Source organism: Endozoicomonas acroporae (genome assembly GCF_002864045.1).
Taxonomy (GTDB): Bacteria; Pseudomonadota; Gammaproteobacteria; order Pseudomonadales; family Endozoicomonadaceae; genus Endozoicomonas; species Endozoicomonas acroporae.
Map to the genome: position 1 here is coordinate 1 of NZ_PJPV01000089.1, position 57,671 is coordinate 57,671.

General features: G+C 49.1%; 50 protein-coding genes, 1 tRNA gene and 2 pseudogenes (1 of these 53 running past the window's edge). 25 read left to right on the forward strand and 28 right to left on the reverse strand.

All coding sequences use genetic code 11. The annotated features are described in order from the left end of the window. Window positions 1-68 precede the first annotated feature (68 nt). From CX664_RS15330 to CX664_RS15355, 6 genes are all read left to right on the forward strand, one after another. A complete protein-coding gene (locus CX664_RS15330) occupies window positions 69-851 on the forward strand; it encodes a restriction endonuclease subunit S (RefSeq protein ID WP_101747586.1) in 783 nt (260 codons plus the stop codon). A gap of 32 nt (window positions 852-883) precedes the next feature. Further along, window positions 884-1,285 (forward strand): hypothetical protein, encoded by a 402-nt coding sequence (locus tag CX664_RS15335; RefSeq protein WP_101747587.1) that lies wholly within the window; start codon window positions 884-886, stop codon window positions 1,283-1,285. Between the two features lie 151 nt (window positions 1,286-1,436). After that, window positions 1,437-1,637: a hypothetical protein gene (locus CX664_RS15340; protein ID WP_101747588.1), complete on the forward strand. Its 201-nt coding sequence runs from the start codon at window positions 1,437-1,439 to the stop codon at window positions 1,635-1,637. Next, window positions 1,622-2,371, forward strand: a complete 750-nt coding sequence (locus CX664_RS15345) for an HIRAN domain-containing protein (protein WP_101747589.1) — start codon at window positions 1,622-1,624, stop codon at window positions 2,369-2,371. The genes CX664_RS15340 and CX664_RS15345 overlap by 16 nt, the downstream gene beginning before the upstream one ends. Before the next feature lie 68 nt (window positions 2,372-2,439). Continuing rightward, window positions 2,440-2,982, forward strand: a complete 543-nt coding sequence (locus CX664_RS15350; RefSeq protein WP_101747590.1) for a hypothetical protein — start codon at window positions 2,440-2,442, stop codon at window positions 2,980-2,982. After that, window positions 2,975-3,472, forward strand: a complete 498-nt coding sequence (locus CX664_RS15355; RefSeq protein ID WP_101747591.1) for a putative phage abortive infection protein — start codon at window positions 2,975-2,977, stop codon at window positions 3,470-3,472. Before CX664_RS15350 ends, CX664_RS15355 begins: the two co-directional genes overlap by 8 nt. Here the strand turns inward: CX664_RS15355 and CX664_RS15360 are convergent. Further along, window positions 3,443-4,111 (reverse strand): annotated as a pseudogene (locus CX664_RS15360) (metallophosphoesterase); the annotation flags it as partial. The gene CX664_RS15355 and the pseudogene CX664_RS15360 sit on opposite strands and share 30 nt — an antisense overlap. 809 nt (window positions 4,112-4,920) lie before the next feature. Between CX664_RS15360 and CX664_RS15370 the strand changes: the two are divergent. Both CX664_RS15370 and CX664_RS15375 read left to right on the forward strand, forming a co-directional pair. After that, window positions 4,921-5,592, forward strand: a complete 672-nt coding sequence (locus CX664_RS15370) for a helix-turn-helix domain-containing protein (RefSeq protein WP_101747594.1) — start codon at window positions 4,921-4,923, stop codon at window positions 5,590-5,592. Between the two features lie 170 nt (window positions 5,593-5,762). Further along, complete coding sequence (locus CX664_RS15375; RefSeq protein WP_146000040.1) at window positions 5,763-7,058, forward strand: hypothetical protein; 1,296 nt, start codon at window positions 5,763-5,765, stop codon at window positions 7,056-7,058. A gap of 479 nt (window positions 7,059-7,537) precedes the next feature. Here the strand turns inward: CX664_RS15375 and CX664_RS15380 are convergent. From CX664_RS15380 to CX664_RS15405, 5 genes are all read right to left on the reverse strand, one after another. Further along, window positions 7,538-7,614: transfer RNA gene (locus CX664_RS15380), tRNA-Arg, on the reverse strand. A 120-nt stretch (window positions 7,615-7,734) separates the two neighbouring features. Further along, window positions 7,735-7,947, reverse strand: a complete 213-nt coding sequence (locus CX664_RS15385) for a flagellar biosynthesis anti-sigma factor FlgM (protein ID WP_101747596.1) — start codon at window positions 7,945-7,947, stop codon at window positions 7,735-7,737. Between the two features lie 440 nt (window positions 7,948-8,387). After that, a complete protein-coding gene (locus CX664_RS15390) occupies window positions 8,388-8,918 on the reverse strand; it encodes a prolipoprotein diacylglyceryl transferase (RefSeq protein WP_180966512.1) in 531 nt (176 codons plus the stop codon). Window positions 8,919-9,239: 321 nt separating this feature from the next. Further along, window positions 9,240-10,382, reverse strand: a complete 1,143-nt coding sequence (locus tag CX664_RS15400) for an ABC transporter permease (RefSeq protein WP_180966513.1) — start codon at window positions 10,380-10,382, stop codon at window positions 9,240-9,242. A 5-nt stretch (window positions 10,383-10,387) separates the two neighbouring features. Then, complete coding sequence (locus tag CX664_RS15405) at window positions 10,388-11,107, reverse strand: ATP-binding cassette domain-containing protein (protein WP_146000042.1); 720 nt, start codon at window positions 11,105-11,107, stop codon at window positions 10,388-10,390. A gap of 296 nt (window positions 11,108-11,403) precedes the next feature. Between CX664_RS15405 and CX664_RS27815 the strand changes: the two genes are divergently transcribed. The 3 genes from CX664_RS27815 (at window position 11,404) to CX664_RS15420 (ending at window position 14,183) form a co-directional block, all read left to right on the forward strand. After that, a complete protein-coding gene (locus tag CX664_RS27815; protein WP_101747601.1) occupies window positions 11,404-12,333 on the forward strand; it encodes an OmpA family protein in 930 nt (309 codons plus the stop codon). Between the two features lie 234 nt (window positions 12,334-12,567). Continuing rightward, the gene (locus tag CX664_RS15415; protein WP_101747602.1) at window positions 12,568-13,449 is read left to right on the forward strand and encodes a DMT family transporter; all 882 of its coding nucleotides are present in this window, start codon (window positions 12,568-12,570) and stop codon (window positions 13,447-13,449) included. A 5-nt stretch (window positions 13,450-13,454) separates the two neighbouring features. Then, entirely contained in the window at window positions 13,455-14,183 is a 729-nt protein-coding gene (locus tag CX664_RS15420; RefSeq protein ID WP_101747603.1) for a tRNA1(Val) (adenine(37)-N6)-methyltransferase, read from the forward strand. Between the two features lie 177 nt (window positions 14,184-14,360). Here CX664_RS15420 and CX664_RS15425 read toward each other — a convergent pair whose 3' ends face one another. Both CX664_RS15425 and CX664_RS15430 read right to left on the reverse strand, forming a co-directional pair. After that, entirely contained in the window at window positions 14,361-14,579 is a 219-nt protein-coding gene (locus CX664_RS15425; protein ID WP_101747604.1) for a hypothetical protein, read from the reverse strand. A gap of 121 nt (window positions 14,580-14,700) precedes the next feature. Beyond that, window positions 14,701-15,780: a class I SAM-dependent methyltransferase gene (locus CX664_RS15430; RefSeq protein ID WP_101747605.1), complete on the reverse strand. Its 1,080-nt coding sequence runs from the start codon at window positions 15,778-15,780 to the stop codon at window positions 14,701-14,703. 331 nt (window positions 15,781-16,111) lie between these two features. On the opposite strand from CX664_RS15430, the gene yciA reads away from it, so the two are divergent. The 3 genes from yciA (at window position 16,112) to CX664_RS15445 (ending at window position 18,513) form a co-directional block, all read left to right on the forward strand. Then, complete coding sequence (yciA, locus tag CX664_RS15435) at window positions 16,112-16,495, forward strand: acyl-CoA thioester hydrolase YciA (protein ID WP_101747606.1); 384 nt, start codon at window positions 16,112-16,114, stop codon at window positions 16,493-16,495. Between the two features lie 15 nt (window positions 16,496-16,510). Then, the gene (gene udk, locus CX664_RS15440) at window positions 16,511-17,131 is read left to right on the forward strand and encodes a uridine kinase (protein WP_101747607.1); all 621 of its coding nucleotides are present in this window, start codon (window positions 16,511-16,513) and stop codon (window positions 17,129-17,131) included. Window positions 17,132-17,475: 344 nt separating this feature from the next. Next, window positions 17,476-18,513 (forward strand): GMP reductase, encoded by a 1,038-nt coding sequence (locus tag CX664_RS15445; protein ID WP_101747608.1) that lies wholly within the window; start codon window positions 17,476-17,478, stop codon window positions 18,511-18,513. A gap of 205 nt (window positions 18,514-18,718) precedes the next feature. Here CX664_RS15445 and CX664_RS25775 read toward each other — a convergent pair whose 3' ends face one another. The 3 genes from CX664_RS25775 to pflB all read right to left on the reverse strand — a co-directional run bounded on the left by CX664_RS25775 (window position 18,719) and on the right by pflB (window position 22,506). Continuing rightward, the gene (locus CX664_RS25775; RefSeq protein WP_146000043.1) at window positions 18,719-19,285 is read right to left on the reverse strand and encodes a hypothetical protein; all 567 of its coding nucleotides are present in this window, start codon (window positions 19,283-19,285) and stop codon (window positions 18,719-18,721) included. 75 nt (window positions 19,286-19,360) lie between these two features. Further along, a complete protein-coding gene (gene pflA, locus CX664_RS15455; RefSeq protein WP_163369918.1) occupies window positions 19,361-20,092 on the reverse strand; it encodes a pyruvate formate-lyase-activating protein in 732 nt (243 codons plus the stop codon). Window positions 20,093-20,223: 131 nt separating this feature from the next. Next, on the reverse strand, window positions 20,224-22,506 hold the full coding sequence (gene pflB, locus CX664_RS15460; protein WP_101747610.1) for a formate C-acetyltransferase: 2,283 nt from the start codon (window positions 22,504-22,506) through the stop codon (window positions 20,224-20,226). Between the two features lie 663 nt (window positions 22,507-23,169). On the opposite strand from pflB, the gene CX664_RS15465 reads away from it, so the two are divergent. Next, the gene (locus CX664_RS15465) at window positions 23,170-23,628 is read left to right on the forward strand and encodes a hypothetical protein (RefSeq protein WP_146000044.1); all 459 of its coding nucleotides are present in this window, start codon (window positions 23,170-23,172) and stop codon (window positions 23,626-23,628) included. Between the two features lie 156 nt (window positions 23,629-23,784). Here the strand turns inward: CX664_RS15465 and CX664_RS15470 are convergent, their stop codons facing one another. From CX664_RS15470 to CX664_RS15490, 5 genes are all read right to left on the reverse strand, one after another. Beyond that, on the reverse strand, window positions 23,785-24,243 hold the full coding sequence (locus CX664_RS15470; protein ID WP_101747612.1) for a methylglyoxal synthase: 459 nt from the start codon (window positions 24,241-24,243) through the stop codon (window positions 23,785-23,787). 126 nt (window positions 24,244-24,369) lie between these two features. Next, a complete protein-coding gene (locus CX664_RS15475; protein WP_101747613.1) occupies window positions 24,370-25,668 on the reverse strand; it encodes a sodium ion-translocating decarboxylase subunit beta in 1,299 nt (432 codons plus the stop codon). A gap of 67 nt (window positions 25,669-25,735) precedes the next feature. Further along, window positions 25,736-27,535: a sodium-extruding oxaloacetate decarboxylase subunit alpha gene (oadA, locus tag CX664_RS15480; protein WP_101747614.1), complete on the reverse strand. Its 1,800-nt coding sequence runs from the start codon at window positions 27,533-27,535 to the stop codon at window positions 25,736-25,738. Window positions 27,536-27,558: 23 nt separating this feature from the next. After that, window positions 27,559-27,834, reverse strand: a complete 276-nt coding sequence (locus CX664_RS15485; protein ID WP_101747615.1) for an OadG family protein — start codon at window positions 27,832-27,834, stop codon at window positions 27,559-27,561. 487 nt (window positions 27,835-28,321) lie between these two features. Further along, window positions 28,322-29,266: a tRNA-dihydrouridine synthase gene (locus CX664_RS15490; protein ID WP_101747616.1), complete on the reverse strand. Its 945-nt coding sequence runs from the start codon at window positions 29,264-29,266 to the stop codon at window positions 28,322-28,324. Window positions 29,267-29,837: 571 nt separating this feature from the next. On the opposite strand from CX664_RS15490, the gene CX664_RS15495 reads away from it, so the two are divergent. Next, the gene (locus tag CX664_RS15495) at window positions 29,838-31,088 is read left to right on the forward strand and encodes a hypothetical protein (protein ID WP_101747617.1); all 1,251 of its coding nucleotides are present in this window, start codon (window positions 29,838-29,840) and stop codon (window positions 31,086-31,088) included. Between the two features lie 195 nt (window positions 31,089-31,283). Next, window positions 31,284-33,296: a bifunctional tRNA (5-methylaminomethyl-2-thiouridine)(34)-methyltransferase MnmC2/FAD-dependent 5-carboxymethylaminomethyl-2-thiouridine(34) oxidoreductase MnmC1 gene (gene mnmC, locus CX664_RS15500; protein WP_180966514.1), complete on the forward strand. Its 2,013-nt coding sequence runs from the start codon at window positions 31,284-31,286 to the stop codon at window positions 33,294-33,296. A 262-nt stretch (window positions 33,297-33,558) separates the two neighbouring features. Here the strand turns inward: mnmC and msrA are convergent, their stop codons facing one another. Further along, the gene (msrA, locus tag CX664_RS15505; protein ID WP_101747619.1) at window positions 33,559-34,200 is read right to left on the reverse strand and encodes a peptide-methionine (S)-S-oxide reductase MsrA; all 642 of its coding nucleotides are present in this window, start codon (window positions 34,198-34,200) and stop codon (window positions 33,559-33,561) included. Between the two features lie 51 nt (window positions 34,201-34,251). After that, the gene (locus CX664_RS15510) at window positions 34,252-35,052 is read right to left on the reverse strand and encodes a M23 family metallopeptidase (protein ID WP_101747620.1); all 801 of its coding nucleotides are present in this window, start codon (window positions 35,050-35,052) and stop codon (window positions 34,252-34,254) included. Window positions 35,053-35,508: 456 nt separating this feature from the next. On the opposite strand from CX664_RS15510, the gene CX664_RS15515 reads away from it, so the two are divergent. Continuing rightward, window positions 35,509-35,979, forward strand: a complete 471-nt coding sequence (locus CX664_RS15515) for a hypothetical protein (RefSeq protein ID WP_101747621.1) — start codon at window positions 35,509-35,511, stop codon at window positions 35,977-35,979. 105 nt (window positions 35,980-36,084) lie between these two features. Here CX664_RS15515 and hemG read toward each other — a convergent pair whose 3' ends face one another. The 6 genes from hemG to alaE form a co-directional block, all read right to left on the reverse strand. Further along, a complete protein-coding gene (gene hemG, locus CX664_RS15520; RefSeq protein WP_101747622.1) occupies window positions 36,085-36,696 on the reverse strand; it encodes a menaquinone-dependent protoporphyrinogen IX dehydrogenase in 612 nt (203 codons plus the stop codon). A gap of 190 nt (window positions 36,697-36,886) precedes the next feature. Beyond that, window positions 36,887-37,864: an ABC transporter permease gene (locus tag CX664_RS15525; RefSeq protein ID WP_101747623.1), complete on the reverse strand. Its 978-nt coding sequence runs from the start codon at window positions 37,862-37,864 to the stop codon at window positions 36,887-36,889. After that, complete coding sequence (locus CX664_RS15530) at window positions 37,861-38,841, reverse strand: ABC transporter permease (protein ID WP_101747624.1); 981 nt, start codon at window positions 38,839-38,841, stop codon at window positions 37,861-37,863. The genes CX664_RS15525 and CX664_RS15530 overlap by 4 nt, the downstream gene beginning before the upstream one ends. A 225-nt stretch (window positions 38,842-39,066) precedes the next feature. Next, window positions 39,067-40,647 carry an ABC transporter substrate-binding protein gene (locus tag CX664_RS15535; protein WP_241693460.1) on the reverse strand — a complete coding sequence of 527 codons (1,581 nt, stop codon included), beginning with the start codon at window positions 40,645-40,647 and terminating at the stop codon, window positions 39,067-39,069. Window positions 40,648-40,750: 103 nt separating this feature from the next. Next, a complete protein-coding gene (locus tag CX664_RS15540) occupies window positions 40,751-42,499 on the reverse strand; it encodes a dipeptide ABC transporter ATP-binding protein (RefSeq protein ID WP_101747626.1) in 1,749 nt (582 codons plus the stop codon). 396 nt (window positions 42,500-42,895) lie between these two features. Continuing rightward, a complete protein-coding gene (gene alaE / locus CX664_RS15545; protein WP_163369906.1) occupies window positions 42,896-43,324 on the reverse strand; it encodes an L-alanine exporter AlaE in 429 nt (142 codons plus the stop codon). Window positions 43,325-43,784: 460 nt separating this feature from the next. On the opposite strand from alaE, the gene thiM reads away from it, so the two are divergent. The 7 genes and pseudogenes from thiM to CX664_RS15580 all read left to right on the forward strand — a co-directional run bounded on the left by thiM (window position 43,785) and on the right by CX664_RS15580 (window position 54,461). Then, the gene (gene thiM, locus CX664_RS15550; RefSeq protein ID WP_244910676.1) at window positions 43,785-44,594 is read left to right on the forward strand and encodes a hydroxyethylthiazole kinase; all 810 of its coding nucleotides are present in this window, start codon (window positions 43,785-43,787) and stop codon (window positions 44,592-44,594) included. After that, window positions 44,591-45,103: a ubiquinone anaerobic biosynthesis accessory factor UbiT gene (gene ubiT, locus CX664_RS15555; protein WP_101747629.1), complete on the forward strand. Its 513-nt coding sequence runs from the start codon at window positions 44,591-44,593 to the stop codon at window positions 45,101-45,103. The genes thiM and ubiT overlap by 4 nt, the downstream gene beginning before the upstream one ends. A gap of 320 nt (window positions 45,104-45,423) precedes the next feature. Next, window positions 45,424-45,609 (forward strand): transposase family protein, encoded by a 186-nt coding sequence (locus CX664_RS28205; protein WP_101747630.1) that lies wholly within the window; start codon window positions 45,424-45,426, stop codon window positions 45,607-45,609. A 190-nt stretch (window positions 45,610-45,799) separates the two neighbouring features. Further along, window positions 45,800-45,970: pseudogene (locus CX664_RS28210) on the forward strand (IS1 family transposase); the annotation flags it as partial. A 44-nt stretch (window positions 45,971-46,014) separates the two neighbouring features. Continuing rightward, entirely contained in the window at window positions 46,015-46,971 is a 957-nt protein-coding gene (locus CX664_RS15570) for an esterase/lipase family protein (RefSeq protein ID WP_101747645.1), read from the forward strand. A gap of 68 nt (window positions 46,972-47,039) precedes the next feature. Then, window positions 47,040-48,113, forward strand: coding sequence for a lipase secretion chaperone (locus tag CX664_RS15575; protein WP_101747632.1), 1,074 nt, complete (start codon window positions 47,040-47,042; stop codon window positions 48,111-48,113). A gap of 669 nt (window positions 48,114-48,782) precedes the next feature. After that, entirely contained in the window at window positions 48,783-54,461 is a 5,679-nt protein-coding gene (locus CX664_RS15580) for an autotransporter outer membrane beta-barrel domain-containing protein (RefSeq protein WP_101747633.1), read from the forward strand. Between the two features lie 101 nt (window positions 54,462-54,562). Here CX664_RS15580 and CX664_RS15585 read toward each other — a convergent pair whose 3' ends face one another. The 4 genes from CX664_RS15585 to thpR all read right to left on the reverse strand — a co-directional run. After that, entirely contained in the window at window positions 54,563-54,799 is a 237-nt protein-coding gene (locus CX664_RS15585) for a hypothetical protein (RefSeq protein ID WP_146000045.1), read from the reverse strand. A gap of 181 nt (window positions 54,800-54,980) precedes the next feature. After that, window positions 54,981-55,853: a U32 family peptidase gene (locus tag CX664_RS15590; protein ID WP_101747635.1), complete on the reverse strand. Its 873-nt coding sequence runs from the start codon at window positions 55,851-55,853 to the stop codon at window positions 54,981-54,983. A gap of 133 nt (window positions 55,854-55,986) precedes the next feature. Continuing rightward, window positions 55,987-56,994, reverse strand: coding sequence for a ubiquinone anaerobic biosynthesis protein UbiU (gene ubiU, locus CX664_RS15595; RefSeq protein ID WP_101747636.1), 1,008 nt, complete (start codon window positions 56,992-56,994; stop codon window positions 55,987-55,989). Window positions 56,995-57,311: 317 nt separating this feature from the next. Continuing rightward, window positions 57,312-57,671: the 3' portion of an RNA 2',3'-cyclic phosphodiesterase gene (thpR, locus tag CX664_RS15600; RefSeq protein ID WP_101747637.1), read on the reverse strand. It continues 282 nt past the right edge of the window; the window shows 360 of its 642 coding nt (coding positions 283-642); its start codon lies off the right edge, out of view — the gene reads right to left on this strand; it ends in the stop codon at window positions 57,312-57,314.

The following is a 57,671-nucleotide window of genomic DNA, read 5'->3' on the forward strand; positions in this document are numbered from 1 at the left end:
CTATTGATGCTTGAATAATAGATTTAGCGAATGGTTACATAGATTATCAACGATCTACAGCTAAAGTATTGTCAGCCATCGATAAAAAAATCGAACTCAACAACCGCATCAACAGCGAACTGGAAGCCATGGCCAAAACCCTGTACGACTACTGGTTTGTACAGTTCGAATTCCCCGATGCCAATGGCAAACCCTACAAATCCTCTGGTGGCAAGATGGCCTACAATGAGGTGCTGAAGCGAGAGATCCCAGCGAGGTGGAGGGTGAGCCAGCTAACACAACACCTAAATTGCAACGAGAAAAAGTTGGGAAAAAAACATACATTCTCGAACATTATGTATCTTGATACATCAAGCCTAACCAAAAACATGCTAGATTCACTCCAGCTGCTAACGTTCGGAACAGATAAAATACCGAGCCGAGCAAATATGCTGGTTGGTAAGAACGACATTTTATATTCAACAGTGCGCCCTAATCAGTGCCATTACGGAATAATAAAAAAACCAGTAGATAACATGGTTGCGTCTACTGGTTATGCCGTGTTTTCACATAAAGATAATATTGATTTCAACATTATTTTTTATCACCTCATAACCAGTACCGACTGCACAGAGAAGCTGGTTCGCATATCAGAAACATCAAAATCATCATATCCTTCTATATCGCCTGAAGATATTTTGAACCTTCAGATAGCATTGCCGGAAGACGATGAACTACTGAACTCAATCTCTGCAATCTTAAACCCTGTCTATGACAAAATCGCTGAGTGTCAACAAGAAACGGCAAATATGGAAGCTCTTCGAGACTGGCTCCTCCCCATGCTAATGAACGGCCAGGTCACCGTTAAATAACCCAATAACACAAGAAAACCAGGAACCCCGGCGTGACAGCACCCTATAAAATCATCGATATCAGGGAAGAGATGGACTCGCCGGAGGACCTCGGCACCAAGGAGAAATCCTGGTACACCTGGCAGGAACAGAAATGGCTGTTTAAAAAGTCACGCCTGTTAACCGGGGAGCACTGGTCGGAAAAGGTGGCAGAGCAACTATGCCTGAAGCTGGGTATTCCACACGCCACCTATGAGATGGCCCGCTTTCAGGGCAATATTGGTGTCACCAGCCCGAGCATTATTACGGACCGCACCCGCTGGCGGATGACGCTGGGTAACCAGCTGTTAATGTCCAGTGACAATACCTACTCCGGCGATGATCAACAACGGTTTGTCCGGGTCAGGGAGCACACGGTAGCCCGGGTGATGGGAGTACCTTTGCCCAACCTATGATCACGCTTCCAGCCTTGGCTGCACAGAACGGGATGAAACGCGACAGCAGCGTCTGACCACTAAGGACCGGGGCTTTTCCGTTGCGGCATACGTCAGGAAAGCCAGTTGCGCGCTCTATAAGTCCAAAGCCGACAAGAAACCATTGAAAACCATGGATGCTTTTCTAATTGCCAGTGAAATGCAGCCCCGGGCTGCTGAGTTCTGGCTGAATAAACTCAGTCTGCTGGACGAGGCCGAAACAGGTCAGCTGCTACGGCGAATACCAGAGGAGGTAACAACACCCTTAGCCATTCAATTTGCCGAACAAATGATGTTAGAAAATAGAAGGAGCCTACTATGCACTCGCCAGTGAACAGCGTATTTTTAGCCTGGCAGGACCCGTTAAAAAGAGAGTGGCACCCGGTGGGCAAGCTGACCCGGAACGGCGACCATTACCAGTTTCAATACACCCGGGGAGCTGGCCATAGTGAACGGTTTACACCATTTACCGGTATGGAGGATTTAACCAAGATTTATCAGTCTGAACGGTTATTCCCCCTGTTTGCCAACCGGCTGCTATCAGAGCGTCGACCTGAGTATAAGCTGTTATTATCCTGGCTGGGCCTGGAAGGACAACACTGCCCACTGCTTATTCTGGCCAAAACCGGTGGTATTAAAAGTACCGACAATTTGCAGGTCTTTCCTGAAGTGCAGCAGAATACGACGGGCTCCTTTGAATTCGACTTTTTTGTTCATGGCGTACGCTACGCCTCGGACTCCGCCCGAACCCGAATCAAAACGCTGCAACCCGGCGATCCGCTTTTGCTGATGCAGGATATTCAGAACCCGGCAGACCAGATGGCGCTCGCTATTCGCACCAGCGAAACACCGGAGATCATCGGTTATTGCCCACGATATCTGGCAAAGGGCATCCATCGATTGATCGGGCAGGACGCTGAGCTGACGCTTGCGGTTAACCGGGTTAATGACGATGCGCCTTTGTACTATCAGCTGATGTGCACACTGACAGTCAAGACAGAAGATACCAAACCTCGGTGTAAACTTTTTGATGATGAAGAGTTTAAACCCTACTCACCCACCTTATGATGATTCCATGAATCATCATGCAAAATAAGTGAACTCGACTACTTGTGAAAAACTAATAAGAAATAAAAATGAAAAGAAACAACACCATCCTAATTTCATCTGCACTATTAATCATTTCAGCATGGCTTGGGTCCGGCATCCTATTATATAAAACCCCAAACCATGCTGAACTTGGTGATATGTTTGGAGTCATTAACTCACTATTTTCCGGGCTTGGACTTGCGGGCTTAATATATACACTCTTACTTCAGCGAGAAAGCCTTGAGACTCAGAGAAAAGAGCTTCAAAAGCAAGAGATGGAGCTCGAAATCCAAAACAGGGAAATCAAGCAGCAACGATTTGAGAGTAGTTTTATACAAATACTCCAGATCCATAACAACCTCACCCGTTCTCTCCGAATATTCGATGAAAAAAATAACAAATTTATCCACGGCGTTGATTGCTTCTCATATCTAAGTAGTTGGCCAAATGGAATCGTATATTTCTGGCTAAGTGGGCAGTTACTATGCAAGGCGCAACGCAGGGAGCATAGCCGTAGCTATGTGACCGGAGTTGCAACGCCGCAGAGTGACTGCCCACTTAGTCAGAAATATATGATTTCATTTGGTTAACTACTTATTACAAGAGCTGTACGCCTCGAATCCTGACTTTACAGGACCATCTTCAGGAGTTTACCCAAGAGATAAAGAATCCTTTCAAGAAGCTTATAATCAACTAAGAAATAAATATGATAATAATTTCAGCCATTACCTTCGGTCAATTTACCACTTACTTAAATTTATACACCTTTCCACCATTGATGAAGACAGCAAGAGATCATTCTATAAAATGGTCCGGGGACGACTGACCTCAGATGAACTCAGGATTATTTTCTATAATTGCATCTACATTGCCAACGATGACTTTAATAACTTGATCGCTGATACCGCACTCTTGAAATATATTCCTAACAAAGAGTGGAGTGTTGAGTCAGAAAAGTACAGCCTGAAATTAAAGTCCTTTGGCTGGAGATACGCTGAAGAAGTAGCTCAGCGAATTAAGCGCCATGAGATTAACTCCACTCCATCACCATCAGATCATCAACCCGAGCCAGCCAATTAAGACCGGCACCGAATCATGGTAATGAAAATGTTCAGTGGCAACGGGGGTGTCTGGTAATGATTCCATGCCCGGGCCAATCGCCACATCAGCCAGGGTTTCAGCCTGTGTCTCCCACCAGCGAATACGTGCCGCTGTTCGCTCTTTTCCGTCTTTATCTTTAAAGCTGATACCATCGGGCAGATCAATTTCAACGCCCTTTAACAGGTACTCAATGGCAGTGTAGAGTGAATGTGTTTTATTCGATGCCAACGCATAAGCTTCAGGAAGCAGACAGTTTCTGTCATCCAGCCAGGGTTTAACCACTTCAAGGCTTTCCTGATGCCAGCAGGCATGAACCACCCGGATACCTCCAAGGTCGAGAAATACCGGAAGCGTCTTAAACCACTCAATAACCTCTGTATGCTGGGGTGATCCCAGCGGGAATTCATCCAGAAAAGCCTGGTGAGATTTCTGGTTGCCTGGTTTGGTATGTGGCCGGAGGTACTCCCCTTCTTTTAATGGGTCTGGAGTGGCATAACAGATCGCATTAAACTCATGATTCCCCATCACTGCTAAAGCAGCCCCTGACTCTACCATCGGGCGGCAAATATTTATGGTTCTTTGCTCCTTCAGCCCCCTGTCAATAAAATCCCCCAGAAAAACAGCTTTTCTTTTCTCCGTGTCTTCGTGGCAAGGTTTTTTTTATTGGCTAGAAGGATAAATCCCTGGGTTGTGGAGTCCAATTGTCGGCTAGAAAGCATAACTTATGTCTAACAGTTAAGAGGAGTGATTTCAGTGAAAGCAAGAGCCGCAAGTTATGACCTTTGGACTGTGCAAGGCAGGCCTCGTGAGGACTCAGTTCAAGGGAGTTCTGGGGAAAGAGGGTCGGGCTTTATGCGTTGTATAAAAAGGATTTTTTGTTCGTGCTGTTTGCGTGAGCCAGAAACATTAGAAACAATAGACCCGGGGGTTCCTGGTCAGGCATTACTTCGTATAAATCTTCGTGAAGAGCCTCAGCTAAGTCAACGGCATATAGCTCAACTTGTCTAGCGCCTGTCTGGTAACACACTGGATAGTGACCGCCAGGAGATGACCTCTACAGTTAGAGGGCACATTGGCGAATGTAATCCGTGAGAGGACTACTGCCAACCAGCCGTCTGCTGCGGAGGATAGTGAGCCGGAGTATTTACGGACGCTAAAATTAAATATTGTTCTGTTCGATGAGTTGCCAGGACTGCCGGCTGAGATATCCCGGGACGGGATGTCTGAGGAGTATTGTATTGATGAACATAAGTAGTTAACCAAATGAAATCGTATTTTCTGACTAAGTGGACAGTCACTCTGCGGCGTTACAACTACGGTCACATAGCTACGGCTATGCTCCCTACGTTGTGCCTTGCATAGTAACTGCCCACTTAGCCAGAAATATACGATTCCATTTGGCCAACTACTTAAAGACGAAGGAAGTAATGACTACAGACAACAAGGGAAAAACAGCTATAAACAGGGTAGTAACAGAAACCCACAAGGCTCGCTCGGCACGGCTCAAGAGCATCTATCAGCGCAAAAAAGATGAGCTTGGGCTTACCCAGGAAACATTACGAAAACTGACGGGTTTTAAAAGTCAGGGGGCTGTGTCTCAATACATGAATGGCAAGGTCTCCCTGAATACCGATGCCATTATCCGCTTTGCCCGGGCATTACAGTGCAAACCGGAAGACATCGAGCCTGATATCGACCTGTATTACGATGAAGCTGAGAAGATGGCCGCTTATGAAAAGTTGCGCTTCCCGTATGCTGATCAGGAACTCATGCTGCCTGTTATTGGTACCGTCTCAGGAGAATTACCAAAGCAGCAGAAGGTTACAACCGCCGGTATTACCTATCAGTCTGTTGCTATCGAGTTGGATGCCCCAACAGAAGCCTGGCCAGAATCACGGGGCTATGCCATTGTAGACCCTACTGAAATCATTCTTGCCTCTGATAAAATCGCAATAATGTTTCGTATGCGTTCCGGCTACCACCTCTTTGATCTTGTCAGCCTAGACGACGACCATCTTACTGTTCGCTCTGGTAGCAGTCAGATTGAACTTATAAAAAACCAGCTTAGCTTTCTCGGTAAAGTCTTGAAGTTCCAATAATAATAATTTTCAACTTTTTTATATGGGTGAAAGTCTCATACTGAGCACAACTACAGACCCTGAAGCACAGGATTTACGTCCCGGAGCCAAAATACCCGAACAACAAAGGCGACCAAACGCAGCTATGATTTTCATGTGACAAAAGAATCATCTGCGAGAGGCCGCCCTCCATGGAAGTATGTCACCCACTGACCATTCCCGCTAGTAATCACTGCCCTGCAATCGAGATGCTGCAACATCGGTTATCTCTTCTTCGCCAGTCATGCCATGAGCTCCACTGGGAGGATTACGAAAATGAACTGCATAACCTCATGGCTCTTGCAGAGCAGGAGATTCTCTCTGAAGACCTCCAAAAACTGGACGTCAATGAACCTTCTATTGAGGTCAAGGGCACCGTTTATCGCAGGGTGGCTCAAAATCATCAAACATACCAATCTGCTGCTGGCCCTGTCCGGGTAAAGCGAACCCTGTATCGATCCGGCTCAGGAAGCAAATGTATAGTCCCCCTGGAACTCCAGGCAGGGATTGTTGAAGGATTCTGGTTACCCAGGGCGGCAAAGCAAGCGGCATGGATGGTGGCTCAGTTGCCACCAACCGAAGTTGCAAGCCTTCTTGAGCTGCTGGGAAATATGAAACCGTCGGCCAGTACTTTGGCTCGTCTTCCTGCAAAACTCAGTGAACGGTGGGAACAGTATCTTGAACCTTTTGAGTATATTCTGGCAGACAACTTTCAGGTTCCGGCCAATGCAGTGACGGTAGCGGCCTCTCTTGATGGTGTAATGCTACCTATGAAGGACGGAAAGCGTCAGGAAAAACGGGACAAGGGAGCGGCTGAAGGCAAGCGTACCACAGGCCCTGCGGGTTGTCAGGAAGCCAGTTGTGGAACGCTGTCGTTTTATGATGATCTGGGTAATCGGCTATCCACCATAAGGATGGGGCGAATGCCCGAGAGCAAAAAGGAGACATTGAAACAGTCCATCAAGAATCACCTGAATAAGGTCCTTGAACAAAAGCCGGGTCTGACATTGGTGAAAGTCGCAGATGGAGCCAAAGATAACTGGACATATCTCTCCAGAGAGTTACCTGAAGGTCATGAAATTATCGACTTTTACCATGCGGCAGAGCACCTGAAGAAAGCCTTTGATCTGTCGTACGGTGAAAATAGTCCAAAGGCTAAAGAGAAGTTCAAAACGTACCGGCATATTCTGAAAGAAGAAACTGGCGGAATTGATAAAGTCATCAAGGTCCTGACTTACCAACACAAAAAACACCCGCGCCGATCCAAGCTTAAGACCGAACTGGAATACTTCAGAAAAAATAGCCCACGGATGAAGTACGTAGAGCATTTGTCAGAAAGTCTTCCCATCGGCACTGGAGTGATTGAAGCAGCATGCAAAACACTGGTTACTCAGCGCATGAAATGTTCGGGAATGCGGTGGAGAATCCGGGAGGCCAAGGGATTCTGACGCTCAGGTCTTTAATCCAGAGCGACTGGTTTGATAAGGGCTGGCGGCTTCTGTCGGTTACCTATCGAGCCAAGATCAGCGGTCATAACCGCAATGTCATCCCATTTCCTAATAAAGTAGATCCATAGTACTTGTCAGTATGAGACTTTCACCCTCCACAAACCAGTGAAGTGGATGAACTTCTGGCAAAAAACCTGGACCTACTGGAATACCATAAGAAGGAAAGGCTACCGACTCAAAGTAACCAAAGAGTCTTTGGAAGCAAATCGAACGATGATAACCGACATGCTGAAGTAAGCTTTTGAACTCAAGAGCTGATCATAGCTGCTGGTGATACGAAGAGATTGAAAGGCTGTTGCAGCTGAATGTCTCAGGAAATCCCACGTAAAGCAAAATAGAAACCTACACCCATACCTACACCCAACCCCAGAAAACAAAAAAGAGTTAGTGGTTATAAGCCTCTAACTCTTTGATTTTTATGGCGCTCCCAGGAGGATTCGAACCTCCGACCTGCCCCTTAGGAGGGGGCTGCGCTATCCAGCTGTGCCATGGGAGCATGCGTAATCGGACAGATACCAAGGCATACACCTTTATGACCGCGATTGAAGCGTACTTCATTCACAGTGGATGATCAAGCCTTGGCAGGATAAAGGATTTCTAACTGGCGTAAATTGACTCAGGGGCTGTCTTTTTCGGGAAACACGATTTCAAGCTGTTGCTCAAAGGCAAGCATTTTTTCGGCGAGACGCTCACTGTCAACTATCAACGTCCCATCAAGGTATGCCTGGCGCAGGCGGCTGACACGATCTTCTGTAGCATTGATAACAAAACTTAGTTTCTTCTCGGAGCCTTCCAAATTCGTACTTGACTCTCGATGCTCTTTATCCATGTTCACTCCTTGAACGTTGAGAAATATTTTTCACTGGCAAGTCGGACATACTGTCACCTCCAGTTCAGACTGTCTACCCATGATGCTTATTATTTTAGTATACAAATTTCATACCAGTTGAGGTGATATAATGACTCCGGACACCTCGTGAAACACAACAGTGAACTGATAGCGAGGTTATCAATGGGAACGCAGAGAAATCGCCAATGGAATACTATGAGCTTGTTGGAGGATAGACTGCACTGCTATTGTGCAGTAATAGCGAATTGATCAATGAGAGAGCAAAGCAAAAGTCTGACAATAATCTACACGACCATTTTCAGCAGAAGATACCTTGGTTGACAACAAGGCTCTTCTGAAACTCAGTTTTAAACCATCTCTTGCTAAAACAGCCAATTAACAAGCCATCGCTTTCAGCACATCGCAAGAGCCAGACACCATCAACTTTCCTCCTTTTTTCCTTCTTCTTGCGTGTTTTCGATGCTTTCTTCAGGTTCCGCACCTTCATCTGCGCCCTGAGTCTCACCTTCAGTCTCCGGAGAGTCATTTTTCTCCAGTTCGGGTTGCTCTGCAGCTGTTTCCGGAGCCTCTGAGCCATCATCTATTTGAGCAGACTGGAGCTTGTCTGTCATTGATTTAAGCTGTTCCTTTTCATCAGACTCTTTCGGAGTTACTCCTGCGTCTGCTGCACTCTCTTCAGAGCCCGTTTCTTCTACATCACCTGCCCCCTTGTCACTCATTTGAGCGTCGGCTTTGGTTTCCTTAACGGTTTTATCGTTTATTGAATCACCTACAGCCCCTCCTTCTTCTCCTGGTGCTTTGTCTGGCATTTCATTCTTCGTATCCCCTGAGGCCACTGTTACGGTATCCGTTCCAGCTATATTGGAAGAAACGGTTATTGCCACACCATTTGAACCCGGTGGATTTACAGAGGTTGTCAATGGCTGGGTGGTGGCTGGTAAAGATGACATGCTGTCCATAAATAAAAACCTCTTTTTTCTTTAGTAGACACTTACCATAGACTTTGGCCACCTTTAATTGGTTTCAATATTTTTTAGAGTATTTTTCTCATAATTTGCCAGACATTATTGCTATGATTTTTAACAGGGCATGTAGCTTGCCTACGACCATTAATAGATATAGATCGGTTGACGTTTGAATTCTGCCAACGTGATGAACTCTATGTCAGGTTGTAGTATAAAAGATGGAGGTATACGACAGTAACAAATAAAAGGTTTCTCAACGTTTATGGTGGCAGCCCCATCCATGGATGCCGCCTTAAACCATTCAATCTAAGTTCTTCGGGAAAAACCATAGATTCGCCATGCCGGCAGGCAGGCCACCAGAAAACCCAGTAAAAACAGCGACAACAACCAAAGCAGCTGTTCAAAAGGCAGTGCGATGCTGCTCACAACAGGAATCCAGCTTCCCAGGAACAGAGTCGATACTTTATAGAGAACAACACCAGAACAAAGAGCAAACAGGATTTGCAGCATCGGTTCTGCCAATGTCAGGACTGCCAGCTGCCACGGGCTTACCCCTACCATTCGTAGCAGTTCGACTTCCTGTTTTCGCTCGGCAAAACCGGCAGAAAGATTAAAATACATCATCATCAAAGAGAGCAATCCGATGATAAAACTCATGGCCATAAACACATTATTGAGCATTCGCTGATAGTGCCCAAGCTTTTCCAGTTCTAACGCAGGAATCACTACTTCAAGTGGTGTATTGAAGGTTGACTTCAGTTCTTTCTGCACCTTAAAGAGGGAGTGACGATGGCGCAATTTTATCAAAATGAAATTAAGGTGATCAGTTTTTATGCCATGGGCTTTTCGGATTTTTCGCAGCCCTTCAATAGGAATTAAAATATTACTGTCCAGTGAGGTTCCGGTTTCCATTAAAACCCCCTGAATAATAACTGGCGTTTGATACTCATCTTTTGATGAGGGTGAAAAGCCATTGGCTATCTTCAGGGTTTCTCCGGGCTGGTAGTCTCCCGCCAGTCTGGCACCAATAAATGCCGAACGATGATTTCTGAACTCCGTGCCTGATCCATTGCCAATAAAATTAAGGACTTTCAGTTGCAACGTTTCCATATAACGTGCAGTACTGCCAGTCACTGTATATCCAAGATGACTTTCGTTGGTAGACACCGGCGCAGCCCACTCCACATCCTTCAGGCCAGCAATGGCTTCATAGAGATCCCAGGATATTACCGGTGGAGGAGGGCCAATGCGAAAAAGGCTGTAAAGGACCAGATGTGCCGGCTGCGAAGGTGCTCCGACAATCAGGTCTGCACCTGAAGACACCTGTCGTGCATATGATCGTACGGCTTCATGAATATGGCTGATCACCAGAAGAAGCGCAATGCTGAAAGCAAGAGCCAGAATCGAAATGGTTGTGCGTCCGGCTCTCTGACCAAGGCTTCTGCGCATAATCTTCATAATGACCATCGGTTTTCGCGCTCCCTTGCCTGGTTCAAGGTATCCATGTTCACATACCGGTCAAAACCATCAATGCCGTTTTCATCATGGGTGGTACAGATCAGTGTGGCTCCACTTGCACGACACTCATCCTGTAACAGCTGGTAAACGGCTTTCTTCCCCTTGCAATCCATAGCCGAAGCCGGTTCATCCGCCAACACCATTTCAGGCTTGCCAATCAGCGCACGGGCAATGGCAAAGCGTTGCTGTTGACCGGCGCTGTATTGGGCAGCATTTTTTGATAGCCGTGACGGGTCTGTTAAGCTGAGCTTGCGAATCAGACGAATGGCATCCTTGGCGGCCGTTTCAGATTTCCTTTCTGCTTCATACCGCCTTTTCGCTGAGAAATAGCAGGGCAACAAAATGTTATCGAAAGCACTTAGATATGGCACCAGCCGATAATGCTGAAAAATAAATCCGATAGAGTCGGCACGGAGTCTTTCCAGAGAGGAGGTACCAATTTTTCTCATATCATTGCCCAGAACCATCAGATCGCCACTGTTATAGCGGACAAGCCCCATCAGGGTTCTTAACAGGGTGGTTTTGCCAGAGCCATTCCCGCCTTGAAGGCACACCGTTTCACCAGCATCAATAACCAACTCCGGAATTCGCAAAAATTCAGTTTCACCAATACTCTGCTCAAGCTCATGAATGGCAACGGCCTGGACATTTGTCATCTTAATATTTCCGCCTTGATAAAGACCCGGAGCCAGGATAAACAACGATCCTGGTTTTCATGGTCATGGTTATCGGTTGTCTGCCAATAAAGATAAGCACCTGTAATTGGCTTCATAATCTGATCATGGAAAACAACAGGCTCATTTCATATGGAAAGAGACTCTGGCAGTGAATATTTTGGCCTATACTCGAAGCTTCCAGTCATCCAATAACCTGTCTGTTTTATCTGCACGAGAAATCCCTACCCGATTAGACGTCAACACTTCCCTAACTTGACACACCCGGAGTTTGATCCATGCCCTTCATCACTCCCCTTAAAACACTAACACTGTTCATCATCACCCTTTTTCTTACTGGCTGCGCCAGTGATGGCCATCTGAACCGGTGGAGCCAATGCGCCCTGATCGGGGCGGGTACCGGCGGTCTTGTTGGCGCCGCAGCCAACAGTACGAGTTCATCCGACAGAGGTAAATCGGCCGCTTACGGTGCTATAGGTGGTGCCCTGGTCGGTACCGCTATCTGTGCGCTGACTGGCAGTGACAGTGATCACGATGGTGTTCCCGATAGCAAAGACCGCTGTGCAGACACACCCAAAGGCATAACCGTCGATCACAGTGGCTGCCCGGTAGACTCCGATAATGACGGGGTTCCTGACTACCTGGATAAGTGCGCCAATACCCCTTACGGTGTCACAGTGGATGCTCACGGTTGCCCCGATTCCGACGGTGATGGTGTACCAGACAATATGGATCGCTGCCCCAATACCCCCGTCGATATGGCAGTTAACCAATATGGCTGCCCGATCGACAGTGATGGGGATGGTGTTCCCGATGACATTGATAAGTGCCCGGATACCCCCGAAGGCATTCCCGTCGATGCGGATGGCTGCCCACTACAGAGAGAGCTGGGAATGGTTTACTTTGGCTTTGATAAAGCAGACATTGACCCGCCGGGTCGTCAGGCGCTGGACAAAATCGCAGATGTTGCCAAACAACAGTCTGACATTCATCTGACAGCTGTTGGTTACACCGATTCAACCGGCCCGCTGGAACACAACCGAAAACTGGCACTGCGCAGGGCTGAAAGTGTCAAACAATACCTGGAAGAGCGTGGCGTCAATGGCAATCGCATCAAAGCCGTGGCCGGTGGTGTACTGGAGAGCGGAGATCAAACCAGAGAAGGCCGGAGAAACAACCGTCACGTGACCATCTCCATTGAAGGGTAACCTTCATTAACTATTCATGAACTGTTGTTTAATAACTTCGACATTTCAATAAGCGCTACCCGCTGCCCGAAAAAGACAGGCCACTTGTGCTTTTTCGGGAAGCGGGAAGCGAGCAAGTCTCAGTCAACGGCGGAACTTATTTCGCGACAATTCCTTACCTGTTTCTTTTGGGGCCTGTGAGATAGTATTGGTCAATACTCAAACCTACTCACCCAACGTCTCCAAGCAGCATCCATGACAGACAATAGCAAAGCCTGTTTCTACGCCCTGGCCACGGCCTTATTGTGGTCGACCATTGCCACCGCCTTTAAAATAGCCCTTAAATATCTTGACCCATGGCAGCTGGTATTCTGGTCCGTGGCAACCTCCACCACCCTGCTTAGCATCATTGTCATGATTCAGGGAAAGGCTGGTTTAGTCGTCTCCCAATTCAAACAATCATCGGGATTATTTCTGGCCCTGGGGCTGTTAAACCCTTTTCTCTATCACGTTGCCCTGTTCGGCGCTTACGACCTGCTTCCGGCGCAACAGGCGCAGGCATTAAACTACAGCTGGCCAATGGCGCTGACCCTGCTTGCCGTTCCTTTGCTGGGCAAAAAACTGTCGCTTACCAGCCTGCTCTGCTGCCTGCTGGCCTACGGGGGAGTATTGCTTATCTGTACCCGTGGGGAGTTTGAAAATCTTAATTTCGCCAGTCCCATCGGTGTTATTCTGGCACTGTCAAGCACCATTATCTGGGCGCTTTACTGGCTATTGAATACCCGGCGCGAAGGGGATCCTGTGGTTGGCCTGCTGATCTGCTTCCTCTGTGGACTGCCCTGGATTATTGCTGCCACCGCCCTCTTCTCCGATTTCTGGCCCATTGCCTCTGAAGGTCTGGCAGCAGCGGCCTATGTTGGTCTGATTGAAATGGGCTTTGCTTATATCCTGTGGCTGAAAGCCCTTAAACTGGCGGACAATACTGCCATGGTCAGCAATATCAGCTACCTTAGTCCGTTTCTATCACTGATTTTCATCGCCAATATTCTTGGTGAGTCTATCTATCCGGCCACCTATGCTGGCTTGATTATGATTATTGTTGCCGTTCTGGCTCAGCAGCACTTGAGTAGAAAATAAACGTCATGGCCAGAAACAGCTACTTTGCTTTTAAGCAGTTCAGAATTGACCAGGGTGAATGCGCCATGAAAGTCACCACGGATGCCTGCATCTTTGGTGCGCTTATTGCTGAGTCATCCGGCTTACGACATAGCCAGTCCATTCTGGATATTGGTGCAGGCACCGGGTTGCTCAGCCTGATGGCCGCTCAGAACTGCAATGGGAAAATCACGGCCGTGGAGCTGGATGAAGAAGCGTCACAACAAGCGGTCCGTAACTTTGCCGCCAGTCCCTGGGTCGATCAGCTTCAACTGGTCAATAGCGCTATCCAGATATTCTCTGCCACCAGTCAGCAACGCTTTGACTGTATCATTTCGAACCCGCCTTTCTTTCAGCAATCCTTCAAGGGGGACGACCAGCGACGAAACATGGCCCGTCATACCGATAGCCTGAGTTTTACGGATCTTGCCAGGGTAATTTCCCGGCATTTGGCGACCACTGGCGAAGCCTGGATTTTACTGCCCGTGGAATTCACACAGCATTTTTTGAGAGCGGCTGCCACGGAAGGACTGGGTCTGATAAAGCAGATTGGGCTGCGTTCTTCCAGCCGTCATGGGAACCACCGCTATATCCTGGTGTTAAGCCGGGATAAACCTCTGAAAACACACGAGGAGACGGTCACTATATATACCCAGCCTCCTCACTACACGGAAGAAACCAGGCAGTTGATGTCACCTTATTATCTGGCTCTCTAGCACATCATTGCGATGAGTTTGATGTGTACAATCTCCGCTCACCCTGAGCGAAGTCGAAGGGTGATTGGCACAGTCTTTTTCAAGGTATGGTGTTTACGCCCTTCGACTCCGCTCAGGACGAACGGAGATTGGGAATCATTAAAAGAAGGAGACCATCAATTGCATTGAAACCGTGTGCTAGTGGTCCGCAATGATATTCGATGTAAATTCGTCAGACTTCAGGCCAATGTTCCGGTCACTTTGCGTGACCTGCTCACTGGCTGATGAATTGAGATGGTCGGATGAGTAGGGAATGGCCAGTCGGGCTCGTGGCCGGTTATCAAACTCCATTGCCCATAGCAACGTGACCAGAAACACGCCGCAAAATACCCACGCTGGTTTAATTTTATTATGCATGGTCGCGCCTCACTCTTAAGGTAAGCCCTTGGGTTATCTTAATACGGTCAGGCGATTCATGAATAGCTTACAGTGGAACAATGTCGTGAATAACCTTTCAGGCAACTGAAAGCAAGAAATTTCAGTATCTGTTCACCGCCCGATAAACCGAGAACCCATCCCGGGTGAGCAATGTCTCACAGTGGCCAAAAGCCTTCTGAATAATGGGCGGATAACGCAGAAAACTATTGGCAACAATACGAAGCTCCCCACCCGGGCGAAGCATCTGACATGACTGGGCAAGAAACTGCTCTGTCACCTCATAGTGGGTTTTTACGCCCTGGTGAAACGGTGGGTTGGAGATAATCAGATCAAACTGCCCTGTCACTTCTGACAGGCCATCGCTGGGCAGTACCGCAAAAGAGTTTCGCCCTGTGGCGCTCATGGTTTTGGTACTGCTGGCCAATGCCAGGGCATCACAATCCACCAGGGTAATATCATACTCACCGGGCAGAGTATTAATATAAGCGGAGATCACCCCAGCGCCACAACCAAAATCCAGCACCTTGCCTGAAGGCACTTTATCCAGCGTTGCCAACAGAACCTGGGTTCCCTTATCCAGACGACCATGGCTGAACACGCCGGGTAATGAGGTAATGTCCATATTGACCGGGCCAGCCGTGACAGAAAACGTCTCAAACCACGGTTCAAGGATAAAATTCTCCGGCTTTTGCAACGGCTCTGAAGCTTCCAGCAATACACAGTGACGGGCATTATCGACACTTTTAACATAGTCAAAACTGTTCTTGAGCCGCTTTTTCCAGGACTTGATCCCTTCATCGTTCTCTCCCACCAGCCAAATGGGCACACCTTCCGGCAAAAAGCTCAATACCATCCCCAGCCAGAAGTCCATTAATGGTTTGCTTTTCTGGAGAAACAGCAAAACACCATCAACAGGCCGGGCAAAATCCATCGACAGGATCGGCGCAAAACTGAGGGAGAAGCGGTCTTCCAGCCGGGCCTGCAAAGGCAGCAGACGTCGATAAGTACTGAAATCACCAGTGAGTGCCGTGATATAGCCAACCCCATCATTCAACAAATGAGTTGCCAGATCATCAGCTGGCAAGCCAATCATCACCAGATGCTCAAGCTCGAAAAGCGCCTGGTTACGAACAATTAACTGCCCCTGATTGGTTAAATGTGAGAATAGTGGGGATGTCATAGGTATCAACGCAGGTTGCACAGTTCACAAAGCCGGAACTTAAGTAGTTGGCCAAATGGAATCGTATATTTCTGGCTAAGTGGGCAGTTGCTATGCAAGGCGCAACGCAGGGAGCATAGCCGTAGCTATGTGACCGGAGTTGCAACGCCGCAGAGTGACTGACAACTTAGTCAGAAATATATGATTTCATTTGGTTAACTACTTATACAGGAATAGTCCACGGTTTTCCATGCCAATACTTTCCATCAACCGTTCATGGAAATACGGATTTACAAGGCTGTTCCATCGGCATAGCATTCGCCGCCAGTTACGACCCGTATGGAGTTTTCTGATGAGTGAACCACAGGGTGATCTGGTTCTGCGCACACTGGCAATGCCTGCCGACACCAACCCGAATGGTGATATTTTCGGGGGCTGGATCATGTCCCAGATGGACATTGCCGGTGGCCTGGCGTCGAAAAACCGTTGCAACAGCCGGATTTCTACCGTTGCCGTTGAATCCATGAGCTTTATCCATCCGGTGAAGGTTGGTGACGTGGTTTGCTGTTATGCTGATATCATTCGCGTCGGTAACACCTCGATGCGTATTAAGCTTGAAGTGTGGGTAATGCCCCACCCGTATAAATCAGAAGCACGTCACAAGGTTACTGAAGGTTTTTTCACCTATGTCGCCATAGACGACAACGGACACCCTATTCCCGTAGACAGACGCTAACAACCAGAATCCCCCATGAAACAGAAAACCATTCTCGTCGGCATTGCCGGCGCCTCCGCATCCGGCAAAAGCCTGCTGGCAGAAACACTGGTGGAAGAGCTCCAGTCAGAGCACCTGTGTGTTATTTCAGAAGATTCCTACTATAAAGACCAGACACATTTGAGCATGGAGGAGCGGGTTCGTACCAACTATGACCACCCGGAGTCCATGGATCATGACCTGATGCTGGAGCAGATGATCAAGCTGAAAAATGGTCAGGAAGTAGAGGTCCCACTCTACGACTATAGCCAGCACAATCGCCGGACAGATACCCGCAAGGTAAACCCTGCCCGCGTGGTTATCTATGAAGGCATCCTCCTCTTCACCAACCCGGAAATCCGGGAAGCCTTTGACCTGCGCTTCTTTATGGATACGCCACTGGATATGTGCCTGATCCGTCGTATGAAGCGGGACATTCTCAGTCGGGGCCGGGATGTGGATTCCGTTATCAAGCAATACCTGGAAACGGTTCGCCCCATGTATATGCAGTTTATTGAACCTGCACGCCAGCATGCTGACCTGATCATTCCCCATGGCGGAAAAAACAGGATTGCCATCGATCTGATCAAAACCCAGATCCGTAACCTGATTGATTAAAAGCGACGCTGCCCCGCTATCCGCTGCCCGAAGAAGCCGAAACGGTTTGTGCTTGTTCGGGCAGCGGGAAGCATGCCAAAAACACCACCTTGCTTCCATTTCAATAACCGCCTAGGTATACTTCAGCCGTATAAGCGTCAAACACGCCCATTTTTTTCGTCCTTAAAAAAGATGTTGGGTCTGGCACCATCTTCTCTTAATCGAAGATGGGTCTCCCCTGATCATCCAGGCTGTCCGGCCGCTTGTACATCCAACTTCCCCAAACCAACGTAGTTGCCAGTGCTGCTGCATGATCCCCGGATCACCATGCCAGGGCACTGCAAGATGGCGATTAAAAAGTTACTATGCGTGTAGAAGCTGATATCAAGCTGGGTTTCAAAGACGTTTTGTTCCGCCCAAAACGTTCCACCCTGAAAAGCCGTTCACAGGTAAGCCTGGAGCGCACCTTCCGATTTGTTCACACTGACCAGGAATGGACCGGCGTACCCGTCATTGCTGCCAACATGGACACCGTCGGCACTTTCGCCATGGCTCTCGCCCTGGCTGAACACAAAATGCTGACGGCGGTTCACAAGCATTACACCGTCGAAGAGTGGCAGACCTTCCTCGACAACGCCCCTGAAGGCATTGAAAACCATATCATGGTCAGCAGCGGCACATCCGAAAACGATTTCGACAAAATGTCTGAAATCCTGTCCCTGAACAACAAACTCCGCTTTATCTGTATCGATGTAGCCAACGGTTACTCAGAGCATTTTGTCCAGTTCGTTGCCCGTGTTCGCCAGCGTCACCCCAACATGGTGATTATTGCCGGTAACGTGGTTACCGGAGAAATGGTGGAAGAACTGATCCTGAAAGGTGCCGACATCGTTAAAGTGGGTATCGGACCGGGCTCCGTCTGTACCACCCGCGTTAAAACCGGTGTCGGCTATCCACAGCTGTCCGCTGTTATTGAATGTGCCGATGCGGCCCATGGCGTTGGTGGTCAGGTGATTTCCGACGGTGGCTGCACCTGTGCCGGTGACGTGTCCAAGGCATTTGGTGGCGGCGCTGATTTTGTCATGATCGGTGGTATGTTTGCCGGTCACGATGAGTCCGGCGGCGAAATGGTCGAAGAAGATGGTCGGCAATTCCGCCTGTTCTACGGCATGAGTTCTACCACCGCCATGGACCAGCACGCTGGCGGCGTTGCCAACTACCGCGCCTCGGAAGGCAAAACCGTAAAAGTACCTTACCGTGGTCCGATCCTTGAAACCGTTCAGGACATCCTCGGTGGCGTACGCTCAACCTGCACCTACGTGGGTGCCGCGCAACTGAAAGAACTGTCCAAGCGAACCACGTTTATCCGGGTTCAGGAACAGGAAAACCGTATTTTTAACTAACCCCCGATCAACCACGGAGAGCACAGAAGATTTCCTCATACTTTGTGAACTCCGTGCTCTTTGCCGTGAAAGAAAATTGCCACGGAGGCACAGAGACACGGAGAACAGAAAAACGCTTTTCCTCTGTGTCTCCGTGACTCTGTGGCTAAAGCTTTCATGACAGAGGGTGACAAACCATCGTCATGAACATTTGTGGTTGAAACAATCACATAACCACGCAACCACCGCAATCTCCACAATCTCCACAATCTCCGCAATCTCCGCAACAGTCATCAGAAGAATTACCTGGCGATTGCGCTTCTGGCTCTCGATTCATTGCCATTGGTGCAGGAAAACAATTAAACCCGCCCCAATGACAACAATGACAGGTGGAACTATCATCTAAGGATTTATTATCAACAGTTATTTCGGGACTCTGCTCCCGCCGCTGCATATTAAAATTAGCGGCCTGGTCACAAACCTCTCCCCTATAGGTTTGTGCATGACTGCCACTACAGTTAAGATCAGGGAAGTTATGCAACCTCCTCAATAAAGGCAAACCAGCCTGCATGCCATCCACTCCTCTTTGCAAAGCTGGCTTCCTAATAGCCTCATCACAGGCTGGAGAAAGAATATCAGGCAGAGATTTGTCACTTTGATTTTCAACCTTCCTACCCAAGTTGCTCAAAACCGGGGTCAAAGGAGGCTCTTCAGCTAAAGACTCAGCATTAGGTGCCCCACCAACAGAAGATGAGACAAAAATGGAACGGCTGGCATCTAACGGCTGCAACATATCAACACACCTTCTGGCAAAGTACGAAAGTCAAAATGCACGATCGTTGGACCAACCAAACCAACAAAAAGTTCATCAATAAGCCGCAGCAATTCCTCGCTGATCAAACTCCGCCTTGATCGCATCCAGCTGTTCAGTGGATGGCGGGCGCACCGTTTCCAGCTCGTAGCTTTTACTGAAGGCATCCCACTTATGCACGCCGAGGCTGTGATAAGGCAGGATTTCCACCTTCTCAACACAATCCATTTTCTCCACCATGTCTGCCAGCATGGCGGCATACAGTGGATCAACGGTATACCCTTCCACCACCACGTAGCGGATCCAGGTTGGCTTTCTCAGCTCCTGTAAATACATGGCAAAATTACGGGTGTATCGACCGGTAACATAGGTCAGCTTTTGATGCATCTCTTCATCCATGTGCTTGATATCCAGAAGCACAAGGTCGGTGCAGGACAGCAGACGTTCAATATCCGGCGTGATTTGTTTGGCAAATCCATTGGTATCCAGGCAAGTATGAATACCGTGCGCTTTAAGCGCCTTGAACAGATCGGCAACAAATTCAGCCTGCAGCAGCGGCTCGCCACCAGTGACCGTAACACCACCGGTCAGAAAGCTCTTCACCTTGAGGATTTTGTCCAGAACTTCTTCATGACTGAGCACCTCACCGCCATCACGCAGATCCCAGGTATCCCGGTTGTGACAGTACCGGCAACGCATATGACAGCCCTGCATAAACACAATGAAACGGATACCCGGTCCGTCTACCGTGCCAAATGAGTCCATGGAATGGACACGACCAAGGGACATGGCGACTCTCCTATTTACCCAACGAGTCTCTGTAAAAATCAGACCACTGTCTTTTACAAAACCCTGAATACCATAAGCAAAAAAGGCCAGCAGAGCTGGCCTTTTTTAAAGTTAAATTCTAGCGTTTACTGTTACAGCGAGCTAGTAAAGGTACGGGTGATAACGTCACGCTGCTGTTCTGGTGTCAGCGAGTTGAAACGCACCGCATAACCGGAGACACGAATGGTCAGAGAAGGATACTTCTCAGGGTTCTCCATGGCATCTTCCAGCATTTCACGGTTCATAACGTTGACGTTCAGGTGCTGACCGCCCTCGCGATTTTCCTCGTGATGGAAGTAGCCATCCATCAGCCCCACCAGATTCCTGCTTTGGCTTTCTTCGTCCTTGCCCAGCGCCTTTGGTACGATAGAGAAGGTGTAAGAAATACCATCCTTCGCATAGGCAAATGGCAGCTTGGCAACAGAACTCAGGGAAGCAACCGCACCGCTGGTGTCACGACCATGCATTGGGTTGGCACCCGGGCCAAATGGCTGGCCTGCACGACGTCCGTCTGGCGTAGTACCGGTCTTCTTGCCGTATACCACGTTAGAGGTAATGGTCAGAACGGACTGGGTTGGAATCGCATCGCGATACATCGTGTGAGAAGCGACTTTCTTCATGAACGTTTCAACCAGTTCACAGGCAATCGTATCTACACGCTCTTCGTTGTTACCAAACTTCGGAAAATCACCTTCAATTTCGAAGTCGATAGCAATGCCGTCTTCATCACGCACCGGCTTGACTTTGGCGTATTTAATGGCCGACAGAGAGTCAGCAGCAACGGATAATCCGGCAATACCACAGGCCATGGTGCGAATAACATCACGGTCATGCAGGGCCATCAGAGAGGCCTCGTAAGAGTACTTGTCGTGCATGTAATGAATACAGTTCAGGGCAGCCACATACTGGCTGGCCAGCCAATCCATGAGCGTATCAAAACGTGCATAGACATCGTCGTAATCCAGGTATTCAGACGTGACCTTGTCAGTTTTTGGACCAATCTGAATTTTCAGCTTCTCGTCAATACCGCCATTGATGGCGTACAGCAGCGTTTTACCCAGGTTGGCGCGGGCACCGAAGAACTGCATCTGCTTGCCAACAACCATTGGCGACACACAGCAGGCGATGGCGTAATCATCGCTGCTCATATCAGTACGCATCAGATCATCATTTTCGTACTGGATAGAGCTGGTATCGATGGATACTTTGGCGCAATACTCTTTGAAAGACACCGGCAGCTGTTCAGACCACAACACCGTGATATTTGGCTCCGGAGATGGCCCCATGGTGTACATGGTGTTCAGGAGGCGGAAAGAGTTTTTGGTAACCAGTGTACGACCATCAAGGCCCATACCACCGATAGCCTCAGTAGCCCAGATCGGATCGCCAGAGAACAGCTGATCGTATTCAGGAGTACGCAGGAAGCGAACCATACGCAACTTCATTACGTAGTGATCGATCAGTTCCTGGGCATCCGTTTCAGTGATTCTGCCTGCTTCCAGGTCACGCTGGATATAGATATCCAGGAAGGTAGCCGTACGTCCCAGAGACATGGCCGCACCATTCTGGGACTTAACCGCAGCCAGGTAACCAAAGTACGTCCACTGAACTGCTTCACGGGCAGAGGCAGCAGGGTTACCGAGATCGCAGCCGTATTTGGCCCCCATCTCTTTGATCTGCATCAGCGCCTTGATCTGCTCCATGATCTCTTCACGCAGCTGGATAGTACGCTCAAGATGTTCACCGGCAGTCAGCGCTGCATCCAGAGACTTGTGCTGGGCCTTCTTATCAACAATCAGTCGGTCAATACCGTACAGAGCGATTCGGCGGTAGTCGCCGATAATACGTCCACGCCCGTAGGAATCCGGCAGACCGGTGATCACACCTGACTTACGGCAGTTGCGAATGTCCGCAGTGTAAACATCGAAAACACCAGAATTGTGCGTCTTACGATATTCAGTGAAGATCTTGTTAACCATGTCATCCAGTTTACGGCCATAAACTTCACAGGAAGTTTCAACCATACGGATGCCACCGTTGGCGATGATGCCACGCTTCAGCGGCTTATCGGTCTGCAGACCAACAATGGTTTCCAGATCTTTATTGATGTAGCCAGCGTCGTGAGAAGTAATGGTGGATGGCAGATCGGTATCGAAATCCAGGGGGGCGTGAGTGCGGTTCTCTTCCCTGATGCCTTCCATAACATCAGCCCACAGTTTGTCTGTCGCTTCAGTAGAACCGGCCAGGAAGGAACTGTCACCCTCGTAAGGGGTGTAGTTTTTCTGGATAAAGTCACGAACATTGATGCTTTCGGACCAGTCACCGGAAGTGAATCCTTCCCATGCTGCTGGCAGTTCGCTGGTGGTTACAGTCATACTAAGAGGCTCCTGATTGGTTGGAGAATTCTTTGGGGATGCTGCTCCGGGTCAGTCAGACTGCATTGATTGGCGGTGACACCAACTTGATCTGCATCAATGAAAGTCAATCATTGTCGGCGTATCGTTTGCCTATCTTGCGGGGACGCAGATATTGCGATAACACATCATCACAAAAATCATCACATCTATGTGGTCATACCGCAGGTGTAAAACTGGCCAACCCGGTGAATAAGAAATAATTTCAGTCAAATTAACGTATATACGACAACTCTGCCATCAGTGTTAATACCTACCGGTTATAAAAAAACATAAACAGATTTCTACAGGAATTAACAAAAAAGGATATCCTCTTATATTTTATTTACTATCCCTTGATTAGCAAAAATTAGTTATTACCAATAGTCCAAAATTCAAAAAAATTATGAAATCAAGCAACGATCTATTTTTATGAATGCTAGTCTTTGTTTCTGTTAATTCTATTTCGTTTCGTTTTTCAAAATAATTTACGACACTAACATTATACTGTTAACGTTTGTTGCCGTTTATTCAGAGAGTTTTAAGTAGTGTTACCTATTCATACCGAAAATGGGTTTGTCTAACATCGTCAACCAAATAAAGACATTTTATCCGTTTCTGGGAGAGGATGAACAGGAGGTAGTTATGAGCAAATATATTTACACAACCATTTACGAGCAGTTCACCGGCCTGAAGCCACCTGAGCCAAAAGACCACAAGCCACGTCGCCGTAGAGGTTACGGTCACCCTTATCGTATGCGCCTGAATATGCAGGAAGGTTCTGTCCAGAACAGTGAACTGCTGTCTGACCGGGACTCAGAAAGAGACCTGTATGAACAGACGCCTGTTTCCGTTTTTCAGCCATCGGTTACCAAGCAGCCTGTTCGCAGGTTTTCGTCCAGCGGTCAAAGCTATCGCAGTGGTAACAGCGTTGGTAACAACAGCGCCATCAGCGGCACTATGAGCTGCAGACCTGCTGCGCCTGAAGACCGCCATAGCAGCGCCGAGCCCAAGGTAACCTACAAAAAGCGCCGCCAGTACGGGCCTTCAAGCTTCGGTATTGGCTCAATGAGCAGAGACAGCAACGACAACTCTGATTATTGAATTCCCGTTTTTTATTGATTGTTTTTGAATACTGACACTACCAGCCAGGCTTATTTAGCGGAGCTTGTCTAGCGGAACCCATTCATTACTTTCCCGGATTATTTTCGCCAAAGGCCCTTATTTCAAGGCCTTTGTGCTCTTTTTGAACGCATAAAATCAAAGCGTTCTTTGCTGTAGATAGCTGTCATAATCCGGAATATGCCGGTTATGAGATTGTCCAAGCAAGTCTGACGAGAATATGTAATCCGCAGAGCTCTGGTTACAGGCAACGGGGATATTCCACACCGCTGCGATCCGCAGCAATGCCTTAACATCCGGATCATGGGGCATTGGCTCAAACGGGTCCCAGAAAAATACCAGCAGGTCCAGCTTGCATTCAGAAATCAATGCACCAATCTGCTGGTCTCCACCCAGCGGACCACTGATAAATTTTGTGATCGGCATAGACAGCTCTTTTTCCAGCAGACTTCCTGTGGTACCCGTGGCAAAAAGATCATGACCCTGCAGCTTTTCTTTATGGCGCAGACTCCACTGCACCAATTCCCCTTTCTTATTATCATGAGCGACCAGGGCAATGCGCTTCTTGGATGAGACACTGTATTCTTTATAAATCATAAAGTACTTCTCTATTTTTTCTGCGAAAAAATATAAAAATGGAAAGTGCTATATTCTCACTGAATAAAAAAAAATGCGATGACTTCTCTCGAAAGCATCGCATTGTTCTTTGTCTTCAGAAAAAATTCATGACAGGTACTTAATCATCACCCCCGCTGCTACTGCTGAGCCAATAACACCGGCTACGTTGGGGCCCATGGCATGCATCAGCAGGAAGTTCTGGGGATTGGCCTCAAGCCCCATTTTGTTGGAGACCCTGGCCGCCATGGGTACCGCTGACACCCCGGCTGAACCAATCAACGGGTTCACTTTGGTAGACGACACCCGATTCATCAGTTTTGCCATCAGGACACCACTGGCGGTACCGATACAAAATGCCACAATCCCCAACGCCAGAATCCCAAGGGTTTCCAGTTGCAGAAACTTGTCAGCACTCAGTTTTGAACCAACCGACAGTCCGAGGAAAATGGTGGTGATGTTGATCAGCGCATTTTGCGCTGTATCCGACAGGCGTTCAACCACACCACACTCTTTCATCAGGTTACCAAAACAGAACATCCCCAGCAGTGGAGCCGCATCGGGTAATAACAGGGCCACCAGCACCAGCAGTAAGATCGGGAAAACGATTTTTTCCGTCTTGCTCACTGACCGCAGCTGTGTCATGACAATCCTGCGTTCCTCTGCCGTGGTCAGCGCTTTCATAATCGGCGGCTGAATCAGCGGAACCAGAGCCATATAAGAGTAAGCAGCCACCGCAATGGCACCCAGAAGGTGGGGAGCAAGCACGCTGGATACATAGATCGCAGTCGGACCATCCGCACCACCAATAATACCGATAGCAGCGGCATCCGCCAGGCTGAAATTCATCAGCCCCATAGAGCTCAATACAATAGCGCCAAACACTGTGGCAAAAATACCAAACTGAGCGGCAGCCCCCAGAAACAGGGTTTTCGGGTTAGCCAGCAACGGACCAAAATCCGTCATGGCACCCACCCCCATAAAGATCACCAAAGGAGCAACACCGCTGCCTATAGCCACACTGTAAAACTGATAAAGGACACCGTTCGTGTACCCTGCATCAGCAATAATGTGACTCACTACAGTCCGGGTTGCCGCATTCGCCTCATGGTATAAAGCATAAAGTTGATCCGGGGCAGCCGAAGCACTGCCCAGCGCTTCGGCAACCGCCTGCATCAGTGCAGGGTTAGCTATATGAAGCGCCTGCTCAATGGCGGAAAACGCCAGACCGGCCTGGGGAATATTGGCCAGAATGCCACCAAAACCAATAGGTACCAGCAGTAGAGGCTCGAATTGCTTGCGGATGGCCAGATACAGCAACCCAAAGCCCACCAGAATCATAACGAACTCTCCGGCGGTAAGGTTGTATAACCCAGAACCCTCCCAGAGCGTTAATAGCTTTTCCATGGCATATTTCTCGACCAGACTTTTCTCTTTGAGAGGCCTCTGTAAGAGGCCTCCCTAACGCTTTTTATTAAGCCAGGACAAGCAGGGTATCACCCACCGCTACACTGTCACCTTCACGCACATCAACCGACGTCACCTGCCCGGAACGCGGGGCACGAACTTCCGTTTCCATTTTCATGGCTTCGAGAATAAGCAACACATCACCTTCCTGAATATGCTGCCCCGGTATGACATTCACCTTCCAGATATTACCGGCCAGTGGTGCGGGCATTGGCTCACCTTCAGAGGCTGATGTGGTTGTCGTTTCAGGTTGGGCAGTCGGCGCTGAAACCGGAGCCAGCATGGAAACATCACCACCCTCTGAAACCTGAACGGTATAGGCATTGCCATTAACGCGAACGGTATAAACAGAATCCTCCGTTGGCGGAGCCACGGAAGTTGCCTGGGCAGCAGATTTCACTTCCGGTTCGGTCCCGGGAGCAGGTTCAAAAGCATCAGGGTTACCGCGATTCTGCAGGAACTTCAGGCCAACCTGCGGGAACAGGGCGTAGGTCAGAACATCATCCACGCTCTGATCCGCCAGTTTGATGCCTTTCTCTTTGGCCAGGCCATTGAGTTCAGCAGTCAGTTCTTCAAATTCAGCTTCAAGCAGATCTGCCGGACGACAGGTAATCGCTACCTTACCCTCCAGCACCCTGTCCTGAAGACTTTGGTTAAAAGGTGCCGGTGCAGCACCGTACTCACCTGTTAAAATCCCCCGGGTCTCTTTGGAGATGGTTTTATAACGCTCACCGGTCAGTACATTGAGAACCGCCTGAGTGCCAACAATCTGGGAAGTGGGCGTGACCAGTGGAATCATCCCCAGGTCTTCACGAACTCTTGGAATCTCCTGCAGCACTTCGTCAAACTTATCACTGGCCCCCTGCTCTTTCAGCTGACTTTCCATATTGGTCAGCATGCCACCGGGTACCTGGGCAATAAGGATTCTGGAGTCAACGCCGCGGAGTTGACCTTCAAACTTCGCATATTTTTTTCGGACCACCCGGAAGTAAGCAGCCACTTCTTCCAGCTTATGCAGATCAAGCCCGGTATCACGCTCAGTCCCCTGCAATGCAGCAACGATTGCCTCAGTTGGCGAATGTCCATAGGTCATCGACATGGAAGAGATGGCCGTATCAACACGATCAACACCGGCTTCAACGGCCTTGAGCAGTGACATGGAAGAAAGGCCGGAGGTGGCATGGCAGTGCAGCTGAATTTCCAGGTCCGTTTCTCGCTTTAATCTGGAAACCAGCTCATACACGTCAGTCGGCGTAATAATGCCGGACATGTCCTTAATGCACAGAGAATCCGCCCCCAGATCCTCGATCTCTTTGGCCAGAGAGACCCAGCTATCCATGGTATGAACAGGACTGCTGGTGTAAGAGATTGTCCCCTGGGCATGAGCACCCTGCTTCTTCACCGCTTTCATTGCCTGCATCAGGTTACGGGGATCGTTCATGGCATCAAATACCCGGAACACATCCATACCATTGGCAACAGCACGCTCAACAAATTTATCCACGACATCGTCAGCATAGTGACGGTATCCCAGCAGATTCTGCCCCCTTAACAGCATCTGCTGAGGGGTCCTGGGCATGGCTTTTTTCAGCTCGCGCAACCGCTCCCAGGGGTCTTCTCCCAGAAAGCGGATACAGGCATCAAAGGTGGCACCACCCCAGGTTTCGAGAGACCAGTAGCCGATCTGATCCAGCTGTTCTGCGATCGGCAACATATCTTCAATGCGAAGACGGGTAGCAAACAGTGACTGATGGGCATCCCGCAACACCACATCGGTAATACCCAGCGGCTTTTGTACGTCAGACATAACCCTTCTTTATCCCCCGGTTATTAGCGTTTTTCTGCTTGAGCTTTTTTTGTTCTGTGCATTTGAATGGCTGCACTGATAACAGCAATCAGTTCACCCTGATCATCGGATGACGATGGCTGGCTATTCACTGGAATGGGATTGGCTGCAGTAGATGGAACCGGTTCCTGAAAATACCGGTCGATGATTGTTGACATCAGGCTGGTTACCAGCACCAATAGCGTCAGAAACAGGAACACAAAACCCATTCCAAAGAGCATCAGGCTGGAACCTTCTGAAATAAGGTCCGATGGATTCATCAAGTAAGTCCTTTGTTTTTTTCAGGCTTGCAGTCCGGTCAATCCCCTCAGGCAGTTCTGCCCTGTCGGAACCATTGCTGATTATTATTTCCATGAACAGGTTCATGGCTCTTGGCTGTCTTATACCAACTCCACCTTCTAAATATGAACTGCGCAGCCATTTTGAACCGCTGGATCTTCGTTGGAATTCCTCGCAATAGCCCTGCTATTACTCGTCATTCCGCCTTGCCCAGCGGTCCAAAATGACTTGCTCGTTATCATATTTAGAAGGTGGAATTGGTATTACGCCTTTACCTGGCTGCGTCAGTATACTATTGAACAGTGTGTAATAAACAATCAGTCATCCGGACTATGTTGTTTATATAAGCAAAAGCTCCGGACCACCTTCGACAGCATCTTGCAAAAGGAAGGTTGCCTCAGTCCGGAAAAAAATTCACCGACGTAAATCAATAAAAGCTGGCCAACCGAAAAAATTGGCCGTCAGTTATTATGCCGCTCTTGCCAGGTCCGAGCAGAGGATTGTCACAATGGCATCAGCGTCACGGAGGGCGCGGATGCGCTCAAACAGATTCTGAGCCTGCGGATACGCTTTACGCAGATAATTGAGCCACTGCTTCAGACGGGAAGGATGGTATTGCCATTTGCCATTTTGACGATCTCTGTCGCTTAATTGCAGAATCAGCTGCAACACTGAAGACCAGCTCATGGGCTTGACGGATTCCCGAATCATGGTAGTGATATTCGGCGTTACCAGCGAAGGCCGCCCGACCATCAGGTCAGTGCAGCCGGAAGCGTCCATACAGCGCCTGGCATCTTCATGATTCCAGATCTCGCCGTTGGCGATCACCGGAATCCCCAGGTTTTCCCGAATTTTGCCAATGTATTCCCAGTGAGCCGGAGGCCGATAGCCCTCCGCCTTTGTCCGGGCATGCACCGCCAGTTCCGAGGCTCCTGCCTGTTCAATAGCACGGGCGTTTTCCAGGAATAACGACTTGTCTTCATAACCCAGGCGAATTTTGGCCGTCACCGGCAGCTCTGCCGGTACAGCTTCCCGAACGGCCTTGACAATATTGAACAGCTGATCCGGCTCCCGCAGCAAAATTGCCCCACCCCGGTTTTTATTGACCGTTTTTGACGGACAGCCGAAGTTAATGTCCACTCCGGGCGAGCCAAGTTTCACTGCACGCTGGGCATTCAGTGCCATATATTCCGGGTAACTGCCCAGCAGCTGTATACGAACAGGTGTACCATTCGAAGTTTTTGCCCCCTGCAACAACTCCGGACAGGTACGATAAAAGACCCGGTTCGGCAACAGCGTATCTGTTACCCGGACAAACTCGGTAACACAGAGATCGAAGGTATTGATGCCGGTGAGCAGATCCCGCATATCGTGATCCATAACGCCTTCCATCGGCGCCAGTATCAACCGCATGGCATGCCTCTTGAGTGAAAAAGCGCCAATTCTACCGTCAGCAGGCCTGATAATAAAATAAGGAGCACTCACAGATAACGCTGACTTCACCTATATGGCTAACCATAAGGAATCGAATATTTATGGCGTATGCCGGAGTCAGGCACGGTGGGAACGAATATATTGAGCTGTGGTCTAACCGGGAGGCTGACCGAGAATAGACTGCCCAACTGCGGTGGCAGCTAATGAGTCTCCTCCTGGTACTTCATGTCAATGAGCTTGGTGTGCACAATCTCCGTTCACCCTGAGCGGAGTCGAAGGGTGATTGGCACAGTCTTAATTCAGGGCATGGAGTTTACGCCTTTAGGCCCTATGGGTCCTTCGACTCCGCTCAGGACGAACGGGGTTTGGGTGCCATTGAGAGAGGAAACCCATCAATTGCATTGAAACCGTGTATCAGCCGCAATGATTCGCACATGCACTGCTGCTTATCTATGCCAGCAGCCATTTTTCAATGTAGATAAACTCGACAAATGGCAAAGGTATTTATCATCAGCCAGCAGCTTAAAATAAATACAAATCAGAGTTAGTTATGGATACCACTATCAGACATCTATCAGGTTACCAGAACGTTGAGCAACGCTCACAACAGCCAGGAACCCATAAACCTCCTGTCGTCACAGAATTCTCAGGGCGTAGTGTCTACGCCGGTGTCGGTTCCTCATCACCGCCGCCCACTCATTCGTTGATCGACCCGGTTGGCCCCGATGACTCACGCAATCCTCCCGTTTGTACTTCGATTGCCAATAACCCGGGGACAGGTTTGGTTTCAGGCAATGACCTCCCTGCAACCTTTGAGCATTGCTTACTCAGCCTGGATCAGGCCTACGATACCGACTTTTCAAAACTGGCTGTTACATTAAGCTATTTCGTACCAATGCCACCTTCAAAGGACCCATGCTGGAAAATATTCCACGAATTTATCGACATGTCCTCACTGGAAAGCAACAGTTGTCAAAAGCTCCGGGAACTGGGTAAAAAAATACGCCAGCTATACCTTGATGAATACCATGTTCTTGCTGCTGATAACTCCTATCCCAGAATCAGTGAACTGACCATCGTGCTGTGCATGCACTTCCTTGAGCAAAAGTTCATCCTCGAACCTCCGGAGCCAATCCAGCAGAGCTTTGTCGATATCACCAGGTCGGATAACGCTTCAACAGACTGTCAACATTTATTGCCTGCATGGGTCAGAAAGACTTTTTTCGAAAAGTTATTATCTGGTATCGAGAAATCCCGCAGGGCAGACGCCGGAAAAAAAATTAACAAATTTATAGACAAAAACCAGTCAGGCTTAAGGAAAGATATGGTTCTTCAGCAGCCTGCCACTGGCCATCTGACGTTTTCCGGACTGCGTTACGACGATATTCCCGGCGCTACTATTGCGAAACGTTATCATTGCACACTTAGTGACTATTCTCGTGATTTCTCTATCAATCTGCGCGGTTTAATAGAAGCATTAGGTCAAACGCGAAGCCAGAGCAGACGCGCTGTTATCCAGGACCCTCTGGAGCAGGCCATGAAGATAGTTTCCTTCAACACATCCCAATCAGAGCTTCAACCGGAAAATTTCTTCAATAACAAGCTGGAGCCCTTCAGGGATCGGAATGCGCGAACTCTGCTGAAATTAATAGAATACTTTCGAGACCGGGTTGCCAGGGAGCACTGCAATGGGCATGGCAGTAAGACCATGAAAGATAGCCTCAGCACATTCCTGAAAGACTGCTGTGGTAATAATACGGTGGTAAAACGAAAACTAAACAAGTTTTTTGAAAAAACGTGACGCCATTATATTATCCCGGATCTGGTACATGTGCTGAAAGAACCTTGAGCGCCACTGCCAATACTATTATTGAAGCGATGATGCGCAGTACGTTCTTGCACTGCGAGTCTGTTCTCGGGCAGTCTCCTTGCTCATGGTTCTTTACCCGATAGTCGGCACTGACTATGCTTGCAGCTTTTCGCCTGATATTGAATATTGAAACAGAAAGCCGTGTCCAATCATCCACCAAACCATCCGAATCACACCATAACTGCTGATATCCAGTGGGAAAATGGCCTGCCAATCTCCACCCGGTTTAATGATGTCTACTTTTCCAGGGCCTCGGGTATTGCCGAAACACGCCATGTGTTCCTGGAACATAATCATCTCCCCGGGCGGTTTCGCAAACTGGTACCCGGTACCACGTTCACCATTGGCGAAACCGGCTTTGGCACTGGTCTGAACTTCCTCTGTGCCTGGCAGCTCTTTCTGGAAAAGGCCCCTGATAACACCTCTCTGTTGTTTATCAGTACGGAGAAGTATCCACTCCTGCAGGATGACCTGCAAAAAGCACTCAATGTGTTTGAGGAACTGACACCTCTGGCCAACAGAATGATCAGCGCCTATCAATTGAGTGAGGAAAATATCGACCTGCAATTTTCAGACCGCGCATCAGGCAAACACATCCGTCTTCATATTTTGATTGGTGATGTCCTGGACACATTGCCTCATATCAACGAGAAGGTTGACGCCTGGTTTCTCGATGGCTTTGCCCCGGCCAAAAATCCTGATATGTGGCAACCCAAACTGTTCCAGACCCTGAAAGCCAAAAGCCATGAGCAATCAACCTATGCCACCTTCACTGCGGCCAGACTGGTTCGGGACGGGCTGACGGAGGCAGGCTTCTCAGTGACCAAGCAACCGGGCTTTGGCCGCAAGCGGGATATGATTGCCGGCCACTTTATCTCCCAGTGTCTACCTGTGAGCAAACCCTGGTTTGCGCCCGCTGACCACAGAAACCCTGAAAAAACAGCCATCGTCGTCGGTGGCGGTCTGGCGGGCTGCAGCGCTGCATGGGCGCTGGCCCGTCGGGGATGGCAGGTCACCATTCTGGAACAACATCAGGCCCTGGCCAGCGAAGCATCGGGTAATCCGCAGGGTGTTCTCTATGCCAAACTCTCTGCCGACAACACGCCGCTCAGCCAGTTCATCCTCAAAGGTTATCAATTCACCCTGGATACGCTAAAAGCACTGGAAGTTGAACAGTGGCAGCAGTGCGGTGTTATCCAGTTAGCCATTGATGCCAAAACGGATCAACGATATCAGGCCCTGGATAAACAACATCCGAATGCTCTGCTGCAATACCTGACGGAAGCGCAACTGAGCGATATCGCCGGATTGAGTATTCACTATCCCGGCCTCTACTTTCCCCAGGCAGGCTGGGTGCACCCACCCGCGCTCTGCCAGGCTTTGGCCGATCACCCAAACATTCGGGTGGTGACCAGCACGACGGTGAATACTATCGAACCCGTTGAGCAGGGCTGGCTGGTGAAAACCGATGGCGACAGGTTGCACAGTAAAACGGTGATCATTGCCCGGGGAGCGGCCAGTCATCAGTTGTCAAAGTTTAACTACCTGCCTCTTAAAGCCATCCGTGGCCAGATTACTCAGGCCAGGGCAACCACCGAAAGTGACAAGCTGGCATCCTGTGTCTGCGGAGAAGGCTATATAGCCCCCGCTGTTGATGGCTATCACACCCTGGGCGCAACGTTCAGTTTTAACGACAAAGGTACAGAAGTTCGAGAAGCCGATAACCTGGAAAACCTGGCCATGCAGGCCGGGTATTTCCCTGCCATGTATCAGGCACTCGGTGGAGCTGATGCACAAGTGACCGGGGGGCGCACAGGGTTCCGCTGCACAACACCGGATTACCTGCCCGTGGTGGGTCCCATCGTTGACCTTAAGCACTTTGTTGCCGCTTATGCTCCCCTCAGAAAAAACAGCAAGTTAACCATTGACGTCTGTCCTGAATATCTGTCCGGCCTGTACGTGACCGCAGGACACGGTTCCAGGGGAATAATCTCCTGCCCTGTTGCCGGTGAGATTCTGGCCACTATGATCACCGGTGATCCCGATAGTACTGTCGGTCTATCAATGCCGGCAAAACTGCTGGAAGCCATTCACCCCTCCCGCTTCCTGATCAGGGATCTGATCAGAAATAAAATATAGGAGGCTTATGACGAGAGTTATAACGGAAGCGAGACTGCCTCCTGAATCTAGGTAAAAATCGCAAAAAAACAGGTAGCAATACGCAGGGAGGAATCAACAACGGCTGTCTATCTTATTAGGCATGGATTAGGTAACACATGGTTACCTGTTCATGAAGCTCCTGTTTCAATCCATTCAGCAAACTGCGTCCGGGCAACCTGATCTATCTCTTGGTTGCCCGTTTTTTTGTCTGGGTGAAAATCTTTAGCGGCTACTTAAGTAGTTAACCAAGACAAACACCCGTACCTTTCAGACCACAGTAACCGCCGGGATTCCTGGCCAGATATTGCTGATGGTATTCTTCTGCGTAGTAAAACGGCGGAGCCTCACGAATTTCTGTGGTAATGTCCGGATAGCCCTGCTGTTGCAAAGACGTTGAGAATTCACTCCTTGAGCTTTCAGCCAATCCGGCCTGTTCATCCGTGGTTGTATAAATGGCTGAACGATACTGAGTTCCCACGTCGTTACCCTGCCTCATTCCCTGGGTTGGGTCATGGGATTCCCAGAAACATGCTAATAAAGCCTGTGTCGTTACCTTTTCAGGATCGTAAACCACCATCACCATTTCTGTATGCCCGGTTGCTCCGGTGCAGACTTCTTCATAAGTAGGATTGGGTGTGTAACCACCTGCATAGCCAACAGCCGTTGTATAAACACCGGGCAGTTGCCAGAACAATCGCTCTGCTCCCCAGAAACAGCCAAGCCCCAGATAGATGGTCTGCAAGCCATCGGGAAATGGCGGCCTCAATGGCTGTCCATTGACATAATGCCGGGCCGGGACCGGCATCACGTCCTCCCTGCCCGGCAGGGCTTTTTCTTCAGTTGGAAGTTGCTGTTTATCGGGGTCTTTACCAAATAATGTCATGATTATGTCCTCCCTGGCAGGGATCATAACATACCGCAGGGTCTGATGGATTTACTGACCCCCAAGGGTTAACAGTGCAGGGTCAAGCCGCTTATCAAACCAGTTATAGCGCCAGTCAAGATGGGCACCGGTAACCCGGCCAGTAGCACCCACTTCACCGATAGTCTGCCCTCGTTTGATAGCCGCCCCACTTTGCACAGAGACTTTGCTGAGATGGAGAAAGCTGGAAAAAATACCGTGGCCATGATCAATAATAATCGTGCCACCGGAATAGTAGAGGTCCGGGTCCACCAGCCGCACAACCCCATCAGCCGGTGCCGCTACCGGTGTGCCTGTGGGTACGGCGATATCCAGGCCGTAGTGTGGCCGCCCCGGTTGACCGTTATACACGCGCTGACTGCCATAGACGCCACTGATGCGACCTTTTACCGGCCAGTCAAAGCCGTTAAAAAAATCCTCCTGATCGGTATCAGGTACTCTGGCTGCACGCACCTGTTGAGCTTCTCTGCGGATGCGGGATAACACCCGCTCATCCGGTGATATATATTTTCTGGCAATCCCGGTCAACCGCTGAATATCATATTTCCGTGGCTTAAGGATTAAATTAAACGTCTTCAATTCGCCACTGGCAAAATGCTCTGTATAGGACTGCTTCAGTTCTGCATCACGACCAAAGCCTAGAATAAAGCGCCCATCTTTCGCTACTCTGACCTCCTGATTGCCATAAACAATCCGACTCCCCGGTGCTGCCTGACCGACCAAAATACCTCCGGGTGTCAGCTGGCTCTGCAGACCGTCTGCACTGACCATCAGAGAAAACACCAGAAGAAAAAAACCTGTAGCGAGATGCATTTAAACGTTCTCCTTTTATCATCCTGCCTGGTAATCATTATCGACATTATGATGTTTAACAAAATTGGCTCATAACAAAACGGCCTTAAATGACAATAACTTATTTCTATAGAAATAATATATAAATATCAATAAGTTATATAATCCCTACCATTACTGAAATAAGAATCAGCAGTATTGTCAGTAATACTAAACACAGTGTTATGAACTTTTGGCTCAGCTCGTTATAAATTATTCCCATAACTTGAACAAAACGCCCAATACATCGGATTGTATTGAAGAAGCTACGGATAATGGAGAGTATCTATGTTTGGAACTGCTACTACTACTGCTACTACTGGCAATAAACAAAAGATCCCCTTTCTTACTGAATTCCAAGCTGACATGATCGACGGAGGGCGCTTCGGGCACAGGAATGCCACAAAGCGATCAACTCCTAAAGCTATCCAGGAAAGTATGCCGAGCACTGACTTGTTGGCAAAGCCAAGTTTAAAAGACCGGCTGGTTTATCCATTCAAGGCTGCCAGAAACCGAATCTTAACGGCCATGAGGTTTAGTGGCTCCGCAGGCATGTTTATGGGCATGGGTGTCGGTGCGGCAGTCTGCGCTACGGCAGGATTTACTGTGGGCCTTATTCCTCAGATATTAGACTTGCTGACCTTTTCTTTTAACCCCTATATTGTTGCCGCTGGTGCCTATGCTGGCAAAGAGGCAGGCATCCGTATCGGTGCCGTTCTCGGGCTTGGCATTGGCGCAGTTGCCACTCTGGCATCTGCTGCTATAGCTCTTGCTCTCAGCGTGGTTCATCTGCCAAGGGACATCTATCATGCGGCAACCCTGGATGCCCCCCGCCTGGATGCACCACTGCCGGAGAAGCCATGGCTCACAGAGAAAATGAGTCAGGAATTGTCCAAATTAAATGAGTAAACCCGACGTTATTATGGATTCAATCATTCCGGGAACAGCGATTGTCATGCCCTGATCTATGGCTTTGCAATTCTTCTATCATTGATCACAGGCAGCCGCCCGGACTTAACAGACAGTCGCAACTGAACGCTCTTCAACCACGGTACTTTCATAAACTTCAGCCGCCATTGGGCGGCTTATTTTCTGAAAGTCCCGGTTTAACTGTTCGGCAAATGCCTTAACCCGCATCCAATCGGTAAACTCAGTATTCCGGGTAACATCAACAGGCCCCCCGGTCAGTTTCATAATCAAGCGGATCATCTGTTTATCAATCCAGCGATATCGGGTGTACAGCAAAGCACCGGCAAACACTTCCACCCGGTCCGGAGTCCATGAAATCTGTTTCAGGAATTTCTGCAGATAACGGTTGTTATGAGGGTCCCGTCGTTCAGGCTTGCGGGCGGTCAGATTGACGGAAAAAAAGTAACCCGGAATGGTTGCCAGCTGGTCACTGTACTGCCTGATAAACTGGTAACACGCTTTATGGTGTTTGCCATAACGAATCGAACAACCAAGGATAACACCATCATAAGACTGAAGTGAGAAGCCGTCGTTCAGATCAGTAATAGAGCTGACAAACGTCTCATGACCAGCCTGGGCCAGGCAGTAGCCGATTCTCTCGGTAATTTTTTGGGTCTGGCCTTCACACCCCTGGTGCAACAACGCTATACGGGACATATCTAAATACGTGAGTAATTATAAAACCAATATTTGCGTAGATAATAACCAACTTATAAGTCGGTAGTGTTAACTCAGATCAACAAAGCGGCGAATAGAAGTTGTTCAGATGGTCGCTCTGCAACTCCGTTCAGGACGAACGGAGTTTGGGAGTCTTTGATAAAAGGAACCAATAAATTGAAGCCGTGTCTTAACCCTTATACAGCTTTGGATTCAACACATCCCTGAGCCAGTCCCCCAGAAGGTTGAGCACCAACACCAGAACCACCAGCACAATCCCGGGAATAACCGTAATCCACCAGCTGCCAGAGAAAATATACTCAAAACCACTGGAGATCAGAGACCCCAGAGAGGGCTGGGATACCGGCATACCAAGACCCAGGAACGACAACGCGGCCTCACTGATAATCGCATTGGCAATCTGCACCGTCGAGATCACCAGAATAGGCGACAGTGAGTTTGGCAGGATATGTCGAAACATAATACGCCCGGCACCAAAACCCATAACCCTGGCTGCCTCTACATACTCCTTCTTCTTTTCTGCCAATACCGATGCCCGAACCGTACGGGCATATTGAGGCCATTCAGCAATACCAATCACCAATATCAGCATGAACATGGCCAGCTTACTGTAGAGTTCCGAACCAAAAGAGGCCTGGAAAACCGCCAGCACGATAATCGCCACCATCATGGTAGAGAACGACAGCTGAATATCCGCAACCCGCATCAGAAAACTATCGATTCGACCACCAAAGTAACCGGCGGTCAGGCCCAGAACGATCCCCAGAAAAGCCTGCAACAACACCGCAAACAGACCGATCGCCAATGAGATGCGCATACCATAGAGAATGGTACTGAACAGATCACGACCCTGGTCGTCGGTGCCCAGCAGAAAACGTTCATCCCCCTCTGCTGCCCACACCGGGGGAATTTCCGAATCCATAATATCAATGGTTGACAGATCGTAGGGACTGGTGGGTGCCAGGATCGGAGCCAACAGCGCAGCCCCCACAAACAGCGCAAAAATCAGGGCACAGACCATGGCCACCTTGTCACGGGTGAAGCTGTACCAGAAGGTGGAGTTCCTGAAACGCTCCCAGCGCCCCGGCGCCAGATTAGCCGCAGCAGATTCCTGATCGACCGGCGTGTTCGATATCAATTCACTCATTGGGCACTCCTCGCCAGTCTGACGGTGGGGTTAATCAGGCCATACAGCAGATCCACCAGCGTATTCACCACCACAAAAATGGCACCCACAACGATCAGGTAAGCAACAATCAGCGGCGTATCCACCCGGTTGACCGCTTCCAGAAACAGAAAGCCCATGCCCGGCCACTGGAAGACAGTCTCCGTAAGAATGGTATAAGCGACCATGGTTCCTATCTGCACACCGCCAACGGTGATCACCGGCAACATGGTGTTCTTCAGGGCATGGAGGAAGTAGATACGCGCCTTTTTCAACCCTTTCGCTCTGGCAAACTTGACGTACTCGGTATGCAACACTTCTGACATTTCAGAGCGAATCAGTCGGATAAACAGTGGCAGCATAATGCTGGCCAGCGAAATGGCAGGCAGAATCAGATGCAACAGGCCATCTTGAGTAAACAGGCCACTCTCCCAGCCACCGATAACCGGCACCAGCTCACCACGGCCATAAGATGGCAGCCAGCCCAGCTCAATAGAGAACAGGTAAATACTGAAAATAGCGGTCAGAAAAACAGGAACAGAAATACCGAGAATACTGAACCCGAGAATTAACCGGGTAAACCAGCTGTTGGGTCGAATGGCGCAATACACACCAGCGGGAATAGACACCAGAATAATGATCAAACTCGCGGCAAACACCAGCTCAAGGGTGGCGGGCATTTTGGCCAGGATAACGTCCAGCGCCGGTGCTTTAAAAAAATAAGAATCCCCCAGGTCGCCCTGTAACGCGTTACCCATAAATCTTGTGTATTGAGTGAGGAACGGGTCGTTTAACCCCATCTCGTCACGCAACTTTTCACGTTCGGCTTCTGACACCGATTGCCCTACCAGCTCCCGGAGTGGATCCCCAAGATTGTCCTGTATGGAAAAGCTGATAATGCTGATGACAAACATCACTATCAGCCCTTGCATAAGCCTACGCATTAAAAATAACAGCATAAATATCCCTGGATGCCTGACAAAAGCAATAGCGATGCATTTTCATTCCCCGGTCCGAACTCGTTTCCCGAGGGTGTTAAAAGAAGGGAACCACAAAGGCACAAAGACACAAAGTTTTTTCCGGGCTTGCCTGAGCTACGCTCAGCAAGCAAAAAAGGCTTCCTTTGTGCCTTCGTGTCTTTGTGGTTCAAGGCTTTTAGACCACGAGTATCCGGGCTAAACCGTTTACTCCTTAATCACCAGGTCGCCCAGGTAAGGGAAGTTCATCACGTTAACAACGTCTTTGGCGGCCACGTTCTTGCTGGCACCCCAGGCAAGGTTCTGCCAGTGCAGGGGAACAAAGGCTGCTTCCTCATAGAGAGTACGCTCAACGTCCTGCAGAATCTGTGCCCGTACGGTTGGATCGGTTTCAGAGCCTGCCTTCTTAACCAGCGCGTCTACCGCCTCATTGCAGTAATTACCGGAGTTGTACTGTCCCCAGCCGGAAATCGAATCGGCACAGGCTGTGAGGTACTCGGTAAAGTTGGCGGAATCTTCCGTATCGGAGTGCCAGCCAATCATCATCATATCCGCAGAACGCTCATCAAACTCTGGCCAGTACTGCGCTTTTGGCAGGGTTTTCAGATCCACTTTAATGTTGATTTTTGACAGCATGGAAGCCACCGCCTGAGCGATCCGGGCATCGTTCACATAACGGTTATTGGGAGCCATCATGGTGATGGCGAAGCCATCTTCATAACCGGCCTCTTTCATCAGCTGCCTGGCCTTTTTCAGGTCATAACGTGGCTGCAGATCATCAACATAACCGGCGTAGCCTTTTGGCCCCTGCTGACCGGCAGGTGTCGCAAAGCCTTTCATGATTTTTTTAACGATGCCGTCATTGTTGATGGCATAGTTAATGGCCTGGCGGACACGCTGGTCTTTGAACGCGGGAACACGCTCCTGATTCAGCTGGAAACTGATGATACGGGTGCCACCGAGGGTCACCAGGTCCGTATTGCCAGACCGCTTGATACGCTCATGATCGTTAGGCGGCACAGGGAAGATAAAGTCCACGTCACCGGACAGCAGAGCGGCTACACGGGTTGGACCTTCTTTAATGGGGGTAAGCACTATTTCATCCACGTTACCCGGCGATTGCTTATCCCAGTAACCAGCAAACCGTTGGAAATCGACACGCACGCCCTGCTCACGCTCGGTCACAATAAACGGCCCGGTACCAGAAGCATTTTTAGAGGCATAGGTATCGCCGTGCTTTTTCAGCAGCGACTTCTCCTGGCCTGTGCTATCCAGACCTGCATAGAACTTGCTGTCCATCGGGAAGAGGTAGGTGGCAGAGTTCAATACCAGGGGGAACGCCTCTTTGGTCACCAGATCAAAGGTATAGTCGTCAATGACCTTCACGGCGGCAAAAGGCTCGAACACCGCTTTGAAGTCCGGGCTGCTGGCCAGTCGCTGAAAAGTCCATTGAACGTCGGCAGACGTCAGCCCATTACCGCTGTGGAATTTAACGCCTTTACGCAGGGTAAAGCGCATGGTCCTGTCATCAATACGCTGCCACTTTTCCGCCAGACGAGGCTCAAACTGAAGGTTGTCATCCCAACGAACCAGTGGATCAAATACCAGGTGCGACAACTGCAGCGTTGCACCGGACAACTGCTCATGCGGGTCCAGAGATACCGGATCGGAATCGTAGGCCATTTTTAAAGTAGCGGCCTGGGCCCCTACCGCCAATGATGCTGCCAGAATTGCTCCGGCCAGTCTCTTTATAGGTCTTTTTATAGGTCTTTCAATAAAAAGCTTCATGGTTTTTTTCATCGTTCCCCCATTACAGGTGTTTCACTGTTTAAAATTATTGTCGCCTTGCAGACAGACGACACACACTCCATGTCAATAACAGTCCATGCTCTTAAGAATGCGCAGCAACACTGGCTTCAATATCCAATCCACTGCGGGACAAATTCTCAACCCTTGGCATCATATTGATCAGATGTCGGGTGTACTCATGGTGAGGATCACTGAAAATCCGGTCAGTGTCCCCCACTTCCACCAGTGTTCCCATCTTCATCACACCGATGCGGTCACACATCTGCAGAATAACCGGCAGATCGTGGCTGATAAACAGCATGGTCAGGCCAAGCTCTTCCTGAAGGTCCTTTAACAGGTTGAGAATCTGAGCCTGTACCGAGACATCCAAAGCTGAGGTCGGCTCGTCGCAGATCAGGAATCTGGGGCGGGTTGCCAATGCCCTGGCAATGGAGATGCGCTGACGCTGGCCGCCGGAAAATTCATGGGGATACTTGACCCCGGCCCCACGACCAAGGCCAACGTGATCCAGCAGATCCGCCACGATACTATTGATCTGACGTTCAGATTCGGCCAGTTGATGGAAACGAATGGGCTCGGCGATGATGTCCTGCACCGTCATTCGGGCATTCATGCTGGAATAGGGATTTTGAAACACCATCTGGATCTGACGGCGAAATGGCTTACGCTGTTTTTCAGTCAGCCGGGTAATATCCTGACCCGCAAACTCAATCAATCCGGAGTCTGGTGGATAAAGACCGGCAATAATCCGGGCAATTGTTGACTTACCGGAACCGGACTCCCCGACCAGACCGAAGGTTTCACCGGCGCGCACCTCAAAAGACACCTGGTTGGATGCCTGAACGTAACGGCGATTTTTTTCCAGGAACGCAGACTGGGTTTCAAAACGAAGGTTAACGTCTTTCACGGTCAGCAGAGCACGGTCGCTTATCTCTGCATTCAATTCAGAAAGCTGCTCTTTCTGCCCCAGCCAGTGATTCTTCACATCAATATGACGCCCCTGTTCTTTTTCGATGTACTCAACCCTGGGAAAGCGGTGCAGTTTAATATCGGTTCTGGGCACGGCACTGATCAGGCTTTGGGTATAAGGGTGTTCCGGGCGGCATAGAATCTGTTCGGTAGAACCCAGTTCCACCAGGTCACCCATATACATAACAGCGACACGGTCCGTCACATTGGCAATAACACCCATATCGTGGGTGACCAGCAGGCAGCCAACGTCCCGCTCTTTACAGAGTTTGCGGATCAATTCGAGAATCTGATTCTGAATAGAGACATCAAGTGCCGTGGTGGGTTCATCGGCAATAATCAGCTCAGGGTCGCCGGACAGGGCAATGGCAATAACAACACGCTGTCGCATACCACCGGAAAACTGGTGAGGGTACTGCCTGATACGGACTTCCGGCTCTGCAATGCCCACCGAGGCCAGCAGTTCAATTGACTTTTTATAGGCCGCAGCTTTATCAAGCCCCAGATTGACCATGATGGTTTCCACCATCTGGGTTTCAATGGTCAGAAGCGGGTTAAGAGACGTCATTGGGTCCTGAAAAATAAACCCGATACGACGACCACGGACCCGGCGAATGGCTTCGCCACTGAGACCACTGATGGCCTGGCCATCCAGCTTGATATTACCACCAGCCACCACACCGGGAGGGCTCAGCAAGTCAATGACCGCATTGCCAACGGTGGATTTACCGGCACCGGACTCACCGACCAGGCCCAGTATCTCCCCCTTCTCGAGGGTAAATGAAACCCCTTTAACAGCTACAGCAGTGCCATGACGAGATGGAAACTCAATGCGCAGCCCTTCTACTTCCAGTAAGGACATGCTTCCCCCTTGTAATGCTCAGTCCCGAACGTCAGAAGGTGAACCTCAGCTTCTGAAACTCGCAAGCCATGATGCAAATACGCTGTCGTATATGGAATAACAATGGTTCCCCCACAGAGGGCAGCGCAGTTTGACTTACGACAGATACAGACGATACGTGATACAGCTTATACCCCCTGACAGCCGTCACAAATTGAATAGAAGTTCAGGCCGGACTCATGGGTGACATGAGTGCATGGAGGTTATGTTATTAATGCCAGAGTGCGTCGACAAATACATAAAACCATGCCGACTCATTTCGGAAAATAACTATAACGCCAGGACAGGAAAATAAAAAGCCCTGATTCGAAAATCGCTTACGAATCAGGGCTTTATTCATGAAAAACTGAAGAATTTTTATACGGCAGGAATTGTGACAGGCTTGAACCAGTTGCGACAGAGCTGCAAATAGATTCCGTATGGCCGCCCCATAATCAGCATGGCTCCTATCTGCCCTGCACAGGCAACCAGCAACTGCTCCAGATTGACACCCGTCGACAATAACAGCAAGGCATACAGCGGAATCTGAAACGACAGAAACGCCAGGGCATCCAACAGCGTCATTTGCATAAAGCCATTGCCGATAAACCGGCCACGACGAATCAGCCAGTCACGGTACAGTCCATAAGCTCTTGCCGTTAACAGGTTAACGGGAACACTCATCAGACGGGATTGCAGTGACTGTTCAAAACTCAGCCCTGCCAGCAGTTCAACACTCATGCCAACCACAATACCAAAGGTAATCATGGCAAAAGTATCCGCCAACATATCCCGATTAAAAACCATCTCCCTCGCTCCTGAAACAAAAAGCCCTGATCGGGCAGAAAAAGCGCAAAAAAATCCCTGCACCGATTCTGTGAAGGAAGAACCGGTCAATTCTTTTGAAATTACATAGAATCCGTCAGTCTGTTCAGGAGAAGGTTCTGAAGCCCCTTCCATAGGTAAAAACTGAGATCTGACGGGATAACTGATAAGCAGAAAACTGAACTAAAACGGTAGTATTCAGGCGGTAAAAAATATAGCTAGATACGACAAAAAACAATAGCCAATAAATCCATATTTAGATAATTTGCAGAATATAATTTCAAGATATCTGCTTTAAACAGGAATACTTGCCAACAACAAAAACCTGATAACAAATGATCTACTCTTGAAATCATTTGTCAGGAGACAAGACCGTGACACGTGTCAATTCACTGTCCGCCAGACATCATTATTATTGAGCATGGATAAAAAGGCCTTTCCTATGCAAGAACAAATGATTCATTCACTCAAAGAAGTGAGAGAAAAGCAGCCGCTGGTTCACAACATCACCAACGATGTGGTCACCAACACCACAGCCAATGCCCTGCTGGCCATTGGTGCATCGCCGATCATGGCCCATGCCATTGAAGAAGTCGCAGATATGGTGAGCATTACCGGCAGCCTGGTGATCAACACTGGAACGCTGACCGGCTCCAGTCTGCAAAGCATGCTTCTGGCCACAGAAACGGCATTACAACTTGACAAGCCCTGGATTCTCGACCCGGTCGGTGCCGGGGCAACACCCTTTCGGCTGACAGCCAATAAACAGTTGCTGGCCAACAAGCCATCCGTCGTACGGGGCAACGCCTCCGAGATCAAAGCCCTGTTTACCGGTGCCAATGAGGGGAAAGGCGTCGACAGCAGCACTAGCAGTGAGTCTACCCTGGAATTTATTCAGGAAAAGGCCCGTGAACATCACCTGATTATCGCGGTAACCGGTGCTACCGATTATGTGACCGATGGCTACGACGTCTACAAAATCAATAATGGCCACCCTATGATGGCCAGAGTAACCGGCACCGGTTGTACGGCAACTGCCATCATCGGCGCATTTCTTGCGGTCTGCGATACACCACTGATTGCGGCCGTATCCGGCCTTACCTGTCTTGGCATTGCCGGCGAACTGGCCAGTATGGATTGCCCCGGTCCTGGCTCTCTGCAACTGCGCATACTGGATGAGCTGTACTTGCTGGACCGGGCCACCATTGAGAAATTTGAAAAAGTGAGCAATATGAGAAGGAGCTGTCATTGAGTCTGCTGCCATCTATTAGACTTCCCCTGCCCGGTATTAACCTGCGGGAGAGATTCAAAAAACCAGGTATTGAATTGCTGGGCCTGCCGGTCAGGCTGTTGCCATCAGCCATGGTGAACAAGCCGCTGACCAAAGCCATTAACCACATCTTCCATGCGCCGGTAGAAGAAGGCGATTTTGATTTTCTGGAAAATCGCTGCCTGAAAATCCATATTACCGATATCGACATCAGCTTCTTTATCAGTTTCGATGGCAGTCAGCTGACCGCTACCGGCCAACGACACTTTGATGTTGCATTCCGGGGAGACAGCAAAGCCTTCCTGAAACTGGCCAGCCGACAGGAAGACCCGGATACCCTGTTCTTTCAACGCAGCCTGATGATTGAGGGTGACACTGAGCTGGGGCTTGGAGTAAAAAACCTGCTGGATAGCCTGGAGCTGGAGCAGTTGCCGATTCCTGTGCAGCAACTGGCGCGGTTGGGGCAGCAATTGCAGGGGAAAAAAGCCTGACACAGTGGGCAGTTGGCAGTGCCTATTAAAACCCACTGTCCAAAAAGCACAATAAAAGCTTTGCTTTCCGGCAATGTTGCTGTTTGCCGGGGAGCCCCTGCCTTGTCGAAGTGTCTACATAGTATAGATTGGCGCGTTTTATAGTAGATATGGAGGGGGCATTGTCCTGCTTGATTTTCATCCGTGACTCCTGGGTTGAAAACTTGCTGAAAACCCTGCCAGAAGAAAACCCCCACGGCAAAAACATGAGTGTTTTTTGAACAGACAAGCATCCTAAAAAGCTGCAAAATACCTGTTTTTTTTCTGTCTTCAAAGCACCTATGTCGGCAAAAGCCCTGTTCTCAAAATTCAGCACACTCACTGACCCTCGGGATCCCCAAAAAACGACCCATATTCTGGCCGAAATTATGTTTATATCCGTCTGCGCCATCCTTTTCGGCACCGATGACTGGAATGCTATTCGACTGTTCGCCAAGACCAAGGAAAATGGTTTCGTGAGCACCTGACACTCCCCGGTGGGATACCTGTTGCCATCACATTTAATCGAGTTTTTGCTGCTATTGATTTTTAATCATGTTTTTGCCGTGCAGCCTTGCCGAAGTTTACAATCCCGTAACCATTTCGATAGTAAAACTCTATGGCAATATAAAGCCTGTCGTCAGACAACCGGTTCAGTTCGAATAAAAACATGATGTATGTAAGAAAAACACCCAAAAAACAGAACGCAAAAATTTGAATTTCAGAACTTGGATCAAGCGCTTGATAAAAAAGACAATATGCTTTTCAAAACCAAAGAGAATGCATGATTTCGTCATTGGCTTATTGATTAACAAGATTGAGTTTGGCATTAATATTCACGGGATATAAGAGGTTTAGCCCATTATACAATGACAACTAAATTTGAGATTGACATGACGGACACAATAATAAAAAAAATCCTCTGGACAGCACTGACATTTAGCGTTCTATTGAGCACACAGGCCAATGCAGCCTGTATGTTCTGGCAAGACTGTGACGCCTACAAAACCAAATACCCTATTGTTCTGGTGCATGGTGTGGCCGGGTTCGACTCCATTCTGGGTATTGATTACTTTTACGGTGTTCACAGTGCTCTCAAGGAGAGAGGTGCCGAAGTCTACAGCCCCAACCTCTCTGCCTGGGAAGACGCCTATGTCAGGGGAGAGCAGCTTGTGACCTATCTGGAAGATTTGCAAGCCGCCACCGGTGCCGAAAAATTCAATCTGACAGGGCATAGCCTTGGCGGACCCACCGCCCGTTACGCTGCGGGTGTCAGGCCTGACCTGGTAGCCTCTGTAACCACCATAAGCGGCGTCAACTTTGGCTCGGAGTTTGCCGATGTGGCCCGGGGCCTGGTACCGATGGGCGGGAACACAGAAGCTTTTATAGCTCAGGCTCTTGAGCTGATGGGGAAAATAACCGACTTTCTTGCTGGCAACCCTGAGAATCCGCAAGATGCCCTGGACTCGGTCACATTCCTGACGACAGCCGGTGCGGCAGAGTTCAACAAAAAGTTTCCCGACGGCATGCCATCCTCATCTTGTGGCCAGGGCGCACAGGAAGTTAATGGAGTGCATTATTACTCTTGGGGAGGCAATGATGCCGCAACCAACGTTTTTGATATTTCAGACGCCTTCCTGATACTGACCAGCACAGGCATCAGCGGCAACAATGATGATGGACTGGTCGGCCAATGCAGTCAGCACTGGGGTAAAGTCATTGGGACTGATTACAGCCTGAATCATTTGGATGCTATCAATCATCTTTTTGGTATTCACCATCTTTTTGAAACCGATCCGGTTACCCTTTATGAAAACCACGCTGTACGCTTGAAAACAGCTGGCTTATAAAAGCAAGGTGTCATCAATAGGAGAAGATCTATGAAAGGTCTTCTCCAAATGGTACAGGCAGATAATTCATGAAAGCATCACGACTCAGACAACTCAAAATATCCTGTTTTATCTGTTTCTTGTTTTGTATTGGCGTAATCGTCTATAAACAAATCGCTGAAACAGATAGTCAGCCTGAGGCAGCCCAACCTGTTATCTCTGACCAGTCCTCACCCAATGCTCTGGAAAAGACATCATCAAATAGTTCAGCGGTTTATATGTCCAGCTTCGGAGCCTTGCCCGATACACTTCAAGACACCACGGTTATGGGACGTTTGGCTGTAGACGATAATGGACACCTGATCATTGCCAGTGATATCAGGCAGATCTTCGACTACTTTCTCTCTGCCGTAGAAGAGGAACCGCTTGAAATCATTCTTGGCAGAATCAATGAATATCTGACGAATTCACTGACTGAACCGGCACTGTCTGAGGCCAGGGCGATTCTGAACAGTTATATCGACTTTAAACTCGCCTTGTACAGGTTGAAGCTGGAACGCTCTCCCTCTCTTCAGACATTAGCGGCTGATGGTAGCGGATTTGATAAAACGCTCTATCTTTCTGTGTTAGGAGCGCAATTTTCAGACATCGACCGACTGAAATCCATCTATTTAACCAGAGAGGTTCGTGAAGCTTTCTATGGCAAGGAAGAACGTTACGATCAATATACCTTTGCCAAAATGAACGTATTGAACGATGGCTCCCTCAGCGATCAGGAAAAGCAGTATCAACTTGAGCAGATTGACGCAAGTGCCCCACAGGAAATGATCGAAGCCAGAAGGGAGGTTCAGATCATTGATGAATTACATCGCAGAACAGCGGATTTAAAGCAGGCCGGAGCTGACGAAAGTGAAATTCGATACCTCAAAGTAGAGATGTTTGGCTACGAGGCAGCAGAGCGTTTTGAGCAGCTGGAAAAAGACCGGGCTGTCTGGCAGTCCCGGATCGACCAGTACCTGGTTCAAAGAAATCATATCCTGTCAGCAGAAGGTTTAAGTCAGGAGGATCAGCAAGAACAGATAGAAACCCTCAAAGATTCGCTCTTTGAGGCCAGAGAGCAACTCCGGGTCGAAGTCTATGAACGACAAAAAACAGGTGCCTGATGCAGGCTAACAGTTCAATTAAGGAATTAGATATTTACCATAGTCTCTGATAATCAGAGGCTATAGAAAGAATGGTTATGCTGCTGTTTGCCACGGAGAACCGAAAAGCTTATCCAGGCTGGTTGAAAACTTTCTGAAAACCCTGGTTCAACCATTCAGCCACCCTTTTTACTCTGATCCAGGAAGGCCAGTGCCAGGGTACGACATCATCAATCGTCTTTGTTAATGTGTTCTACAAACATTAAAGACTACAAAACAGAACAGCTGGCTGTGATGACTCCTGAACAGTATTTAAATAGTTTGGGAGTGCATTGAGTGACTATAGATACGGAGGGATTATCCGAACACGGACTGCCACAGGCAGCTCTTTCGCCCTGGTACGGAGTGGGTGATTCCTTCAGGTAACTCGACCGCTGGCGGTGGATGACCTGCATTCCCGCTGAGGTATATTATAAACAAACTGTCTTAATAAAGTTTTTTTAAATAATAAACAGTATTTAAATTCGGTAATTACTGGACTAACTTGAAGTTCAGTTATTCTGTTCTCTGTTATTAGACGTACACCGTTTTTTTTAAAAATCATCCGACGTTTATTTCTGGTTTGATTCAACATCCTTCAAGGCATCTACAACCATCTTCAGGCGTTTAGCGTCGTTTAAGGTATATGTAATGAGTCGTACAGTAATTATGTTGAGGAAAAAAGCTCTGGTTCTGGGTATCAGTTCTGTGCTGGCTGGGTGGGCTGCCAGTGATGGCTTATGTGCTGAAGAGGCTAATCCACCATCAACACCAGTTGCTCCCGGCAAAGCACTAACACCAGATGCACCTGGAAACACACCTGCATCAGATGGTTCTGGACAACCACCTGTATCAGACCCTCTTGATAAATGGCCGCCCAAAAATAAAATGACCATTAAAGATGATAAGACTGAAACAGCTATTACCGGCATTGAAATAAAAGAACTAGCAAAAAATATTTCATTAGAAGGCGGCGAACTGGAAATTCCGACAGATGTTACCATCAAAGTAACCGGGACAGCCGATGGCGCAAGTATTGTCGGTCAGTCTGGTGCTAATACCCTGACTCTGACTAATACTAAGCAAGCAAGCGTTGAAGTTGGGGCTGGCGCTACCGGCGTGAAGGTTGTTGGTCAATCATTAACCATTAGTGGAGCGGGATCTATCACGGCAACTACAGATGCAACCAATACAACCGGGGTATCCGTTGCCGGGGGAACACTCACAATAAATGGCAGCACAATCGAAGGTTCCAAGGCTGCCATTAAAGTACCCGCTGCAGCAACTGGAAATATTACCCTCAACTTCCAAGGTAATTCTGCTATCACCGGCTTAGGTGAATCCCCGGTACCCGCATTGGATGCATCGTCTGGAACCGGACCTGTCACTGTTAACATTGAGGGTGGTACATTTACTGGAGACATAATAGGTAGTTACAAAAATAAAAAGGACAAAATAACCATTTCTGCCACAATGGGTGACGGTATTAAAGGCAGTATCAGCAACTTTGAAACCATCAATATTGATGGCACCGGTTGGACAGTCCAGGGTTGGGCAGAGGGGTTGAGCACATTAACGACCTCGTCGGCAATCAACAATCTTTACGTCAACAGCCAACCACCAACTCCGCCACAGGTTCCCATCGTTCAGCCAGACACCTTGTATGTAGTGCCAGATTCTAATTCTCTGGCAGTGTCTACTACAGGGTCAACGGGTGTTATTACAAACCTGAATATATCAGGTACGCCAACAGCCTTGATAGCAGCCCCCATTGCCGTAGAAACTATTGTGATTAATAAAGGCTCAACTTTGGCTCTTAATGCATCTGAGGATGATAAAAAGAATTGGGCAACTGGGGTGAAATCATTGACGACCTCTAATGCAATCTCCACTCTTAACGTCAACAGCGCAGCATTAAAAGATCTTTTGAAAATCGATGATGGTGCCTTGAATGTAAATTCATCGAATCTGGCAGTTACAACTATCAAGGATAACGACAATGGTGCAGCAGGTTCTATCACTAACCTGAATATCACGGGTACGCCAAAACTGACAGCAGCAGCCCCTATTACCGTAGGAAAGATTGAGGTCAATAGTAACTCAAGTTTGGCTCTTAATAATTGGGCAACCGGGGTGACCGCATTGACGACCTCTTCGCCAATCAAAAATGTCTACGTCAACAGCGCAGCAGAATTATCAGATCTACCGAAAGCCGAAGGTAGTGCCTTAAATGTAAACTCACAGACCCTGGCAGTTACAACTAGTCCGGACAAGGGTGTAATAGAAAACCTGAATATATCGGGTAATCCGCAGCTATCGGGGTCAGGGATTACAGTAAACAATATTACGGTCAATAGCTCATGCTCAGAAAATGAATGCTGGAAACTGGCTGCACCATTAAACGGTGTTAACAGTGTCAATGCCAAAAACCCAACACCAGCGCCAGCCATTACAGAGCCTGTGATAAAAGCCATTACCGTGACAGGTTCTGGTGCAGTGGCACCAAGCCCTGATGGCTCGCTAAACATCAACTCGCCATCTGGGAGCAAAAACCCTATTAAAATCACCGCCACAGAGCCCGGTTTGATAGCAACGGTGAATGTAAGTAAGGGTGCATATGTTGACTCTATCACCAACGCGAAAACTATTAACATCCGCGGCAGTGATTGGGAGTTTGAGGAATTAGTTACAAATCCAGAAACCATTGATGTTGCTAAAGGTTTAACGGTTAACGCTATTAACAGTGTATTCAGTGGAACTACAGTAGCAACCCCTAAAGAAACTTTGAATGTGGCATTCGATCATCTGGCTGATGTCAACGGCTATCTTAACATTGGCGGCGATGGCACTATCAGTGATATTGATTTCTCCACCGTAGTCAACCGACCAAGTCTGATGTACACACCCTCAACTAGCATCACTCAAGACAATATTGGCAACATAGAAGGTAACCTGGCCAAAGCAGATACCCTTGTGTTGACTGGCAACGTGACTACAACCGGGCTTCCAAAGGGCTTCACAGGTATTGAATATCCGTCGCCTCCTGCCAAAATCGACCGCAATTTAAAACGACTGGGACTGGGTGGGATTGTCAATGACACTATCATCACAACAGAACTTGTTGCTGATCTTGTCGTCTCACCAAGCAAAAATGGTAAAAATGGAAATAACAGTAAACCAACAATATCTATCCCCTTCACCGCATCCGGAATGCCCAGCGCATTCTATCTGAAAACCGTAGAAAAAGGATCTTACTCAATTGACTTCAGCTCTGCTGATCGCCCCACGACCACTTTTGAAATTGCCGGAGGTACCGTTACTTCACTTAAGAACGTCGCTGCTTTGAATGACCAGCTGATTATCACTGCGGGTAATTTACCAAACGTTGATATAGACAGCATGAGCACCCTGAGTATCAATGGTTCTGGCTGGATGGCACCAGGCACTTTCAGCAATCTGAACAGCCTTGATATCACATCATCAGGTGTGGTGGCAGCTCTGAATGTTGCCGGTCTACCATTATCTAAACCTTCGGGCGCAACTCTGAACGTCCTGACCACCAGCGCCCAGCAACTGCCCGTTACCATTGACGGCACACTCACAGAGCTTCATGCCAGTGATGGGGCCAACCTTGGAGCGATTGACGTTGGCGGCACACTCGGAACCATCATTGCCAAAAAAGGCACCAGCCTGGGCGCGATTGATGTTGGCGGAGTACTCTCAGAGCTGAATGCCGAGCCAGGATCCAGCTTCGGTGCCATTAATGTTGCCAGCGGCGGCGAACTCCCAACACTCATTGCCACAGGGGCCACCCTGGGAGACATTACCATTGCCGACGGAGGCACACTCTCAACACTGACTGCCACAGGGGCCACACTGGGAGCCATTAAAGTTGTCGAAGGCGGCACTCTGGAAAAACTCAAAGCCAATAAAGGCACCACTCTGGGCGACATTGTTGGGGCACAAAAAGTGACTATTGCCGACGGTGCCAGCCTGGGAGCAATTACCAATGCCACAGAGGTGAATATTAGTGGTGTGGCCACCACCCTGGGTCCGATCACCAACGCTGGAACAGTCAATGCCGGCAGTCTGCCTTTTGAGCAGGTGCAGGTGGGCAGTGGCTTACCGGCTGGCGCAAAAACCGGCTCAACCAGCGGTCAAAACCTGGTTCTGAATACGCCCAAAAAAGCCGTAAACCTGACCACCAAACGTATCGGCACGCTGACATTGGGCAGTGGGGCGAAACTTGGGGCAACCAGCGGAGGCGTGAATAATCTGGCCATTACCGGCAATGACTGGTCCGCTGGTACGATTCCCATGACGCCGGATGACAAAGATACGGCCACCGTTAATATTGGGCCCGGTGTTAATGTTGCGGGGATTACTGTCCCAAATTCATCGGTCGGCACGAGAGCCACAGAAGAACCTCAACCTTTGAACCTTACTATTACGCCCATTCCAACAGGTGCAACAGAGCAAACCCTGGCTGTCACAACCAGTGGTAACATCAGCGGCGACCTTAATTTCAGTGGCCTTCCAAAAGGAACAACCGTCAATTTAGAAGAGGCTGGCGGCTCCTTGAAGGGTAATATTAAAGGGGTCAACAACGTTGTCTTCAGTGGTGACAGTAAATTTAACGGAACCATTGAAGCTGACTCTGTTAAGGTAACCGGCAAGTTAAATGCCATGCAGTCAGCCAGTGCTGAGGCATCATTGACTGTCAGCAGGTCGGCTCCTGCCAGCAGAGCGGCTTTTGGTGAACCCCCTCAACCTGCTCTGGATATTGCCTCTGGGGGTACGCTGGTTATTAATAATCCTATTTCTTTTAAAGCAGGTTATCAGCAAAATGGTGAAATTGATTTAGAGCCAGTCCTTGATGCCAGCGCCAGACAGAGTGTTGTTTTGCCATCTGTCAATGTTAGCTCCATTACCATCGGGCCTGATGCCAAGGTTGTTTTTGACAGTTCAAAAGTCAGTGCGGAACAGATTGTTTTTGACCCTTCAAAAGACAGTGCGGGTCAGTATGTATTAATGAAAGCTGAGAGTGACATCAACCAACCCGTTAAAGTCGCGGCTACCAACGAGCAATACGATCACTATTATGCCATGCTGACTTCCAGCGATAAGAAATCCAGCAATAAGCAACTGATGGTACTTGCCACCCAGCCTATGCAAGCCTTCGTTTGCGATATGGCTGCCGCCGGTGGTGCCCCTGCTTCTGCGGTCCGGGCGGTGGACGTTGCCGTTGCCCCGAAAAATCCAACCGAGGCCGCCGCTGCCCGGTCCCGCACCCGGACCACTGGTGACCCGCTCAATACATTTGTGGTCCAGCGGGCCTCCACCCCGGCCAGTGCCGCCCAGCTTGCCAAACAGCTCACACCCAATAATACCGGCAGCAACATTACCGCCAGCCGCGATGCACAACAGATGTCCAGTAAAGCCATTGATACCCGCAATACCAACCGGCGCACCGGCATGAACAGTGGCGATATGATGGAGTCCGGTGGCGTCTGGATTCAATACGCCTACAACAACGCTAAACAGGATGAAAAAGACGGCGTATATGGCTACAAGGACAAAACCAATGGCTTTACCCTGGGGGCAGACTGGGAGCTGGACCCGATGTTTGATGCCGGGGTGGCCTACACCTACGCCAAGTCGGATATCAGCGGTGAAGGTGTCGGTTCCGGCAGCACCATGGACAGCAAAAACCATATCTTCACCCTGTACGGCTCTTATGACCAGGATGATATGTTTATGGACGGCATGATCAGCTATGCCTCCGGGGATAACAAAGGCCACCGTAACGTCAGCGGCAACCGGGTACAATCCAGCTACGACAGCAAGAGCTGGGGTATCGGCCTGAGTGGCGGCATGACCCTGCCCACCAGTGAAGAGTGGAGCTGGCAACCCCTGGTGGCCTTTAATTACTACCGCATCACCACCGACGACTACCGCGAGTCTGCCCCGTTGAGCCACCTCGCCTTTGATCAGGTGAAAAACGACAATTACACCATTATGGAACTGGGTGCCGGTGTGCGACTGATGGGCGATATACAGATGGATGACCTGGCCTTCCGCCCGGCCTTCAAACTGATGGTATTGCACGACTTTAAAGACGACCCGGTCACCATGACCGCTCACTATGCCGCCGGTGGCGAAAGCTTTGTGGTGCACGGTGCCAAACGTGACACCACCCGCTACCAGTTTGCTGCCTCTGTGGATATGGATCTGCACGATAATATGACGCTGTCTTTTAACTACAGCCATGACTGGATGGATAACTTCAAGTCCGACGGATTTATCGCCCGGTTGCGGTATGACTTTTAGCAGGAGGAGTAATATTTCAGGCTAACGGTTATGTGTGCAAAGTGCTTATAGAGTGTGTACAGAGTTGCCTCCCTTTTCGGGAGGCTTTTTTTGGACAATAGTTATCCATCCTTTGGGCAGAAAAGATTCAAGCGGGATTGTATTTTATGGCTACGCAGCAGGAACCAGAACACAATAACCAGAGGGTAACCCTGACTCAGCTTCGCAAGAATATCTATCAACTTGTCATTGCGGTCTTTCTCCACAGTAGTGATCTGGGCATGTCTCCAGGAGGCTGTCTGAGAATAGACTGCCCTGCGCAGCAACTGCTTCTGTGTTGCTCTAACTCTTGCATCCATGTCTTGCGGTGGCAGCAAACTGGCCCTAAAAGCCTTGAACCACAAAGACACGAAGACACAAAGGAAGCCTTTTTTGTTTGCCAGGCGTAGTTCAGGCAAGTCAAAAAAAACTTTGTGTCTTTGTGATTCCCTTCTTTTCAGGGCTTTTGCAACACCCTTACCTGTGGTTATTCCCTGTTACTCAATGGGTTATGCCAGGCTTCCCTGACCAATAGCCATTACAATGTTGAATGTCAGAAGTAATAACCTTACTACTCAACGCCATTGCCTGTGCCAATTCATCGGCCACTTTTAAAATATCCCCTGAATGCCCGGAAAGACGCATGGCCTTCACTCCGGCACTGGCCATCACCTGCCACTGATCCAGAATATTATGACAACTACCAGACAGTGTCTGAATACCGTTGATGGTAAACAGCGCATCACCTTCCTGGGTCGCCAGGGGAATACCTGCTGATGACTTAATACAGCTGAACTCGCAGCTGTCTTTGCTCAGCTCATGGGTTCGGGCGGTAAAACAGCGGGCCGAGTAGGCCAGTGGTAGATAGCCATAGCTGAATACCTCGGCTTCCAGATCATCAATGCCCAGCTCTGGCAAACGCCCCATAATCAACTTAAGGTGCTCAAAAGAGAGTTCAACCGGCAAAACCCAGCGTTTTAAACCGGTACCATGCAGAACCTGCAATGCTTCAGCACTGTACAGGTTCACCGAAGGACCGGTAATAAAAGGGATGCCCGCTTTTGATAGATAGTGGACAGCGGCCATATCATTGGCTTCTACAGTAAAGTCTCCGTTCTCACAGACCTTGCCCACCTGAGCCAGTTCAGACTCAGCTTCAATCAGCGTCAGTGTCGATAGAACAACTTCTTTGCCTTTAGACTGCAATAACCTGGCAATGGCTAACCAGTCATCCAGCTTCAACTCACGTCTTTTCGAGCAGACGACTTCTCCCAGGTAGACTCGTTCAAAGGCGGACTCGGCTACTTTCTCATAAAACGCCATAACGTCTTGTTTAGGCCAGAAGAACAGTAGTGGGCCAAGGGTAATTTGCATAGTTTATTCCCTGTCTGCGCCGGGCATTACCCGGAAACGCGATCTATCAGCCACAAAGAAAGCAAAGCAGGTAAACCTTTGTGGCTTCGTGTCTTTGTGGTTTAAATCAAAAGAAACAGCCAAGCAGCCAACATCACTGCCAGGGACGGTTATAGGCACCCAGTGTAGTCTGGCTACCTTCAGACAAACGGGAAAGCCCAGCCATCCAGCGTTCATTGGTGGTAAAACGGTCCGGATTCGCCCGGTAATGGTCCAGCGCTTCCCGCCAGATTCTCACCACTTCGGCAACATAGGCCGGGCTTCGCTGGCGGCCCTCAATTTTCACCGCACTGATACCAGACTGATAAAGCTGAGGAATCAGATCCAGGGTATTCAGGCTGGTAGGCTCCTCAATGGCATGACTGACCTGATCATTCACCGTAAAGCGCCCCTTGCAGAGGGTTGGATAACCGGCCTGCTCATGGTGATCAAAACGGTCGATCAACAAACCTCCCAGTCGGGTTTCCATCCCATTGGCCGTTGTCTGCCAGCGCACAGCGGATGCGGGAGAACAGGCACCGGCAGTATTGGGTGATTCCCCTGTCACATAAGAAGAGAGAATGCAGCGCCCTTCAGCCATAATACAAAGACTGCCAAAGGCAAATACTTCCAGTTCCACCGGGCTTTTCTGAGCCAGTCGCTCAACCTGTTTTAACGACAGCACCCTGGGCAGTACTGCGCGCTTGATACCAAAATGATCATGATAAAAAGACAGGCTGGCCTGGTTAGTGGCAGAAGCCTGAACGGAAAGATGAAGATTAAGATCGGGGTATCGCTTGCTGGCATAGTCCAGCACGCTGATATCGGCAGCAATCAGGGCATCGACACCGAAGTCGGCACACATATCCACGGCTTTTTTCCAGCGGTGCCAGTTGGTCGCCTGGGCATAGGTGTTTACCGCAACAAAAAGCCGCACCTTTTTTCCACGGGGATTTTTATGAACGTAGTCCAGTGCCTTCATGGCCCGCTGATCAGAAAAGTTCAGACCGGCAAAATGGCGGGCATTGGTTTCATCACGAAAGCCGATGTATACGGCATCAGCACCATTATCGACAGCGGCTTTCAGGGAAGGAAGGTTACCGGCAGGACACACCAATTCCATAGAGAATTATCCAGTAGTTTTTGCGCAGCATAGCACGCTGAACAAAAAACCGACTTGATGCTTATCAAGAAATGGCCAGAAAAATAAGTATCAACACCTAGCACATGGTTTCAATGAGTTTGACGGGTTGTCATGCCTCCGCACTCCGTTCGTCCTGAGCCTGTCGAAGGGCGGAAACTCAGGACTCTGAGATCGTGCCAGGCACCCTTCGTCCGTGCATCCTGAGCGGAGCCGAAGGGCGCTCAGGGTGAACGGAGATTGTATACGTCAAGCTCATTGAAGCCATGTACCAGGCAACCATCTACTCATCAGTGTTTTCATGCGCTAATAGCAAGAGGCAACAACGGGAAAGCATGGAGAGATTTATATCGCGTTCCCATTGCAGTGCTCTCACTTTCCAGTAATACCACCTCACCCACCGTCATCCGGAAACTGGGAAGGTTAAAATACTGACTATGGGTGACATACCTTGGTCGTTTAAACCGCCCAAGGGTTACATGGGGGCGAAAATTCCGGGTTTCAGCACTGAAGCCTGACTGCACTGCTGCCTGCTCACAGATATCAGCAAGCCGTTTTAACTCCTGTCCTGAATGCATCTCCAGGGCCAGCACCCGAGGGTTTCGGCCATTTGGAAAGAAACGAAAACAACCGGTCATACTGTCAAAGGTATGGTAGTC

Bases quoted from the DNA above. Each gene is read 5' to 3' on its own strand.
- CX664_RS15430 (WP_101747605.1), bottom strand. From the start codon at position 15,780: ATGACATCCCCACTATTCTCACATTTAACCAATCAGGGGCAGTTAATT.
- CX664_RS15540 (WP_101747626.1), bottom strand. From the start codon at position 42,499: ATGTCCTTACTGGAAGTAGAAGGGCTGCGCATTGAGTTTCCATCTCGT.
- CX664_RS15470 (WP_101747612.1), bottom strand. From the start codon at position 24,243: ATGATTTATAAAGAATACAGTGTCTCATCCAAGAAGCGCATTGCCCTG.
- CX664_RS15510 (WP_101747620.1), bottom strand. From the start codon at position 35,052: ATGCATCTCGCTACAGGTTTTTTTCTTCTGGTGTTTTCTCTGATGGTC.
- ubiU (WP_101747636.1), bottom strand. From the start codon at position 56,994: ATGGAATTGGTGTGTCCTGCCGGTAACCTTCCTTCCCTGAAAGCCGCT.
- hemG (WP_101747622.1), bottom strand. From the start codon at position 36,696: ATGTCCCGTATAGCGTTGTTGCACCAGGGGTGTGAAGGCCAGACCCAA.
- CX664_RS15485 (WP_101747615.1), bottom strand. From the start codon at position 27,834: ATGAATCCATCGGACCTTATTTCAGAAGGTTCCAGCCTGATGCTCTTT.
- msrA (WP_101747619.1), bottom strand. From the start codon at position 34,200: ATGACATTATTTGGTAAAGACCCCGATAAACAGCAACTTCCAACTGAA.
- CX664_RS15580 (WP_101747633.1), top strand. From the start codon at position 48,783: ATGAGTCGTACAGTAATTATGTTGAGGAAAAAAGCTCTGGTTCTGGGT.
- CX664_RS15425 (WP_101747604.1), bottom strand. From the start codon at position 14,579: ATGCATAATAAAATTAAACCAGCGTGGGTATTTTGCGGCGTGTTTCTG.
- CX664_RS28205 (WP_101747630.1), top strand. From the start codon at position 45,424: ATGTCGGCAAAAGCCCTGTTCTCAAAATTCAGCACACTCACTGACCCT.
- yciA (WP_101747606.1), top strand. From the start codon at position 16,112: ATGAGTGAACCACAGGGTGATCTGGTTCTGCGCACACTGGCAATGCCT.
- pflA (WP_163369918.1), bottom strand. From the start codon at position 20,092: ATGTCCCTTGGTCGTGTCCATTCCATGGACTCATTTGGCACGGTAGAC.
- CX664_RS15475 (WP_101747613.1), bottom strand. From the start codon at position 25,668: ATGGAAAAGCTATTAACGCTCTGGGAGGGTTCTGGGTTATACAACCTT.
- CX664_RS15490 (WP_101747616.1), bottom strand. From the start codon at position 29,266: ATGCGGTTGATACTGGCGCCGATGGAAGGCGTTATGGATCACGATATG.
- CX664_RS15345 (WP_101747589.1), top strand. From the start codon at position 1,622: ATGCACTCGCCAGTGAACAGCGTATTTTTAGCCTGGCAGGACCCGTTA.
- CX664_RS15350 (WP_101747590.1), top strand. From the start codon at position 2,440: ATGAAAAGAAACAACACCATCCTAATTTCATCTGCACTATTAATCATT.
- CX664_RS15585 (WP_146000045.1), bottom strand. From the start codon at position 54,799: ATGGATGCAAGAGTTAGAGCAACACAGAAGCAGTTGCTGCGCAGGGCA.
- CX664_RS15590 (WP_101747635.1), bottom strand. From the start codon at position 55,853: ATGCAAATTACCCTTGGCCCACTACTGTTCTTCTGGCCTAAACAAGAC.
- CX664_RS25775 (WP_146000043.1), bottom strand. From the start codon at position 19,285: ATGTTGCAGCCGTTAGATGCCAGCCGTTCCATTTTTGTCTCATCTTCT.
- CX664_RS15570 (WP_101747645.1), top strand. From the start codon at position 46,015: ATGACGGACACAATAATAAAAAAAATCCTCTGGACAGCACTGACATTT.
- CX664_RS15385 (WP_101747596.1), bottom strand. From the start codon at position 7,947: ATGGATAAAGAGCATCGAGAGTCAAGTACGAATTTGGAAGGCTCCGAG.
- CX664_RS15415 (WP_101747602.1), top strand. From the start codon at position 12,568: ATGACAGACAATAGCAAAGCCTGTTTCTACGCCCTGGCCACGGCCTTA.
- CX664_RS15575 (WP_101747632.1), top strand. From the start codon at position 47,040: ATGAAAGCATCACGACTCAGACAACTCAAAATATCCTGTTTTATCTGT.
- CX664_RS15375 (WP_146000040.1), top strand. From the start codon at position 5,763: ATGGAAGTATGTCACCCACTGACCATTCCCGCTAGTAATCACTGCCCT.
- CX664_RS15530 (WP_101747624.1), bottom strand. From the start codon at position 38,841: ATGCTGTTATTTTTAATGCGTAGGCTTATGCAAGGGCTGATAGTGATG.
- CX664_RS15525 (WP_101747623.1), bottom strand. From the start codon at position 37,864: ATGAGTGAATTGATATCGAACACGCCGGTCGATCAGGAATCTGCTGCG.
- CX664_RS15340 (WP_101747588.1), top strand. From the start codon at position 1,437: ATGGATGCTTTTCTAATTGCCAGTGAAATGCAGCCCCGGGCTGCTGAG.
- pflB (WP_101747610.1), bottom strand. From the start codon at position 22,506: ATGACTGTAACCACCAGCGAACTGCCAGCAGCATGGGAAGGATTCACT.
- CX664_RS15465 (WP_146000044.1), top strand. From the start codon at position 23,170: ATGAGCAAATATATTTACACAACCATTTACGAGCAGTTCACCGGCCTG.
- CX664_RS15445 (WP_101747608.1), top strand. From the start codon at position 17,476: ATGCGTGTAGAAGCTGATATCAAGCTGGGTTTCAAAGACGTTTTGTTC.
- CX664_RS15515 (WP_101747621.1), top strand. From the start codon at position 35,509: ATGCCGAGCACTGACTTGTTGGCAAAGCCAAGTTTAAAAGACCGGCTG.
- CX664_RS15535 (WP_241693460.1), bottom strand. From the start codon at position 40,647: ATGAAGCTTTTTATTGAAAGACCTATAAAAAGACCTATAAAGAGACTG.
- alaE (WP_163369906.1), bottom strand. From the start codon at position 43,324: ATGGTTTTTAATCGGGATATGTTGGCGGATACTTTTGCCATGATTACC.
- udk (WP_101747607.1), top strand. From the start codon at position 16,511: ATGAAACAGAAAACCATTCTCGTCGGCATTGCCGGCGCCTCCGCATCC.
- CX664_RS27815 (WP_101747601.1), top strand. From the start codon at position 11,404: ATGCCCTTCATCACTCCCCTTAAAACACTAACACTGTTCATCATCACC.
- CX664_RS15405 (WP_146000042.1), bottom strand. From the start codon at position 11,107: ATGACAAATGTCCAGGCCGTTGCCATTCATGAGCTTGAGCAGAGTATT.
- CX664_RS15370 (WP_101747594.1), top strand. From the start codon at position 4,921: ATGACTACAGACAACAAGGGAAAAACAGCTATAAACAGGGTAGTAACA.
- oadA (WP_101747614.1), bottom strand. From the start codon at position 27,535: ATGTCTGACGTACAAAAGCCGCTGGGTATTACCGATGTGGTGTTGCGG.
- CX664_RS15495 (WP_101747617.1), top strand. From the start codon at position 29,838: ATGGATACCACTATCAGACATCTATCAGGTTACCAGAACGTTGAGCAA.
- CX664_RS15390 (WP_180966512.1), bottom strand. From the start codon at position 8,918: ATGTCATCTTTACCAGCCACCACCCAGCCATTGACAACCTCTGTAAAT.
- CX664_RS15420 (WP_101747603.1), top strand. From the start codon at position 13,455: ATGGCCAGAAACAGCTACTTTGCTTTTAAGCAGTTCAGAATTGACCAG.
- CX664_RS15400 (WP_180966513.1), bottom strand. From the start codon at position 10,382: ATGCGCAGAAGCCTTGGTCAGAGAGCCGGACGCACAACCATTTCGATT.
- thiM (WP_244910676.1), top strand. From the start codon at position 43,785: ATGCAAGAACAAATGATTCATTCACTCAAAGAAGTGAGAGAAAAGCAG.